44 protein-coding genes and 1 riboswitch (1 of these 45 running past the window's edge) are annotated in these 46,154 nt (G+C 61.9%); of the genes, 11 read left to right on the top strand and 33 right to left on the bottom strand.

The window, feature by feature from the left end:
• Positions 1-330: 330 nt before the first annotated feature.
• From ACLRGI_RS03535 to ACLRGI_RS03515, 5 genes are all read left to right on the top strand, one after another.
• Positions 331-1,575 carry a PucR family transcriptional regulator gene (locus ACLRGI_RS03535; protein ID WP_419200319.1) on the top strand — a complete coding sequence of 415 codons (1,245 nt, stop codon included), beginning with the start codon at positions 331-333 and terminating at the stop codon, positions 1,573-1,575.
• Positions 1,576-1,663: 88 nt separating this feature from the next.
• Positions 1,664-2,593, top strand: a complete 930-nt coding sequence (locus tag ACLRGI_RS03530; protein WP_419200330.1) for an ACP S-malonyltransferase — start codon at positions 1,664-1,666, stop codon at positions 2,591-2,593.
• A complete protein-coding gene (locus tag ACLRGI_RS03525) occupies positions 2,590-3,651 on the top strand; it encodes a beta-ketoacyl-ACP synthase III (RefSeq protein ID WP_091468082.1) in 1,062 nt (353 codons plus the stop codon). Before ACLRGI_RS03530 ends, ACLRGI_RS03525 begins: the two co-directional genes overlap by 4 nt.
• Before the next feature lie 113 nt (positions 3,652-3,764).
• Positions 3,765-4,010: an acyl carrier protein gene (locus ACLRGI_RS03520; protein WP_011692310.1), complete on the top strand. Its 246-nt coding sequence runs from the start codon at positions 3,765-3,767 to the stop codon at positions 4,008-4,010.
• A gap of 130 nt (positions 4,011-4,140) precedes the next feature.
• Positions 4,141-5,376: a beta-ketoacyl-[acyl-carrier-protein] synthase family protein gene (locus tag ACLRGI_RS03515; RefSeq protein ID WP_419200318.1), complete on the top strand. Its 1,236-nt coding sequence runs from the start codon at positions 4,141-4,143 to the stop codon at positions 5,374-5,376.
• A gap of 160 nt (positions 5,377-5,536) precedes the next feature.
• On the opposite strand, the gene ACLRGI_RS03510 is transcribed toward ACLRGI_RS03515, so the two are convergent.
• From ACLRGI_RS03510 to ACLRGI_RS03430, 17 genes are all read right to left on the bottom strand, one after another.
• Positions 5,537-6,040 (bottom strand): DUF3145 domain-containing protein, encoded by a 504-nt coding sequence (locus tag ACLRGI_RS03510; protein WP_026005636.1) that lies wholly within the window; start codon positions 6,038-6,040, stop codon positions 5,537-5,539.
• A gap of 234 nt (positions 6,041-6,274) precedes the next feature.
• The gene (locus tag ACLRGI_RS03505) at positions 6,275-7,201 is read right to left on the bottom strand and encodes a tyrosine recombinase XerC (RefSeq protein WP_419200317.1); all 927 of its coding nucleotides are present in this window, start codon (positions 7,199-7,201) and stop codon (positions 6,275-6,277) included.
• Positions 7,202-7,263: 62 nt separating this feature from the next.
• Entirely contained in the window at positions 7,264-8,481 is a 1,218-nt protein-coding gene (dprA, locus tag ACLRGI_RS03500; protein ID WP_419200316.1) for a DNA-processing protein DprA, read from the bottom strand.
• Positions 8,482-8,506: 25 nt separating this feature from the next.
• Positions 8,507-10,048 carry a YifB family Mg chelatase-like AAA ATPase gene (locus tag ACLRGI_RS03495; RefSeq protein WP_419200315.1) on the bottom strand — a complete coding sequence of 514 codons (1,542 nt, stop codon included), beginning with the start codon at positions 10,046-10,048 and terminating at the stop codon, positions 8,507-8,509.
• Positions 10,048-10,413, bottom strand: a complete 366-nt coding sequence (locus ACLRGI_RS03490; protein WP_419200314.1) for a YraN family protein — start codon at positions 10,411-10,413, stop codon at positions 10,048-10,050. Before ACLRGI_RS03490 ends, ACLRGI_RS03495 begins: the two co-directional genes overlap by 1 nt.
• Positions 10,414-10,527: 114 nt before the next feature.
• Positions 10,528-10,872 (bottom strand): DUF2469 domain-containing protein, encoded by a 345-nt coding sequence (locus ACLRGI_RS03485; RefSeq protein ID WP_026005632.1) that lies wholly within the window; start codon positions 10,870-10,872, stop codon positions 10,528-10,530.
• A gap of 68 nt (positions 10,873-10,940) precedes the next feature.
• Entirely contained in the window at positions 10,941-11,717 is a 777-nt protein-coding gene (gene rnhB / locus ACLRGI_RS03480; protein WP_419200313.1) for a ribonuclease HII, read from the bottom strand.
• The gene (gene lepB / locus ACLRGI_RS03475) at positions 11,717-12,586 is read right to left on the bottom strand and encodes a signal peptidase I (RefSeq protein ID WP_419200312.1); all 870 of its coding nucleotides are present in this window, start codon (positions 12,584-12,586) and stop codon (positions 11,717-11,719) included. The genes rnhB and lepB (ACLRGI_RS03475) overlap by 1 nt, the downstream gene beginning before the upstream one ends.
• A complete protein-coding gene (lepB, locus tag ACLRGI_RS03470; protein WP_419200311.1) occupies positions 12,587-13,264 on the bottom strand; it encodes a signal peptidase I in 678 nt (225 codons plus the stop codon). It abuts the gene before it with no gap.
• An 80-nt stretch (positions 13,265-13,344) separates the two neighbouring features.
• A complete protein-coding gene (gene rplS / locus ACLRGI_RS03465) occupies positions 13,345-13,698 on the bottom strand; it encodes a 50S ribosomal protein L19 (RefSeq protein ID WP_014922079.1) in 354 nt (117 codons plus the stop codon).
• A gap of 272 nt (positions 13,699-13,970) precedes the next feature.
• Positions 13,971-14,762 (bottom strand): tRNA (guanosine(37)-N1)-methyltransferase TrmD, encoded by a 792-nt coding sequence (trmD, locus tag ACLRGI_RS03460; protein ID WP_419200310.1) that lies wholly within the window; start codon positions 14,760-14,762, stop codon positions 13,971-13,973.
• Positions 14,763-15,317, bottom strand: coding sequence for a ribosome maturation factor RimM (gene rimM / locus ACLRGI_RS03455; RefSeq protein ID WP_419200309.1), 555 nt, complete (start codon positions 15,315-15,317; stop codon positions 14,763-14,765). It abuts the gene before it with no gap.
• Between the two features lie 129 nt (positions 15,318-15,446).
• On the bottom strand, positions 15,447-15,689 hold the full coding sequence (locus tag ACLRGI_RS03450; RefSeq protein WP_011775119.1) for an RNA-binding protein: 243 nt from the start codon (positions 15,687-15,689) through the stop codon (positions 15,447-15,449).
• A 1-nt stretch (position 15,690) separates the two neighbouring features.
• Positions 15,691-16,110: a 30S ribosomal protein S16 gene (gene rpsP / locus ACLRGI_RS03445; protein ID WP_017199647.1), complete on the bottom strand. Its 420-nt coding sequence runs from the start codon at positions 16,108-16,110 to the stop codon at positions 15,691-15,693.
• Positions 16,111-16,346: 236 nt separating this feature from the next.
• Positions 16,347-16,784, bottom strand: coding sequence for a hypothetical protein (locus ACLRGI_RS03440; RefSeq protein ID WP_419200308.1), 438 nt, complete (start codon positions 16,782-16,784; stop codon positions 16,347-16,349).
• 107 nt (positions 16,785-16,891) lie between these two features.
• On the bottom strand, positions 16,892-17,764 hold the full coding sequence (locus ACLRGI_RS03435) for a VOC family protein (protein ID WP_419200307.1): 873 nt from the start codon (positions 17,762-17,764) through the stop codon (positions 16,892-16,894).
• Between the two features lie 78 nt (positions 17,765-17,842).
• The gene (locus ACLRGI_RS03430; protein ID WP_419200306.1) at positions 17,843-18,925 is read right to left on the bottom strand and encodes an amidohydrolase family protein; all 1,083 of its coding nucleotides are present in this window, start codon (positions 18,923-18,925) and stop codon (positions 17,843-17,845) included.
• 74 nt (positions 18,926-18,999) lie between these two features.
• A riboswitch (TPP riboswitch) is annotated at positions 19,000-19,107 on the top strand.
• Between ACLRGI_RS03430 and thiC the strand changes: the two genes are divergently transcribed.
• Positions 19,103-20,920, top strand: coding sequence for a phosphomethylpyrimidine synthase ThiC (thiC, locus tag ACLRGI_RS03425; RefSeq protein ID WP_419200305.1), 1,818 nt, complete (start codon positions 19,103-19,105; stop codon positions 20,918-20,920). Its footprint overlaps the riboswitch before it by 5 nt.
• Here the strand turns inward: thiC and ACLRGI_RS03420 are convergent.
• Together ACLRGI_RS03420 and ffh are read right to left on the bottom strand one after the other, a co-directional pair.
• Positions 20,903-21,625, bottom strand: a complete 723-nt coding sequence (locus tag ACLRGI_RS03420) for an alpha/beta fold hydrolase (protein ID WP_419200304.1) — start codon at positions 21,623-21,625, stop codon at positions 20,903-20,905. The two genes, thiC and ACLRGI_RS03420, sit on opposite strands and share 18 nt — an antisense overlap.
• A 64-nt stretch (positions 21,626-21,689) precedes the next feature.
• The gene (gene ffh / locus ACLRGI_RS03415; RefSeq protein WP_419200303.1) at positions 21,690-23,270 is read right to left on the bottom strand and encodes a signal recognition particle protein; all 1,581 of its coding nucleotides are present in this window, start codon (positions 23,268-23,270) and stop codon (positions 21,690-21,692) included.
• Between the two features lie 30 nt (positions 23,271-23,300).
• Here ffh and ACLRGI_RS03410 point away from each other — a divergent pair, with 30 nt between their 5' ends.
• On the top strand, positions 23,301-24,821 hold the full coding sequence (locus ACLRGI_RS03410; RefSeq protein ID WP_419200302.1) for a glucose-6-phosphate dehydrogenase: 1,521 nt from the start codon (positions 23,301-23,303) through the stop codon (positions 24,819-24,821).
• 103 nt (positions 24,822-24,924) lie between these two features.
• Here ACLRGI_RS03410 and ACLRGI_RS03405 read toward each other — a convergent pair whose 3' ends face one another.
• Both ACLRGI_RS03405 and ACLRGI_RS03400 read right to left on the bottom strand, forming a co-directional pair.
• The gene (locus tag ACLRGI_RS03405; protein WP_089595433.1) at positions 24,925-25,263 is read right to left on the bottom strand and encodes a P-II family nitrogen regulator; all 339 of its coding nucleotides are present in this window, start codon (positions 25,261-25,263) and stop codon (positions 24,925-24,927) included.
• Positions 25,260-26,591, bottom strand: a complete 1,332-nt coding sequence (locus ACLRGI_RS03400) for an ammonium transporter (RefSeq protein WP_419200301.1) — start codon at positions 26,589-26,591, stop codon at positions 25,260-25,262. The genes ACLRGI_RS03405 and ACLRGI_RS03400 overlap by 4 nt, the downstream gene beginning before the upstream one ends.
• 264 nt (positions 26,592-26,855) lie before the next feature.
• On the opposite strand from ACLRGI_RS03400, the gene ACLRGI_RS03395 reads away from it, so the two are divergent.
• Positions 26,856-28,091 carry an MFS transporter gene (locus tag ACLRGI_RS03395; protein ID WP_419200300.1) on the top strand — a complete coding sequence of 412 codons (1,236 nt, stop codon included), beginning with the start codon at positions 26,856-26,858 and terminating at the stop codon, positions 28,089-28,091.
• Here ACLRGI_RS03395 and ftsY read toward each other — a convergent pair.
• Together ftsY and smc are read right to left on the bottom strand one after the other, a co-directional pair.
• Entirely contained in the window at positions 28,084-29,289 is a 1,206-nt protein-coding gene (gene ftsY / locus ACLRGI_RS03390; protein ID WP_419200299.1) for a signal recognition particle-docking protein FtsY, read from the bottom strand. The genes ACLRGI_RS03395 and ftsY overlap by 8 nt on opposite strands.
• A 20-nt stretch (positions 29,290-29,309) precedes the next feature.
• Positions 29,310-32,903 (bottom strand): chromosome segregation protein SMC, encoded by a 3,594-nt coding sequence (gene smc, locus ACLRGI_RS03385; protein ID WP_419200329.1) that lies wholly within the window; start codon positions 32,901-32,903, stop codon positions 29,310-29,312.
• 348 nt (positions 32,904-33,251) lie between these two features.
• Here smc and ACLRGI_RS03380 point away from each other — a divergent pair, with 348 nt between their 5' ends.
• A complete protein-coding gene (locus tag ACLRGI_RS03380) occupies positions 33,252-38,168 on the top strand; it encodes a DUF4082 domain-containing protein (protein ID WP_419200298.1) in 4,917 nt (1,638 codons plus the stop codon).
• 7 nt (positions 38,169-38,175) lie between these two features.
• Here the strand turns inward: ACLRGI_RS03380 and ACLRGI_RS03375 are convergent, their stop codons facing one another.
• The 9 genes from ACLRGI_RS03375 to coaD form a co-directional block, all read right to left on the bottom strand.
• On the bottom strand, positions 38,176-38,490 hold the full coding sequence (locus ACLRGI_RS03375; protein ID WP_419200297.1) for a hypothetical protein: 315 nt from the start codon (positions 38,488-38,490) through the stop codon (positions 38,176-38,178).
• Positions 38,491-38,603: 113 nt separating this feature from the next.
• Positions 38,604-39,800: an MFS transporter gene (locus ACLRGI_RS03370; protein WP_419200328.1), complete on the bottom strand. Its 1,197-nt coding sequence runs from the start codon at positions 39,798-39,800 to the stop codon at positions 38,604-38,606.
• 81 nt (positions 39,801-39,881) lie between these two features.
• Positions 39,882-40,616 carry a hypothetical protein gene (locus ACLRGI_RS03365; RefSeq protein WP_419200296.1) on the bottom strand — a complete coding sequence of 245 codons (735 nt, stop codon included), beginning with the start codon at positions 40,614-40,616 and terminating at the stop codon, positions 39,882-39,884.
• Positions 40,613-40,747 carry a hypothetical protein gene (locus ACLRGI_RS03360; protein ID WP_419200295.1) on the bottom strand — a complete coding sequence of 45 codons (135 nt, stop codon included), beginning with the start codon at positions 40,745-40,747 and terminating at the stop codon, positions 40,613-40,615. Before ACLRGI_RS03360 ends, ACLRGI_RS03365 begins: the two co-directional genes overlap by 4 nt.
• A gap of 46 nt (positions 40,748-40,793) precedes the next feature.
• Positions 40,794-41,780 (bottom strand): bifunctional DNA-formamidopyrimidine glycosylase/DNA-(apurinic or apyrimidinic site) lyase, encoded by a 987-nt coding sequence (gene mutM, locus ACLRGI_RS03355; protein WP_419200294.1) that lies wholly within the window; start codon positions 41,778-41,780, stop codon positions 40,794-40,796.
• 6 nt (positions 41,781-41,786) lie between these two features.
• Entirely contained in the window at positions 41,787-42,497 is a 711-nt protein-coding gene (gene rnc, locus ACLRGI_RS03350) for a ribonuclease III (protein ID WP_159733907.1), read from the bottom strand.
• Positions 42,498-42,520: 23 nt separating this feature from the next.
• Positions 42,521-42,724: a 50S ribosomal protein L32 gene (rpmF, locus tag ACLRGI_RS03345; RefSeq protein WP_011775139.1), complete on the bottom strand. Its 204-nt coding sequence runs from the start codon at positions 42,722-42,724 to the stop codon at positions 42,521-42,523.
• A gap of 33 nt (positions 42,725-42,757) precedes the next feature.
• Positions 42,758-43,285 (bottom strand): YceD family protein, encoded by a 528-nt coding sequence (locus tag ACLRGI_RS03340; protein WP_017199628.1) that lies wholly within the window; start codon positions 43,283-43,285, stop codon positions 42,758-42,760.
• A gap of 166 nt (positions 43,286-43,451) precedes the next feature.
• Positions 43,452-43,952 (bottom strand): pantetheine-phosphate adenylyltransferase, encoded by a 501-nt coding sequence (gene coaD, locus ACLRGI_RS03335; RefSeq protein WP_419200293.1) that lies wholly within the window; start codon positions 43,950-43,952, stop codon positions 43,452-43,454.
• Positions 43,953-44,029: 77 nt separating this feature from the next.
• Here coaD and ACLRGI_RS03330 point away from each other — a divergent pair, with 77 nt between their 5' ends.
• Together ACLRGI_RS03330 and ACLRGI_RS03320 are read left to right on the top strand one after the other, a co-directional pair.
• The gene (locus ACLRGI_RS03330) at positions 44,030-45,253 is read left to right on the top strand and encodes an aminotransferase class I/II-fold pyridoxal phosphate-dependent enzyme (protein WP_419200327.1); all 1,224 of its coding nucleotides are present in this window, start codon (positions 44,030-44,032) and stop codon (positions 45,251-45,253) included.
• Positions 45,250-46,044: a fused MFS/spermidine synthase gene (locus tag ACLRGI_RS03320; RefSeq protein ID WP_503409097.1), complete on the top strand. Its 795-nt coding sequence runs from the start codon at positions 45,250-45,252 to the stop codon at positions 46,042-46,044. The genes ACLRGI_RS03330 and ACLRGI_RS03320 overlap by 4 nt, the downstream gene beginning before the upstream one ends.
• Positions 46,045-46,056: 12 nt before the next feature.
• Here the strand turns inward: ACLRGI_RS03320 and rsmD are convergent, their stop codons facing one another.
• A protein-coding gene (gene rsmD, locus ACLRGI_RS03315; RefSeq protein ID WP_419200292.1) for a 16S rRNA (guanine(966)-N(2))-methyltransferase RsmD crosses the window boundary here: on the bottom strand, positions 46,057-46,154 show its 3' portion. 469 nt of this gene lie beyond the right edge of the window; only the last 98 of its 567 coding nucleotides appear in the window; its start codon lies off the right edge, out of view — the gene reads right to left on this strand; the stop codon is at positions 46,057-46,059.

Here is a 46,154-nt window from a genome sequence, read left to right as displayed (position 1 = left end):
CCATCGTCGCCAAAACCCTCCAACTCCTCGCCGCCAAGGGAGAAGTTGAAGCTGGTGCCCTGGAAAAGGCGATCGAAAAGTACCGGCTCCTGGATGTCAACGCCGGCACCACCGGCGGAGCAGGCGGCGACGCCTAACTGTTGATGGGGTAACGCCCACTGCAACGGCAACGCCAGCAATACCGCGACGGCGGCTTTCACCGAAAGGTGGGGGCCGCCGTCGGGCGTTAACCAGGCTGGGACGGGCAGGGAAGGGACGTGACCAGCAACAACACGAGTTGTAGCCTTCTCACAAATGGAGCTTGCCCGGGATGGGCCGTATGCTCGTTCCATGGCAGAGCCGAGCAAAACAACCACCAAGCGCAAGGCAGCACCCCAGGCATTGTCACCGGAAAAGGCCGAAACCCTGCGGCAACTCCGGGCCAACGTAGGCCAGTTGTCCACCAGCACTATGCGGCAACTCGAGAAATCACTGCCTTGGTATGGCCGCCTGAGCTCAGATGAACGCTCGGCTTTGGGCTTGGTGGCCCAGAACGGCATAGCTGCCTTTGTAACGTGGTACGAACGGCCCAGTTCGCCGTCGTGGATCCTTACCGACGTCTTCGGCAACGCGCCTACTGAACTGACGCGCTCCATCAGCCTGCAAAAGGCCTTGCAACTGATCCGCATTGTGGTGGAAGTCGTGGAGGACCAGGTTCCCGTGATCGCGCCGGAATCGGATCAGCCGTCACTCCGCGAAGCCGTACTGCGCTATTCGCGCGAAGTGGCATTCGCGGCCGCCGATGTGTACGCCCGGGCTGCCGAATCCCGCGGTTCCTGGGACACGCGCCTGGAAGCGTTGATTGTCGACGCCATTTTGCGGGGAGAAAACACCGATGCCTTGCGGTCCAGGATCGCGGCTCTCGGCTGGAAGGCGCAGGAACGATTCACTGTAATGGTGGGAAATTCGCCGTCCGAGCCAAGCGCAAGCTATGTCAGCGAACTACGCCGTACCGCCGGACGCTTCGCCGAGGACGCACTGGTGGGAATCCAGGGTGACCGGCTCATTTTGATCCTCGGCGGCGTGCAGGACCGCGATACCGCCTACGTTAAGCTCAGCGAGCTCTTCGCGCCCGGCGCCGTGGTTTACGGCCCGGAAGCCGGCTCGTTGTTGGAGGCAAGCAGTTCCGCCCAAGCGGCCTTTGCGGGGCTCACTGCAGCTCGTGCATGGCCTTCCGCTCCACGCCCTGTTGCTGCCGACGACCTCCTTCCAGAGCGTGTCGTTTCCGGTGACGACGCTGCGCGCAGGTCACTGATAAAGAACATCTACCGCCCCCTTCTGGCTGCCTCGAATGGCCTCGTGGAGACCCTGGGGACGTACTTGGAGCTGGGGCATTCACTGGAGGCCACGGCGCGCGAACTGTTCGTCCATGCCAACACCGTGCGCTACCGTTTGAAGCGTGTCTGCGACGTGACAGGCTGGGATCCGCTCCTCCCCAGAGAGGCGTTTGTGTTGCAAACCGCCTTGGTGGTGGGCCGTCTTTCAGCCCAACCAAAAGCCGCTCCCGAACGTCACGCGTCACGTTCGCAGAACTGAACCGTTGTAGACTTCCTACAAACTGACCCAGTGAGCTTGGTGTACCGAAACACCAGTGGATCACGTGGCAATTTGGAAAGCTGGATACGTGCTTGCAATCGTCTGCCCTGGACAGGGCTCCCAGACCCCCGGATTTTTGGCCCCTTGGCTGGAACTCCCCTCCGTCGAAGGCCAATTGGCCGCACTGAGCGAAATCGCAGGCATTGACCTCAAGGCCCACGGAACCACCTCGGATGAAGAAACAATCAAGGACACTGCCGTAGCGCAGCCGTTGATCGTCGCCGCCGGCCTTGTTGCTGCCAAGTCATTGTTTGATGTCGAACTCAATACCCTCCCCGTCATTCTCGCCGGACATTCTGTAGGCGAGATCACGGCTTCGGCCCTTGCCGGCGTCCTCACCGACTCCGAGGCCATGAGCTTCGTTCGGGAGCGCGCCAACAGCATGGCTGCGGCAGCTGCAGTGACGCCCACGGGCATGAGCGCTGTTGTGGGCGGAGATCCCGCCGAGGTCCTCTCGGCCATCGCGGCCGCAGGCGCCACTCCGGCAAATGTCAACGGAGCCGGTCAAACGGTTGCGGCAGGCACGTTTGAACAACTCAAGGCTTTGGCGGACAACCCGCCAGCGAAGGCACGCGTCATACCCCTCAAGGTCGCCGGTGCTTTCCACACCTCCCACATGGCACCCGCAGCCAGCGCCCTGGAGGCCCTCAAGCCTTCCCTGTCGCCGCAGAACCCGGCCGTCCCGCTGTTGTCCAACTACGACGGCAAGGAAGTCACGCAAGGCTCGGCCGCCGTCGAAAGCCTGATTGCACAGGTCTCCCGCCCCGTCCGCTGGGATCAGTGCATGGAAACGCTGGTTGAACGCGGCGTCACCGGTGTGATCGAACTTGCCCCTGCCGGCACGCTCGCCGGGCTCGCCAAACGAGGCATGCCCGGCGTGAAGACGGTTGCTGTCAAAACCCCGGAGGATCTCTCCGCGGCTCTCGCACTCTTTGCTGAACTGGAGGGGCAGGCATGAGCACTCCCGTACTCAATAAGGCTGCTGTCAACGAGAATGCCCGCATCCTGGGCATCGGCGCCTACCGCCCGGATGTCATTGTGACCAACGATGACGTCTGCCAGTGGATTGACTCTTCCGACGAGTGGATCCGCCAGCGCACCGGCATCATCACCCGTCATCGTGCAGCCGCAGACGTCAGCGTGATCGACATGGCCGAAGGCGCAGCACGCGAAGCACTCAAGCAGGCCGGAATCGAACCGTCCCAACTGGGAGCCGTCATCGTCTCCACCGTGACACACCCCTACGCGACGCCGTCGGCCGCCGCTGCCCTCACCGATCGTTTGGGCGCGACGCCGGCACCGGCCTTCGACATCTCGGCCGCCTGCGCAGGGTACTGCTACGGCGTGGCCCAGGCTGACGCCCTGGTCCGTTCCGGTGCAGCTGAGTACGTACTCGTAGTCGGTGCCGAGAAACTTTCGGACGTCATCGACAACCACGAACGAACCATCTCTTTCCTCCTCGGCGATGGTGCCGGCGCTGTGGTGGTTGGCCCGTCCGACACTCCCGGCATCGGTCCCTCGGTGTGGGGCTCGGACGGCAGCAAGTGGGATGCGATCGGCATGACTCATTCCTTGGAGGACGTCAAGAAGCTTGGCGAGTCGGCCAGGCACTCCGACGAAATCGACGATCCCGCCATTCTTTCAGCAACCCAGGACGTGTGGCCCACCCTGCGCCAGGACGGCCAGACAGTGTTCCGCTGGGCGGTCTGGGAAATGGCCAAGGTCGCCCAGCAGGCCTTGGATGCGGCGGGCATCGAAGCCAGCGATCTCGCCGCTTTCGTTCCCCACCAGGCGAACATGCGCATCATCGACGAGATGGTCAAGAAGCTCAAGCTTCCCGAATCCGTTGTCATCGGACGCGACATCGCCCAAGCGGGCAACACATCCGCGGCATCCATCCCGCTGGCAACGCACCGCTTGCTTCAGGAAAACCCTGAGCTGAGCGGCGGCCTGGCCCTGCAGATCGGGTTCGGCGCCGGACTGGTCTTCGGCGCCCAGGTAGTGGTTCTGCCGTAGCCGGGACTCGTCCCGGTTACCAGCCAACTGAATACGACTTACAAACCCAAGCCGCAACCCGCGGTTTGCCCCCTTTCCGGCAGTAGCCGGTACAACAAGAAAAGGAGCCAACAATGGCTAGCAACGAAGAGATCCTGGCCGGCCTGGCTGAAATCGTCAACGAAGAGACCGGCCTTGCCACCGAAGCCGTGGAGCTGGACAAGTCCTTCACCGAGGACCTGGACATCGACTCCATCTCGATGATGACCATCGTGGTCAACGCTGAAGAGAAGTTCGGCGTACGCATCCCGGACGAAGAGGTCAAGAACCTCAAGACCGTCGGCGACGCCGTCAGCTTCATCGCCAACGCACAGGCCTAGTCCTGACACCAGCTGTGCCGGGCCGGGATTCCGATCCCTGGGCCCGGCACAGCCGCAGTAACACCCATAGTTTTTTGCCTCCCCTTGTGAACCGCGCAGGCGGGACGGCTATCCGACAGAGAGTGATCGCATGGCACGCAAAGTAGTCATAACCGGTCTGGGGGCCACCACTCCCATCGGCGGCGACGTACCCACAATGTGGCAGAACGCGCTGAAAGGGGTCTCCGGCGCCCGCACGCTCGGCGACGAGTGGGTGGCCAAGTACGACCTCCCCGTCCACTTTGCTGCCCGGTGCTCGACGCCGGCACTTGAGGTCCTGAGCCGCGTTGAGGCAAAGCGCATGGACCCTTCCACGCAATTTGGTGTCATCGCAGCCCGCGAGGCCTGGTCTGACGCGGGGATCGAAGAAATCGACCACGACCGCCTCGCCGTTGCATTCGCAACCGGCATCGGCGGTGTCTGGACGCTCCTGGATGCTTGGGACACACTCAGGGACAAGGGTCCGCGCCGGGTTCTTCCCATGACCGTCCCCATGCTCATGCCCAATGGCGTGGCAGCGGCAGTCAGCCTGGACCTCGGCGCCCGCGCCGGAGCGCACACCCCCGTTTCGGCTTGTGCATCCGGTACCGAGGCCCTCCACCTGGGCTTGGACCTGATCCGGTCCGGCAAGGCAGACGTTGTAGTGTGCGGTGGCGCCGAAGCTGCTATCCACCCCATGCCGTTGGCCGCTTTCTCCTCCATGCAGGCACTGTCCCGTCGTAACGACGAGCCGGAGCGCGCCTCCCGCCCGTACGACACCGACCGCGACGGTTTTGTCATGGGTGAAGGTGCCGGCGCCCTGGTCCTCGAAGCCGAGGAGCACGCCATTGCGCGGGGCGCACGCATCTATGCCGAGCTCGCCGGCACGTCGGTTACGGCTGACGCCTATCACATCACTGCACCGGACCCCGAGGGCCTGGGTGCCACCCGTGCGCTGAAGGCCGCCATGTTCGATGGCCGGATCCAGGCGGAGGACGTGGTCCACGTCAATGCGCATGCCACCTCTACTCCTGTTGGAGACAAGCCTGAGTACACAGCCCTGCGCGCCGCTCTGGGGACACACGTGGACAATGTGGCGGTCTCCGCTACCAAGTCGCAGATGGGCCACCTTCTGGGCGCTTCAGGAGCCGTTGAAGCTGTACTGACCGTGTTGGCTGTCTACGAGCGCAAGGCACCGGTGACCATCAACCTTGAAAACCAGGATCCGGAGATCCCCCTCGACGTTGTAACGTCAGTTCGCGATCTGCCCACTGGTGACATCGTGGCACTGAGCAACTCCTTCGGTTTTGGCGGACATAACGCGGTCATCGCAGTGCGGAACGTCTGAGTCCTCTGTTAGCCGATGGCTCCACAAGACATAAGAAGGGCCCCACCATCTGGTGGGGCCCTTCTCGTTGCTATGGGAGATACTTCAACTCAGCGCTGTTGGACGCGTCAGCTAAGCACTGTTGAACGCGGTGGCTGGTCGAAGTCGGTACGTGACGCCGCTAGCCGACTTGGTGCAACCAGCGAACAGGAGCACCTTCAGCTGCGTGGCGGAAGGGTTCCAGTTCCTCATCCCACGCTTCACCGAGCGCCAGCGAGAGCTCATGGTAAACGGCGGACGGGTCCCCTGCACCTGACTCATAGGCGTAGCGGATTCGGTCCTCTGTCACCATGATGTTGCCGTGGACATCAGTGACGGCATGGAAAATCCCCAACTCAGGGGTGTGCGACCAACGCGCTCCATCCACCCCTTGGCTGGGTTCTTCGGTCACCTCGTAGCGTAGGTGAGCCCAGCCCCTTAGGGCCGACGCCAACTGCGCCCCCGTACCCGGCGTACCGGTCCACGATAACTCTGCCCGAAACATTCCCGGCGCAGCGGGTTGAGGGGTCCACTCAAGATCGGTTCGCTTATCCACGACCGATCCAATGGCCCATTCAACATGCGGGCAAAGCGCCGTAGGGGCCGAGTGCACGAACAGGACACCGCGGGTTGTTGCAACAGACATTCCATCCTCCATAGCTGTAGGTACGTCTTCCCCAACGACCTCTGCCTGGATGTTTGCTGTTGCTGCCGGATGCCATGAAAGTAATACGGGCCCTGACAGGCTATTTAGTTTTAGTACTTCAGACGATATTGGCACGGATCTAACCCTCAACCGTGAATTGAAGGTTTCCCCGTGGTGCTTTCATTTTGCCGTACGCTGCCCGTTTCCGCCAGTGCAGCACTTAGGTCATCATGCTCAGGCCCTGGGGTGCGCCTGTTCGTAGCTCTTCCTGAGACGGTCGACGGATACATGAGTATAGATCTGCGTGGTTGCCAGGCTACTGTGGCCAAGAATTTCCTGCACAGCCCGCAGGTCCGCTCCCCCGTCCAGCAGGTGGGTGGCGGCGCTGTGCCTGAGCGCGTGCGGGCCCGTGGCTGATGTGTCACCCAACGCCTGCAGCAGTTCGCTGACCACTGCCCGGATTTGGCGAGGATCAACCCGGTTGCCACGAACGCCCAGGAACAAGGCCGGTCCGCTTGTGGCCGTCACCACTGCCGGGCGGCCCCGCCTGAGCCAATCGTCCACAGCCAACGCAGCCGGAACGCCGAACGGAACAGTGCGCTCCTTATTGCCTTTACCCAGAACGCGGAGCGTACGACGATCGGGATCAAGGTCGTCAATATCCAGCCCCGCAAGTTCCCCCACGCGGACTCCAGTTGCGTACAAGAGTTCCACTATGGCCCTGTTGCGCAAAGCCATGGGGCCTCCATCAGCAGCTGCGGTTTTCAGGTCATCCACCATCCGGGAAACCTGCTGTTGCTGAAGCACCCCCGGCAGGGACTTGTCCCGCTTGGGTGCCTGCAGGCGAACCGCAGGGTCTGTCTGGATTAGTTCTTCCCGGAGCGCCCATCCCGTGAACGACCTGGCAGTTGCGGCCCGGCGCGCCAACGTGGCCCTAGCCATGCCCGCCTCACTCTGCGCACCAAGCCAGCGCCTCAGGGCGCCCAATTCCAGTTCCCCCAGATCCTGGACTCCCTCCTGCACTGCAAAGCCGAGGAGACTCTCAACATCGGCCAAGTAGGCGCGGACGGTGTGCGCAGACCTCGCTCGTTCGCCCTCCAAGTAGCGCCGAAAGCCATCGACTGCGTTCTGAAGGGGTGCTGGTAGTGATTGTCCGTCCACACTTCCCACTGTGCCAGCCGCCCCTGCAAAGAACCCGTATCGACATGCCTGTCCTTACGGGGCTAGGCATTTTTGACCCTTTTCCACCCACCGCGTTCCGAGCCGGCCAAACCCAGCAACCCCAACCGGCCCAGGCCCGCGCGCACGGATTCCGGACTCAGTCCTGCCACCACGGTCAGCTTCTCCACCGAAGTAAAGGAACGAAGGGGCAGAGCGTCCAGGAGAATCAGGTCCTCCAAAGACAGGCCATCGTGCGGCGCGGTGCCAGCGTCTTTTCCCTCACCAGTGGTTTCGCCTATGGAACCGGCCAGCTCGGCAATCTCGCCCACATCGGTGACACACACCGCTCCCCCGTCCCGGAGGAGCCGATGGCAACCTGCCGAGTTGGCACTGTGAATGGATCCCGGGACCGTGGCAACAACCCTTCCAATGCTTTCAGCATGATGGGCTGTATTGAGGGCGCCCGATCTCCAGCGTGCTTCCACCACCACCGTCACTGATGCCAAGGCGGCGATAAGGCGGTTCCTTTGCAGGAACCGGTACCGGGTGGGAGCGGATCCAGGTGGCACCTCCGAGATAACAGCACCCTGGGTAGACACCGCCCGGAGGAGATCCTCATTGCCTGACGGGTAGAAACGATCCACGCCTCCTGCCATGACGGCAATCGTGGGCACACTGGCGACTCCGCCGCTTAAGGCTCCGCGGTGGGCATGGGCGTCGATGCCATAGGCTCCCCCGGAAACCACGGTATAACCGCGTTGGGCCAACCCGTAGGCGAAGTCGCCTGTCACGGATGCTCCATAGTTGGTGCTGTCCCTGGACCCCACCAGGGCGATGGTTCGGCGGGCGGAAGGTAGCTGCTGCTCCTGTCCCCGCCACCACAAGCAAAGCGGCTCCTGGAGTCCGAGGTCTTGCAACTGTTCCGGCCACAAGTCATCACCGGGGATGATCAACCGCCCTCCCAATCGACGCATGGTTTCCAAGTCCCGGTCAGGCGCGAGGTCGGGGACACGTGGCGCCCACCGTCGAAGGCTGGCCGGCAGCCCTGCCCACGATGACGGCCCTCCTCCATCGACAAGCAAGGACGAGATCTCCCGCTCCAGGTTTGGACCTCCTTCCAGTTCTCCTGTTGCAATGCCCAGGGCATCCACGGCCCCTAGTACCCGGACCAAAGCGAGTCCCACGGAGTCCTGAGGCTCCATGAGCCGTGCCAATGCTGCCCTGGCAATGCGTTCCCTATCCTGCTTCCCCAATACGGCCACTGCTGTGATTCCCTTCATGTCGGTGGTTCTGATGGCATGCTTCTCATGTAGCAGCCGCAGCCTGACGTAGGCCTAGTGCTTGGCCGATATGATCGATGTCCGGTGTATCGCTGTGGCCCAGATCTGCCAGGGTCCACGCCAACCGGAGGACACGGTCGTAACCACGGGCAGTCAGGGTGCCGCGTTCCAAGGCAGTGTCCAGAATTCGGGTGGTTCCAGGAGACAGCCGCAGTCCGCCGCGCAGAATGCGCCCCGGCACTTGGGAATTGGTCTCCAGCCCCATGGCCAGCAGACGCTCGAGTTGCCGCTCCCTGGCGGCTTGCACCCGTTCGGCGACAACACGGGTGTCTTCTTCTGCACCCGCACTGCCGAAGTCGGCCAAGGACACCCGCTCTACCTGCAATTGGATGTCCACGCGGTCCAGCAGCGGTCCTGAGATGCGTCCAAAATACCTGCGCCGCATCATGGGCGTGCACGTACAGTCCATGCCCTTGCCTGAAGCTTTGCCGCACGGACAGGGATTCGCAGCAAGTATGAGCTGAAACCGGGCCGGATACGCCGCAGTGCCCGCTGAGCGGTGTATGACCAGCTCTCCGCTCTCCAACGGTTGTCGGAGGGCATCCAGTACCCGACGCTCATACTCCGGAGCCTCGTCCAGGAACAACACGCCGCGATGTGCACGCGAGGCGGCGCCTGGCCGGGGAAGCCCTGACCCGCCACCGATGATGGCAGCCGCGGTAGCACTGTGGTGCGGATTTTCGAATGGTGGCCTGCGGACGAGCCGCACGGCGGAGGACTGGACAGCTGCCAGGGAACGGATGGCCGTTACCTCCATGGCCGCCGTGTCAGCCAGGTCCGGGAGCAGGCCCGGCAAGCGTTCAGCCAACATGGTCTTACCAGCCCCCGGTGGCCCGGTCAGCAACATGTGATGCCCGCCGGCAGCTGCTACCTCCAAGGCACGGCGCGCCTCACTCTGTCCCGAGACATCACAAAGGTCCGGCATAGTTGCTGCGGCGTCCCCGTCCTCATCCGCCGCATCGGTGTCCGTGGGGTTGTAATCGAGGACGAGGTCCTTCGGATCCGCGCCAAAGTCGAAGGCAAGCCGGGCCAGTGTTTTGTAGCCGCGAACCTTCGCTCCGGGGACCAGCGAGGCCTCCACGGCATTGGCGTCGGCCACGACAATATCCGGATAGCCGGCCTGAACGGCAGCCATCACGGCGGGAAGTATGCCGCGCACCGGCCTCAATCTGCCGTCCAGGCCAAGCTCCGCGATGAAAACTGTTCCGCCGATTTCGCGGATGTCCCCTGCCGCGCGGAGCACAGCCATGGTGATGGCGAGATCGAATCCAGAGCCCCGCTTAGGGAGGGACGCCGGTATCAGGTTGGCCGTGATCTTCCGCCTGCTCAGGGGAATCCCGGAATTCTGCGCGGCAGATCGAATGCGTTCCTTTGCCTCATTCAAGGAAGCGTCGGGGAGCCCCAAGATCACGAAGTTCGGCAACGTTTGGCCGATGTCGGCCTCGACCTCCACGATGTAGCCGTTAAGCCCGAGGAGGGCAACGCAGTAACTACGTCCGACTCCCATCAGCCAACGCCCCGTAGATGCTCCAGCTGCGGCTCGCCGACCCCGCTGACAATCACGGACACTACATCAATGCGCCTCCGCGCGGCCTTCAGGTCATGCTCCCGGCACCACGACGACGAAAGCCGGTGCAGACGGGCCAGTTTGGCAGCACCCACCGCCTCAAAAGGATGTCCGTAGTCCAAGCTTTTCCGGGTCTTCACTTCGGCAATAACCAGGGTGTTGCCCTCGATCGCCACGATGTCGATCTCGCCGTCCGGGCACCGCCAATTGCGATCGACTATCCGCATTCCCTGGTTTTCCAGGAAATCGGCCGCAAGTGCTTCGCCATTACGGCCCAGCAGGTCTTTTGCTCTCATGACCACCACCTCCAAACACCAGCTTTCAGGCTGGTGGAACGCGGCGGCAGAGGCTTATGAAGCTATGTGGGCAAAGACGAGCAAATGGGTCCTGTGGAGGGATACTCAGGCCCGAAGGGGTCGCTAGTTGCCGAGATCTCCCAAGTCCCCGAGACCGCCATCTTTCGGCAGGGCGAGCTCCTCGTTTCGCGGCAACTCTTCCACGTTGACGTCCTTGAACGTGATCACCCGGACGTTTTTCACGAAGCGGGCCGAGCGGTAAACGTCCCAAACCCAAGCATCCTGCAAGGTCAGGTCAAAGTAGACTTCGCCGTCCGCACTGCGGGCCTGTAGGTCCACGTGGTTGGCCAGGTAGAACCGCCGCTCGGTTTCCACTACATAGCTGAACAGACCGACAACATCCCGGTACTCACGGTAGAGCTGAAGCTCCATGTCGGTTTCATAGTTCTCAAGGTCCTCAGCGCTCATGGTTCCATCTTGCACCATCGGCCGGGCAGCATGCGCCATGGGCGCCGACAGCGACATCTGGAGAACTGTCAGACTACGTCGGGCCCGGTGAGGTTCCAGCTGGTCCGGTGATGTGCGCTGGGGCCTTGAAGCCGGATCACGTCCCGGTGGGCAGAGGTGGCGTAGCCCTTGTTCTCGTTCCAGCCGTAGGCAGGAATTTGCGAATGCAGGTCCACCATGATGCGGTCGCGGGCAACCTTGGCCAGAACACTGGCTGCGGCCACGCTGAGGCAACTCATATCAGCTTTCACCCTGGTATGGACAGGCGCTTCACACCATGGTCCCAAGTCCGGGGTATCAAAAAGGGAGGCTTGAACGACCGGCGAAAGCCAATTGTGGCTACCGTCCAAAAGCACGACGTCCGGTGTGACGCCGTCGGCCAGGATCTCAAACCAAGCGCGGGTTCCGGCCAGGCGGAGTGCCCCGATGATGCCGATCTCATCAATCTCCCGGGACGACGCGTGCCCGACGGCGGAGGCCACCGCCCACTCCCTGACAATTGGCTCCAGCCTGTCGCGATCCTCGGGCTTGAGTAGCTTGCTGTCCCGGACGTCCGCCAGCAAGCCGTGCTCTTCGAGGTTCACTACGGCGATACCGACGCTGACGGGACCAGCCAATGCTCCGCGTCCAACTTCATCCACCCCGGCCAGCAGGCGCACCCCGGAAGGCAAGAAGGATCGTTCGACATCAAGGGTGGGGAAACCCGCCTGTCCCTTGCCTTTGGCGGGTTTGGCCTTGGTTTTGGCGGGTTGGGCCGGTAGTTCGACCTTCGCCTTGCCCTTTGAGCCGGTAGCCGTTGTTGCCATTACTTTGCCGGAGTTCCTTCGGGGACATCACGGAAAACGTCCTGATAGTTGTCCAGGATGGTCCAGCGGTTGATCGGCCAGGCAATGACGGTGGCTTTGCCTTCGACATCGTCAAGGTTGATGAAACCACCATTGACTTCCTGATGCGCCCGGGAGTCTTCAGAGTTGTTGCGGTTGTCGCCCATCACCCACACTTTTCCTTCCGGAACAACGATGTTGAATGGCGTGGGCGAAGGCACTTCTGCCGGGTTGATGTACGTCTCATTGATGGGCACGCCATTGATCGAAAGCCGGCCCTCTGCATCGCAACAGGAAACACTGTCGCCTGGGAGGCCAATGACGCGCTTAACCAAGTGTTGATCATTATTATCAGGAGCCAAACCGACGAACTCCAGGCCGTCCCCCACCCAGTCCATGGGGCCGGCCGGTTTCTTGGCTACTGGCGGCAGCCATGCCTGGGTGTCTTTGAAGACCACTATGTCCCCGCGTTCAAGATCGAACGGTCCAGGCACCAGCAGGTTGATAAAGATGCGATCGTTGACGTCCAAGGTACTTTCCATTGACTCGGAAGGAATGTAAAACGCCCTGAACAGGAAAGTCTTGAGCAGGAAGGACAGCACCAGGGCAATTGCCACAACAGTGACAATCTCCTTGACCCAAACGAGCACGGGATTTTTCCGCGGTTTCTCTGCAGCGTGGGATCCGCCGTCGGAATCACGGGAACGAGGCTCCTCCACCGCATCGCGAGCACTGGATGTGTCACCGTGGACCTGGCGCGGCTCAGCCACACCGGCGGCGCTTGCCGTTCCTTCCGAGATCCGGGCGTCGTCGTCGTACCGCTCGGGATTCTCAGGAGCTTTGTCCGGCATTTACTGTCCGTTCTTCGATGGTGTTTCGGCCTGCGCGGAGCGAGGCATCTCTGCAAATCTATCAAGTGGCCAGACGATCTGGACGGGCCGGCCGATAACCCGATCGACGGGGACCATGCCGCCGCCCGGCGCTCCCAGTAGACCTCGGGAATCGGCGGAACGCGAACGGTGGTCACCCATGAGCCATAAGCGGCCATCAGGAACTACGACGTCGAATTTCTGCTTGCTGGGTTCGTCCCCCGAATACAGATATGGTTCCTCAAGAACCTGACCATTCACCGTGAGGCGCCCCGCCGCATCGCAGCACTGCACATTGTCACCCCCGACCCCGATGACCCGCTTGACGTATGTCGTATCACTGCCGGTCAACCCGAACCATTGACTCACAGCCGATACCGCGTCAACAAACGGGCTCTGTCCACTGCTCAAGGGGGCGAAGGAACCGCGCCCATCGAAGACCACAATGTCCCCGCGGCGGATCGGCTCCGTATTGAAGGCCGTTCGCGAGACCAGTATCCTGTCGCCTTCTGCGAGGACAGGTTCCATGGACTCGGACGGAATGTAGTAAACGTCCAGCCACAAGGACCGCACCAAGCCGCTGATCGCGACGGCCAGCACCAGTGCGAGCAAAACAAAACGCCAGCCCTGTTTACGGGGCTGGCGTTCTGATGCGTCCATGACTCGTATCCCTGTTGCCTTGCGGATTGCTCCGGAACTACCGGGCACGAATCCTGGACCCGTTACGTAAGTCGCAGGACCTACTTGGCGAAGTCGCGCTTTTCCTTGATCTTCGCAGCCTTACCGCGCAGTGCGCGCATGTAGTAAAGCTTCGCGCGGCGGACGTCACCCTTGGTGACGACCTCGATCTTGTCGATGATCGGGGAGTGTACCGGGAAGGTACGCTCCACGCCGACACCGAAGGATACTTTGCGCACGGTGAAGGTTTCGCGAACGCCGTCGCCCTGGCGGCCCAGGACGAAGCCCTGGAATACCTGGACACGGGAGTTCTTGCCTTCGATGATGTTGACGTGAACCTTGAGGGTATCGCCCGCACGGAACTCCGGAACATCGTTACGCAGCGAGGCTGCATCTACGCTATCGAGGATATGCATTAATCCACTCCTGGTGAACGCCACAGGCCATTCACTTTGGGTTACGGCAGGCAAGCCCGGGGCACCAAAGCCCAACGGAAATTTCCGCCGAAGTTTCTTAGTGTCCGGCGCCGCCACTGATTGGCGTCGCCGGGTTGTCCGACTGTTGGCTGAACTCCCCCTGTGGCAGGTGTCAGCCCAGCAGACACAAGGGTTAATTCTGCCATAGTCCCAACCATCCAGCCAACTGCCGCAACTCCTGCAGAGTTCGACGGCGGAAAGTGGCCTTAGTTTTAGCTGTCGCCGTTGCGCTTGGCCCGAAGGCGGCCGTCAACGACGTCGTACCCGAGGTCTGCGAGGGCTTGGCGGTCAGCGCGACTCAAGGTTCCGGCCTCGAACCCTTCCATAAGGTCCGGCCTCCGCTCAGCCGTCCGGCGGAACTGCTCGTGGCGGCGCCATTGTGCGATCTTGCCGTGATTGCCGCTGAGGAGAATCGGCGGGACGTCGTGGTCCCGCCAAGCGGACGGCTTGGTGTAAACCGGATACTCAAGCAGCCCATCTGAATGGGACTCCTCAACCAGGGACTCGGGGTTGCCAACGACGCCGGGGAGGAGGCGCCCAATGGCTTCGACCATAGCCAACACGGCAACCTCTCCGCCGTTGAGCACGTAGTCCCCGAGGCTGACGGGCCGGACCGTAAAGTGATCCCGGGCCCAATCGATGACGCGTTCGTCGATGCCTTCGTACCGCCCGCAGGCAAAGACAAGCTGTTCTTCTTCGGCGAGCTCATAGGCCAAGGCCTGGTTGAACTGCTCCCCTGCCGGCGACGGAACGATCAGAACAGGCTTGGAACCTTCGCGGGCGGCAACCGATTCCAAGGCCTGAGCCCAAGGCTCCGGTTTCATCACCATTCCGGCGCCGCCGCCATACGGCGTGTCATCTACCGTCCGGTGCCTGTCCGTGGTGAAGGTGCGGAGGTCGTGGACGTTGAGCTCCAACAATCCATCCTGGCGGGCTTTGCCGATGAGTGAAAGCTCCAGCGGGGCGAGGTATTCAGGAAAAATGCTGACGACATCGATCCTCATTCAGGCATCATCCCCGGCGCCATCCCGGGGCTCCGCCGTGGTGTCGTCGTTAAGCTCAAAGAGGCCGGTGGGCGGAGTGATCAGGATGTACCCGCCCTCGACGTCGACCTCGGGCACAATTTCTTCGACGAAGGGAACGAGGATTTCCTTGCCGTCTTCAGTCTTCACAGTGAGGAGGTCCTGGACCGGCAGGGTGGTAAGCGCTGCAACTTTGCCCACCACTTGCGAACCAACCCGGGCCTCCAGGCCAACGAGCTCGTGCTCGTACCAGCCCTCGTCATCATCTTCGTCGTCGAGTTCCTCGGTTTCAATGAACAGCTTCGCGCCGCGGATGACCTCGGCGGCGTTGCGGTCGGCTATTTCTTCGAAGCCAAGCAGGAGGATGTCCTTGTTCCACCTGGCGCTGCGGATGGTCAGGGGGCCAGCGGAGGCCGGCTCCACGACGAACTCGGTTCCGGCGACGAAACGCTCGGAGGGGGCATCGGTGAGTACCTGCACCGTTACCTCGCCGCGGATGCCATGGGGTTTGCCGATCCGGGCCACCTGGAGCTGCATGGGTTCCTCTGAATTCTTGTAGTGCCCGCGCCGCGGGGCGGCACAGGCAGGAAATGTGGATAAAGCAATCCGGCCCCTCCACCATATTCGGTGAAGGGGCCGGATCTAAGACAAATAGTGCTGAGCGCGTTACCGGCGACGGTCGGTGTCGACGACGTCGACCCTGACCTGCTCGCCACCAGCCAAAGCTGCAACCACAGTGCGCAATGCGCGTGCGGTGCGTCCCTGGCGGCCGATCACCCGTCCGAGGTCCTCCTGGTGAACACGTACCTCGAGGGATTCCCCGCGGCGGTTGTTCTTGGCACTGACCTTGACATCCTCAGGGCTGTCAACGATCCCACGGACCAAGTGCTCGAGCGCTTCTGCCAGCAACTTACTCAGCCTCGGTGGTCTCTGCTTCAGCCTCGGCCGGAGCTTCAGCTTCGTCCTTCTTGGCCTTCTTGGTGATGGCTTCCGGAATGATGACGGAACCCTTCTCCGGGGCTACGAAGGCTTCCTTCGGAGCTTTGGTCTTCAGGGTGCCTTCCTGGCCCGGCAGGCCCTTGAACTTCTGCCAGTCACCGGTGATCTTGAGGATCGCGGCAACCTGCTCGGTCGGCTGGGCGCCAACGGAAAGCCAGTACTGGGCGCGCTCGGAAGCGACCTCGATGTACGACGGCTCTTCGGTGGGGTGGTACTTGCCAATTTCTTCAATGGCACGGCCATCGCGCTTGGCGCGGGCATCCATGACGACGATGCGGTAGTACGGTGCGCGCATCTTACCGAAGCGCTTAAGGCGAATCTTTACGGCCACTTTTGTGGTCACTCCTGTTTCTGAAACGAGGTTGAACCCGACGTTCTGCACCCGTGGGGCGGGCCATACTTGACGGTTCGAAGGACAAGATACGAGCACGGAGAGAGGGGCCGCACCGATCGAGTACCTGTCTATTGTGCCAGATGACCGGAGTAAATACGACTTAGGCCACCTTGAACGGCGTGTTCTTGCCCACTCCCTTGGCTTAAGCGCGCAGCGTGGTCCGAGTCAGTGCCTCATTCGGACCAGACGTAGAGCCCGGCCCGCTCCGTCGTCTCAACGTCCGTTGCGAGGGCGGCCAACTGCTGGACGTACTGGCGTGATCGGGCTGCATCGAATGGCATATCGTCCTGGGCAGCCCAGGCAGCAGCAACATCATCGAGAACATTCGCGTCACCTTCGCTCTCATATGTGAGCAGTTCGGCAAGGGCCCGCACCATGGCTTCAGGAACACCCAGGAGGGCATCACTGGTTACATCAACCAGGGCAAGCTCATAGTCGGCTCCGGCAGCGTGGACTGCTTGTCCGGCGAGGTCGCCCAATTGCTCGACTTCGAAGTCGGTGATCCCATCAATCCTCACGGCGGGGCCAGTGACATCCGCTCCCTTTTCAAGGGCTGCTGCCCGCTTGAGTGCTTCAGCGTGGGTGGCTACAAAGATTTCGGCAAAGCCCATGGGAAAGTACTCTCATTCCTTCGTGCTGACGGGGCGGCGGCACGAAACCCGAATGGCTTCGTGCCGTCACTGCCCAGCCTAATGCAGCACGGGCGGGCCGCCGTGACTTAGCGAACGGCGACGCGGAGCTTGTTCCGCCAAGGATCCTCAAACTGAAGCTCGGCTCCCGTGTGGTGATTCTGCACTCCCGCAACCTTCAGGCGATCCGCCAGCGCTGCAACGTCTTCGTTACCGGGGACCTCGATCAGGATTTCCCCGAGGCCGAGCGTGTCCTTTCGAGGGCCCGCGCCGCGGCTGTTCCAGACATTCATGGCCATGTGGTGGTGGTAGCCGCCGGCGGAAACGAACAGTGCCTGGCCATGCCAGCCGGCGGTTCGTTCGAAGCCCAGTGTCTCCACGTAGAACTTTTGCGCGGTCTCAACATCGCCCACTTGCAGGTGCACGTGCCCGATACCGGCGGCCGCCTTGAGCTGTCCCGTCACGGCAGCTTCACTCAGGTGCTGCTGAAGGAAACGCTGCGGAGGCAAGGCCACGTTGTCCATCACAACGCTCTTGCCATCCCACTGCCAAAGCTCCCGAGGCTTGTCGTAGTAGAGTTCAATTCCGTTGCCTTCGGGGTCTGTGAAGTAGAACGCTTCGCTGACTAGATGGTCAGCGCTGCCGGCGAAAGCACGAGGCTCGTACTCTGCGGCGGTCGCAATAGTCGCCGCCAGAGAAGGCTGGTCCCGGAAGAGGATCGCCGTGTGGAACAGTCCGGCCTCTCCCCGTCCCGGGATCTGCAGTCCAGCAGCAGGGGCAAGGTGAACAACGGGCCTACCCACGCGCCCCAAATAGAGGCCGCCGTCCTGCTCGGCCACGATTTCCAGCCCAAGGGCTCGCTGATAGTAGTCGCTCATGACCTTCATGTCGCCCACTTTGAGCATGACGGTGCCCATGGTGAGTTCGGCAGGCAGAAGATCCTGGCTGGGTGATGAGGTCATATGAAGCTCCCGGTTCCGAGGTGGCCGCGCATCGGCACCTTCCTACCTATCTAAATTACTTGAAGCTTCAATTTATTCCTAGCGGACGACATTACCCCCAAGGACAATGTGCTTGAGCTCGGCCGTGGTCCCGAGGTCACGTCTCGGATCGTCACTGCACAGCACGACGTCGGCCCTTGCGCCCTCGATGATGCCCTCGACTCCCAGCCACTCCCGGGCGCCCCAAGCGGCGGCGTGCACGACCGCCGCCGGCGGCAGGCCGGCGTCGTGCAGTTCCTTCATTTCATCGGCAATCCTGCCGTGCTTGATCACGCTGCCGGCATCAGTTCCGGCATAGATGGAAACCCCCGCTTCGAAGGCCTCAAGGACCCGTTCCCGGCGACGTTCCCAGAGTCGGATCATATGGTCCGCGTACTCCGGAAACTTCGGCGCGGCCTGGGCTGCGATCTCCGGGAAGGTGGCGACGTTCACCAACGTGGGAACGATCGGCACCGACTGTTCCACCAAGCGGGAAATGTGCCGTGGCAGGAGCCCTGTGGCGTGCTCTATGCAATCGATATTGGCGTCGAGCATGTCATCAATGGTGTCCTCGGCAAAGCAGTGAACCGTGACCCTGGCACCCTCATCGTGGGCGGCTGCGATGGCATCCTTGACGGTCTCCGCAGGGAACGAAGCCGCGAGGTCTCCCACGCCTCGGTCAATCCAGTCGCCCACCAGTTTCACCCAGCCATCGCCGTCGCGGGCTTCCTTTCGGACGGTTTCCACCAGTTCGTGAGGCTCGATTTCATGGCCGAAACCGCGGAGATACCTACGGCTCCGGGCGATATGCCGGCCCGACCTGATCAGCCGGGGCACGTCCGTTCTTTGCTGCACCCAGCGTGTATCGCCGGGCGATCCGCAATCACGGATCAGCAAGGTTCCCGCGTCGAGATCTGCCCGTGCCTGGGCCAGCGTGGCCTGCTCGTCAACCGCTCCTCCAGCGCCGAGTCCGATGTGGCAGTGGGCGTCCACGAAACCGGGCAGGACCCAGCCATCCAACACCCTGTCCGGCGGCGCCACGGGACGCTCGAATGTCAGTTCGCCATCGATGGACCACAGCCCGCGGCGCTCTTGGTCTGCCGACACGAGCACGGGTCCGCTGAATTCGATGATGTTGGCCATGGCAAAAGAGTATCCGGGCAAAGACTGATGCATCCATGTGACTGGGAGCCCGCTAGCAGCTGTGGTAGCTTCGTCTACGACCACACGGGGGCCCCTGCAGGGGCTGAGATCGGACTGTTGCAGTCTGCGACCGTTGAACCTGTCCGGGTAATGCCGGCGAAGGAAGTGAGTATTCCCTTGAGCACCACCCAAACACAGCACAGCCCTGCCCAAAATACGCCTGTTACGCAATCGCTGAAGTCCCATTCGTTGGCCTGGCTGGAGGATCCCGGCAACGGCATGAGGGTCCCGGTCACGGAGATCGCCTTGGAGCCCTCCCCCAACGGGCAAGCCAACCCCCCGTTCCACGTCTACCGGACAGCAGGCCCGGGCAGCGATCCAGTGATCGGCCTGGAGCCGTTCCGTGCACCTTGGATCGAAGCCCGCGGAGACACAAAGGCTTATTCAGGGCGGGAACGGAACCTGCTCGACGACGGCAAATCCGCCGTTCGGAGAGGAGCAGCGTCAGCAGAGTGGAAGGGCGCCCAACCGGTGCCGCGCCGCGCCGTCGAGGGTAAGACGGTCACCCAAATGCATTATGCAAAACAGGGCGTCGTGACCCCTGAAATGCAGTTTGTCTCCGTACGGGAAAACTGCGAGGTTGAACTTGTCCGCAGCGAAGTTGCCGCGGGAAGGGCGATCATCCCGAACAACATCAACCACCCGGAATCCGAGCCGATGATCATTGGCAAGGCATTTTTGGTCAAGATCAACGCGAATATCGGAAACTCGGCAGTCACCAGCTCCATTGCCGAGGAAGTAGACAAATTGCAGTGGGCAGCCCAGTGGGGCGCTGACACGGTGATGGACCTGTCCACGGGAGATGACATTCACACCACGCGCGAGTGGATCATCCGCAATTCGCCCGTTCCCATTGGAACAGTCCCCATTTACCAAGCCTTGGAAAAGGTGAACGGCGAGGCCAACAAGCTGACGTGGGAGATCTTCCGCGATACCGTGATCGAGCAATGCGAGCAAGGCGTTGACTACATGACCATCCACGCGGGCGTTCTGCTGAGGTACGTGCCGTTGACCGCCAACCGGGTCACGGGCATCGTGTCCCGAGGCGGCTCGATCATGGCCGGCTGGTGCCTGGCGCACCACCAGGAGAACTTCCTCTACACGCATTTTGATGAGTTGTGTGAAATCTTCGCCAAATACGATGTCGCGTTTTCCTTGGGCGACGGGCTCCGCCCCGGTTCGATTGCCGATGCGAACGATGCCGCGCAGTTCGCCGAGCTGGATACGCTTGCGGAACTGACACACCGTGCGTGGGAGTTTGATGTCCAGGTCATGGTGGAGGGACCCGGGCACATTCCCTTCCATTTGGTCCGTGAAAATGTGGAGCGCCAGCAGGCACTGTGCAAGGGTGCGCCATTCTACACGTTGGGTCCGCTGGTTACCGATATTGCCCCAGGCTATGACCACATCACCTCGGCCATTGGCGCCACGGAAATTGCCCGTTACGGCACGGCGATGCTCTGCTACGTGACCCCGAAGGAGCATCTGGGGCTTCCCAACAAGGACGATGTCAAGACGGGCGTCATCACTTACAAAATCGCGGCGCACGCCGCTGACCTCGCCAAAGGACATCCGGGGGCTCACGAGCGTGATGATGCACTCTCCAAGGCCCGGTTTGAGTTCCGCTGGAGGGACCAGTTCGCTTTGTCCTTGGACCCTGTCACGGCAGAAGCCTTCCACGACGAGACCCTGCCCGCTGAACCTGCGAAGACCGCCCATTTCTGTTCCATGTGCGGTCCCAAGTTCTGTTCGATGCGCATCAGCCAAGACATCCGTGACGAGTATGGTTCGGCAGAAGCGCAGGCAGAAATCGCTGGAGCGTACAAGGGGATGCGGGAAAAGAGCGAGGAGTTCGTGGCTTCAGGTGGAAAGGTCTACCTGCCCGAACTTCAGGTCCCTGCGAACCAGGGCAGCAGCTCAGGAAGCCTGGACTGACATTGCCCGGCCAACATCCGCGATAAACGAGCGGATGGCCTGAGAGCCGTCAACTGAATCCTGGGGCCGGTGTCCCCCCGCTGCCACCCGGCGGAGGGCCCCGGTCTCCTGGAGGTAGCCGGCGATTTCCTCGTATAAGGGTTCCCAACCACCCGTGAGGACCAATGTTGGAACGCCCGGCACAATGTGAAGCGGGGCCTCCCATGGCGGTGCTTGGAGGCGGAGCCTGCGGGCTGACCGTCGGGCCTCCGGGGTGTCCAGCCCACCTGTCTCGGCAGAGAAAGCCCGCCGGTAGAACTCTCGCTGGTAGTCGGCGTCGTTAAGCTGATCCCGAACGTCAAACAACGGTCCCATCAGCGCACGGTACGAAGAAGTCGCCGGAAGCTCAGCGGTCAGGGACAAGCAGGACGGCTCTACAAGGGAGAGCGAGTGCACCAGGTCCGGGCGTTCAACGGCGGCAAGCATGGCTGAAATTGCGCCTTGTTCGTGGGCAACGATGTGACCGCCGCCGGAATCGGCCAGGGCGTTGACCACTATTTCGACGTCGGCTGCCACGTTGGACTCCACGGGTTCGGCCATGGCATCAAAGCCGTGCCGCCGAAGGAAGAGTGCGTCATAAGCAAGGGCCATGCCATGCTGCCTCGGCCATGCCGCAGCACCGAAACTGCCCAGGCCATGGACGAAAACTACGCGCTGCTTATGCATTGGTTCAGCCTATTCCACAGCTATGACATCCCAACCGCGACGCGGTTGGGATGTCAGCTACGGGTTATTTGCCGAGGAACTTGTCGAAGCCCTTGGGAAGGTTGAGCGAGGATGGGTCGAAGTCTGCTGCGCCCTGACCGAAAGCCGCACCCGTGGGTGCTGCCGAGGCTGCGTTTGCCCGCTTGGCTTCGGCATCGCGCAACTCCTGGGCCGCTTTGGCCGGGTTGCCCGAGCGGGCCTTCTTCTTCGGTGCGTTCTTGCCGCCCTTGCGTCCTCCGCCGGGGCCGCCCAGGCCAGGCATCCCGGGCATACCCGGCATGCCACCGCCTTGGGCAAGCTTCTTCATCATCTTCTGCGCCTGGGCGAACCGCTCCAGCAGGCCGTTGACCTCGGACACGTGCACGCCCGAACCCCTGGCGATACGGGCGCGGCGGGAGCCGTTAATGATCTTCGGAGCCACACGCTCATGGGGGGTCATGGAACGGACGATCGCCTCGACGCGGTCAATCTCTTTTTCGTCGAAGTTCTCCAGCTGCTGACGGATGTTCTGCGCACCCGGCATCATCATGAGCATCTTCTTCATGGAGCCCATGTTGCGGATCTGCTGCATCTGGGCGAGGAAGTCGTCCAGGGTGAAGTCTTCCTGGTCAGCGAATTTCTTCGCCATCCGGGCTGCCTCATCCTTGTCCCAGGCCTTCTCAGCCTGTTCGATCAGGGTGAGGACGTCACCCATGTCCAGGATGCGGGAGGCCATGCGGTCCGGGTGGAAGAGCTCGAAATCGTCCAGGCCTTCACCGGTGGACGCGAACATGACCGGCTTACCGGTCACGGACGCTACCGAGAGTGCGGCACCGCCACGGGCGTCGCCGTCGAGCTTGGACAGCACGATGCCGGTGAAGTTAACCCCTTCGTCGAACGCCATTGCCGTGTTGACGGCGTCCTGGCCGATCATGGAGTCGATCACGAAAAGGACTTCGTTGGGGATGATCGCCTGACGGATGCGACGGGCCTGATCCATCATCTCGGCATCGACGCCAAGGCGGCCGGCGGTGTCAACGATCACGACATCGTGCAGCTTCTGGCGGGCTTCCTCGACTCCGGCCTTGGCAACGGCCACGGGGTCGCCGGCAGGGTGCTCAAGTTCCGAGGTGGCACCGGGGTGCGGAGCGAACACCGGGACGCCCGCGCGCTGACCAACAACCTGAAGCTGTGTCACCGCATTGGGTCGCTGGAGGTCGCAAGCCACCAGCAGAGGGCTGTGGCCCTGGGACTTGAGCCACTTTGAAAGCTTGCCGGCAAGGGTGGTCTTACCGGCACCCTGAAGGCCGGCAAGCATGATGATGGTGGGGCCGGTCTTTGCCAGGCGGATGCGGCGGGTTTCTCCACCAAGGATCTCTTTGAGTTCCTCGTTGACGATCTTCACGATCTGCTGGCTCGGGTTCAGCGCTCCCGAGACTTCGGCGCCCAAGGCGCGTTCGCGGATGCGGCCAGTGAACTCGCGGACCACGGATACGGCAACGTCCGCATCCAGCAAGGCACGACGAATCTCCCGAACGGTGGCATCGACGTCAGCCTCGGTGAGGCGGCCCTTGCCACGGAGGTTCTTGAAGGTTGCTGTCAACCGGTCAGAGAGTGAATTGAACACGCGCCGTGCACTTCTTTCGATGGTCTACGAATGGCGGCCAATGCGGCACGCCATAGTCTTGACGATTCTTGCCCCGGCAAATCTGTCTCAAGTACGGGACTCGACTATCTAGGGTACCAAGTCGCACCTGCAAGATGGCATGCTGGCACAGTGACCAGCAAAACAACTGTAAAAACGTTGCTCATCCTCGGCGCGTCCGGGGACCTGACAGGCAGGCTGCTCCTACCCGGACTTGCCGGACTCCTGGCTTCCGGCCGGGCACCCGGACTTCGATTGGTGGGCGCCGGTTCTGACCCATGGTCCCCTGAACAATGGCAGGAACGGGTCCATGGCGCCTTTGCCGCGGCATCCGGCACAGCTGATGCCGCCGGCAGCGCCGCCCTGACGGATGTAGCGAAGGACACCGAATACCATCAGCTGGATGTCACGGCGGACGGGCCTTTGGCGGAGCTGCTGGCCAAGCTGGAAGGCCCGGTTGCCATCTACTTCGCTTTGCCGCCCCACGTTAGCCAGAAGGCCTGCGAGGTCCTCCACCGGGATCAGCTCCCGGCCGGAACACGCTTGGTGATGGAGAAGCCTTTCGGCTCTGGAACCGAATCGGCGCATGAGCTGAACAGAACTCTTTCGGCCCTGGTGCCTGAGGACCACATCCACCGTGTGGACCATTTCCTGGGCAAAGCCACGGTGCTGAACATCCTGGGGCTTCGTTTCGCCAACAGGTTCCTGGAACCTGTGTGGAACCGCGATCACATCGAGAAGGTGGAGGTCATTTTCGACGAGGACCTTGCACTCGAAGGGCGGGCCCGGTACTACGACACTGCCGGGGCTCTTCGGGACATGATCCAAAGCCACCTCCTGCACATCATGGCCTTCCTGGCCATCGACGCCCCGGCCACCATTGAGGAGCGGGACCTGCGAGAGGCCGTGGCTACGGTCTTGCGGGCAAGCAGCATCAAAGCCCCGTACACCGAGTCCACACGCCGGGCCCGGTACACGGCGGGAACCCTCGGCGAACGAACCGTACCGGACTATGCCGCCGAGGAAGGCGTGGACCCTGCCCGGAATACTGAAACCCTTGCAGAGGTCCGCGTTGACATCGACAACTGGCGTTGGAAGGGCGTCCCGTTCATCCTCCGCTCGGGGAAGGCCATGGGGCTTCGACGCAAGGAAGCAGTCATCACCTTCCGGCCTGTCCCCCACCTGCCCAAGGGATTTGCCGGCGTCGACTCCCCCAACCAGCTCCGGATCGGCTTCGGTCCGGACGTGCTCCAACTCGACGTCGACGTGAACGGCCCCGGCGACATCTTCACCCTGGACCGCGCAAGTTTGCTTGCCCAGCTCAACGCAGCTGGAATGCTGCCGTACGGAGAGGTGCTGGAAGGCATCCTTAACGGCGACCCCTTGTTGTCCGTTCGGGGCGATACTGCCGAGGACTGCTGGAGGATCATCGAGCCGGTTCTCCGCGCCTGGGAGAGCGGCGACGTCCCGCTCGACGAGTACGACGCCGGCAGCTCGGGGCCGGCAAACTGGCCCACCGTCGTCGTGGACTAAAGGCAGGTGGATTTGAACTGCGCCACCACCGCAAGCGGGCCTGGTACCTTGACTGGTACCCGGCCCGCTTGTATTCAGTGTTTGAGTTTGTTCCGTGGAGGGCTTAGATTGCGGCTGAACCGCGCTCCCCGGTCCTGACCCTGACTGCCTCGTAGACATCCACGGTCCAGACCTTGCCATCACCAGCGCGGCCTGTGTTTGAGCTGGCGATGAGGACATCCAGGATGTCGTCTGCCTGCTCATCCGTGGCGAGAACCTCAATGCGGATCTTGGGGAGCAGGTCCACGTTGTATTCCGCTCCGCGGTACACCTCGGTGTAGCCGCGCTGGCGGCCGTAGCCGCTGGCCGCGCTGACCGTCAGGCCCTGGACCCCGTATGATTCGAGGCCTTCCCGGACTGCTTCAAGCTTTTCGGGACGGACGATCGCTGTAATGAGCTTCATGCCTGGACACTCTCCTTGCCTTCTGCGGGGGTTTTGGCTGCAGCGGAATCAGACTTTCCGGTCACCGCATTGTGCAGCGGCTGGAAGCTGCCGCCGTGGCCGTTTACTCCGAACTCGTAGGCCGTCTCAGCGTGGAGGCTGAGGTCGACGCCCACGTTCTCCTGCTCGGTGGAGACCCTGAAGCCCATGGTCTTGTGGATGGCGAAGGCGATGATGGCCGTCATGATGGCCGAGAAGGCAATCGCGATACCTGCCGCTGCGAGCTGTGCCCACATCTGGGCCATGCCGCCGCCGTAGAAGAGCCCGCCGCCAACACCATCGGTGGGAAGGGCGATGAACCCCAGCGCCACCGTACCGATGATGCCCGATACCAGGTGGACGCCTACAACGTCCAGCGAGTCGTCGAAGCCCCAGCGGAACTTCAGGCCGACTGCCAGGGCGGAGGCCACACCGGCGACGACGCCGAGGCCGAGGGCGCCAACCGGGCTAACGTTTGCGCATGCCGGAGTGATGGCGACCAGGCCGGCGACCACACCGGAAGCTGCGCCGAGCGACGTCGGGTGGCCGTCACGGATGCGTTCGGTGATGAGCCAGCCGATCATGGCGGCTGCGGGGGCTGCGAGAGTATTGATCCAGATCAGGCCACCCTGTTCCGCCGTAGTTGCTGCGCCACCGTTGAAGCCGAACCAGCCGAACCAGAGGATTGCAGCGCCGAGCATTACGAAGGGGATGTTGTGGGGGCGGTGGTTCGGATCCTTGCCGAAGCCACGGCGGTTGCCGATGATGAGGACCAGAACCAAGGCTGCGACGCCTGCGTTGATGTGGACCACAGTTCCACCGGCGAAGTCGATGGCCGGGCCGAGAGCCTTGCCAATGGCGCCTTCAGGGCCGAAGAGTCCGCCGCCCCAAACCATGTAGGCGAGCGGGCAGTAAACCAAGGTGACCCAGACTGGAACGAAGATGCTCCAAGCGCCGAACTTTGCGCGGTCGGCGATTGCACCACTGATGAGGGCCACGGTGATGATCGCAAAGGTGGCTGCGTAGCCGATCTTGATCATTGCGTCCGGGGTGGTCTCAACTCCGGCGAGACCGAAGGCAGCAAACGGGTTACCCACAATCTGCATGAAACCTTCGCCCGAGCTCATCGAAGCGCCCCACAGCACCCAGACGACGCCCACGATGCCGATGGAGATGAAGCTCATCATCATCATGTTCAGGGCTGCCTTGGCGCGTGTCATGCCGCCGTAGAAAAATGCCAGACCAGGTGTCATGAACAGCACAAGCGCCGCCGCCACCATGACCCATACGTGACCTGCGGTAAGTTCCATGGTGCACGTTCCTCTCTTGCTAGATCCGCGGTTCAACCGCTGTCCTGACGCCGTTTGCGTCCTGCTTAAGAGTTTTGTGCCGCCGTGTTTCACCTGCGCAGGTTTTACATTGCGTGCTCGTTACAACAACCTCCCCAACGTAAATGGTGCATATCTGCGGTGTTACGGATATGTTTCAGGCGTCGGACTTCACAGGAAATACCCGGTTTTCGACCACCTGCACCTCACCGGACCCAGAAATACCACCAGAAGGACCAGCACCGTATGACCGAGTCGCCCAGATCCGTCAAAGCCCCAGGGATCAGGCCGGAGAAGGCTCCCCTTCCGCGCGACATCAAGGTGATGTTGGCCGCGGCGTTCCTGATCGCCCTGGGCTTCGGCCTTGTGGCCCCGGTTCTGCCGCAATTTGCCACCACCTTTGACGTCGGCGCCACTGCTGCAGCGGTGATCGTGAGTATTTTCGCGTTCATGCGGCTGGTCTTCGCCCCTGCAGGCGGTGCCTTGATTGGACGGTTCGGCGAGCGGAACGTCTACGTCAGCGGATTGCTGATTGTGGCAGTCTCCACCGCGGCATGCGCCTTCGCGCAGGACTATTGGCAACTGCTGATCTTCCGTGGGCTCGGTGGGGCCGGCTCAGTGATGTTTACCGTTGCCGCCATGGGACTGCTCATTCGCCTGGCACCACCGGAGCGGCGAGGTCGCGTATCCGGTGCCTACGCCTCCGCATTCCTGATCGGTAGTGTTCTGGGCCCCGTGGTGGGAGGTTTGCTGGCAGGTTTCGGCCTCCGGGTGCCTTTCCTGGCCTACGCGGGAGCGCTGTTGGTGGCCGCCCTGGTAGTCCGCACACTGCTCAGCGGGGAAGGCAATGCAGCGGAAGACGCCACACCTGCCCCGGCCATGACACTCAAGGAAGCTTTGACGGACTCCGCCTACCGCGCAGCCGTCTTTTCCAGTTTCGGCAATGGCTGGGTGACGTTCGGTGTCCGGATGGCCACGATCCCGCTGTTCGCGGTCGCAGTTCTGCAGTCAGCGCCTGAAACCGCAGCCTGGGCGCTGGCCATCTTTGCCGTGGGCAACGCCATGGCCCTGACATTCAGCGGACGGCTCGCTGATGCTTGGGGACGCAAGCCACTGTTGATTCCCGGCTTGATCATCACGGGCGCGGCCACCGGCGTCATCGGGCTCACCACGGATCTGACAGGATTCCTCATTGCGTCCGCAGTGGCAGGATTCGGCTCGGGCTTGTTGGGCCCGGCGCAGCAGGCCGCCGTTGCTGATGTCATCGGCCGCGGGCGCTCGGGAGGCAAAGTGCTGGCCATCTTCCAAATGGCCGCCGACACCGGCGCGATCGTCGGTCCGATCGTGGCCGGGCTCCTCGCTGACCGCCTCGGCTACGGGTGGGCCTTCGGCATCACCGGAGGAGTGCTCCTCATCACCGCCGTGGCCTGGCTGCCGGCACGCGAACCCTCGAAGCACCCCCCCGCCGCCGACGCTAGTTGAGCAGTGCGTCCACGAAACTTTCGGCATCGAACGGGGCGAGGTCGTCCGGCCCTTCGCCGAGGCCAATGAGCTTGACCGGGACACCCAGGGACTTCTGGATGGCCACTACGATGCCGCCCTTGGCAGTTCCGTCCAGCTTGGTCAGGACGATGCCCGTAACGTTGACAACCTCAGCGAAGACACGAGCCTGGTTAAGGCCGTTCTGTCCAGTTGTGGCGTCCAGGACCAGCAGGACCTCATCCACTTCGGCCAGTTTTTCGATGACCCGTTTTACCTTGCCGAGCTCGTCCATCAGGCCGGTCTTGTTCTGCAGTCGCCCTGCCGTGTCCACCATGACCACATCGACTTCCTGGTCAATGCCGGCTTTCACCGCTTCATAGGCCACAGAGGCTGGATCTGCGCCGTCGATGTCCGACTTAACAGTGGGCACACCCACACGCTGACCCCAAGTGGCCAGTTGCTCGGCAGCGGCTGCGCGGAAAGTATCGGCTGCGCCCAGCAGGACGTCCTTATCTTCGGCTACCAGCACACGTGCCAGCTTGCCCACTGTGGTGGTCTTGCCAACGCCGTTCACGCCAACAACAAGTACGACGGCGGGACGGTCAGCCTTGCGTTGGACGTTCAAGGAACGGTCCATGGAGGGATCAACCAGCTTGATGAGTTCCTCGCGGAGCATCGCTTTGACGTCCTCGGGGCTTCGAGTGCCCAGAACCTTGACTCGTTCGCGCAGGGCATCGACCAGTTGCATGGTGGGTTCGGTACCAAGATCGGCCAGGAGGAGGGTCTCTTCCACCTCGTCCCACACGTTTTCATCGATCTTGTCGCCCGACAACAGAGCAAGGAGGCCCTTGCCCAGAATGTTGTTGGACTTGATCAGGCGGGCGCGGAGGCGGGTCAGCCTGCCTTCCACCGGCGCCGGAGTGTCAATCGCAATGGTTTCGAGGCCGGCCGCGTCATCCGGGACGTCCGTATCCTCGACGGTCCCGTCGAAGGTCGGAGCCGGGGCCTTCACCGCATCCGGGCGGTCCTCCACAAGGGTTCCGCCGCCTGCTGCCGACGACTGGATTGGATCATTGGCATCACGCGTTCCGGGGTACTTGGCGCCGGTCTTCCGGGCTTTCATCAGTACCGGCACGAGTCCGCCGACCACTACGAGCGCAGCGAGAATGGACAGAATTATGGGTAGGAAATCGTTCACTCCCCTACCTTCTCATAAAGCTATGCCCCGGTATCGAGCCTCTGGCTGATGACCGTGGAGACGCCGTCGCCCCTCATCGTGACTCCATAAAGCGCGTCTGCCACTTCCATGGTCCGCTTCTGGTGGGTGATCACGATCAATTGGCTGGACTCACGCAGTTCCTCGAAGATGGTGATGAGCCGGCCCAGGTTGGTATCGTCCAAGGCCGCCTCCACTTCGTCCATGACATAGAACGGCGAGGGACGTGCCTTGAAGATAGCCACCAGCAGGGCCACCGCCGTGAGCGAGCGCTCCCCGCCGGAAAGAAGCGAGAGCCTCTTGATCTTTTTGCCCGCCGGCCGGGCTTCCACTTCAATTCCGGTGGTGAGCATGTCCTCAGGATCGGTGAGCACCAACCTGCCTTCGCCGCCGGGAAAGAGCCGGGCGAAGACATGGTCGAACTGGGCCGAAGTATCAGCAAAAGCTTCAGAAAACACCTGCTGGACACGGTTGTCCACCTCTTTGATGATGTCCAGCAGGTCTTTGCGGCTTGCCTTGAGGTCCTCGAGTTGTGAACTGAGGAACTGGTGCCGTTCCTCCAAGGCCGCGAACTCTTCCAACGCGAGCGGGTTCACTTTGCCCAGCGCCGCAAGCTCCCGCTCGGCCTTTTTCAACCTTTTTTCCTGCTCTGCCCGGACGAACGGAATCCCCTCAATGATGACGTCGCCGTTCTCATCAACGGGCGCCCTGAGTTCAGCCCACTTGTCGGTGGTGGCTCCAGGAGGCAGCGGAACCGGGCGATCGGGACCGTAATCTGAAACCAGCTGTTCGGCAGAGAGCCCCAATTCTTCGATGGACCGCGTTTCCAAGGCCTCGATGCGGAGCCTCTGTTGTGTCCGGGCCATTTCATCCCGATGTACTGAGTCAGTCAGTTCTGCAAGCTCCCGGGCCAAAGCCTCGTTATGGGAGCGGACCTCGGTCAATTCCTTCTCCAGCTGCTCCCGCTTTTGTTCTGCAAGGTCACGATCGAAACCAGCAAGGTCCACGGAAATATCGATGAACCGGAGGGTTTGCTCCACTGCTGACGCGACGGCCGCAGCACGCTGTGCTTGGGCGCGGCGCCGTTGCGCCCGACGAGCGGCCTCTTCCCGGGCACGTCGTTCGGTCGCTGCCGCCCGCTCGAGTGATGCCGCCCTGTTGCTGATGGCTCCCAACTGCTCCTCAGAGGTGCGGAGGGCGAGCCGGGCCTCCGTTTCCATTGCCCGGGCAGATCTGGCTTGGGCGGCCAGCTCGTCCCGTTGATCCGTGGACGGTTCCTCGTCCGGCGCTTCCTGGGCTGCGGCGAGGCGCTCAGCCGCGACTTCAAGGTCCAGTTGGGCTTCGGCGATGTTGGTTTCAGCTTTGGCCATGGACGCGGCAAGCCGTTCGCTTTCACCAACGGCACTGCGAAGAACCGAGTTAAGGTGGCCCAAGCGCTCAGCTACAGCCGCAAGCCGGGCATCCGATTCGTGCAAGCGTTCCAACGCGGCGTCGGCGCGGTCCTGCGCTTCGGCGCGACGGGCCTGGGCGGCCGCGAGCGCGAAGCGGCCACGCTCCAAACGGGCAGTGACCTCCTGGAGGCGGGCTACGGCGTCGTCCACTGCTGCCTGCACCTCAAGCAGTGAAGGTGCGTTGGCAGATCCACCGGTGACGGTCAGAGCGGTAAGGACGTCACCGTCGCGGGTCACAGCCCTTAAATCCGGATGTTCGGCGATGAGGGCCGCCGCCGCTTCCAGGTCCTCGACGACGGCGGTACGTACCAGGAGCCCGAGCACGCCTTGGGCAGAGGGATCCGTGATCTTGACAACATCGGCTGCCCAACGGCTGCCCACGGGAAGCGCCGGATTGGCTTGAGCGGTGTCGGCGGACACAGTACCACCGACTGGACTACCGTCCGCAAGAAGCAGTGCTGCCCGGCCGCCGTCGTCGTCCTTCAGCAATTGGATGGCTGCTACAGCGCTATCCGCATCGGCAACCATCAGAGCGTCCGAGGCACTGCCCAACGCGGCAGCGATGGCGGCCTCGTATCCCGGCTCTATGGTGAGCCGCGCGGCCAAAGGTCCCAGAACGCCATCGGCCGTCAGGAGGCTGCCTGACCCATCCTTACGATTTAGCCCAAGTTGAAGGGCATCGCGTCTTGCCGTCAGTGCGTCCCGCTCACGGACAGCGTCCCGCTCAGCGGCTTTCAGTTCCTCGATCTCCGCCAGGACGGCATCAAGGACCTCATTGGCGTCCTCGTAGTCAGCGTCGAGGCTCTTTTCGCCATCCTCAACGCCAGCCACCTGCGACTCGAGGGCGGTGAACTCACTCTGGGCCTTGCGGCGCCGTTCATCACCTGCAGCGAGGGATTCCCGGAGGCGACCACGTTCGGCCTCGGCAGCTTCAGCCCGGGAGCGGGCCGCAGCCACCTGGCCGGCCAGCCTGGCCAGCCCTTCCCTGCGATCCGCGGCTGCCCTCAGCATGGCCGTCAGACGTTTGTCCTCCGCTGCGGCAAGCGCCTCGGCCGAGTCCTTGGCAACCGTGGCTTCCAAGAGCGCCGCTTGCTTGGCAAGGATGTCGTGCTCAAGGGCAGCCTGTTCCTCGCGGACGCGGGCGGCCTGGCGTTCAAGCTGCTCCGGGTCACGTCCCGTGTCCGGGGATGCCTCCGAGGAACCCAGGAGCCTCCGGCGCTCGGTGGCCAGGGATCCGAGGGAGCGGAGCCGTTCCCTGCTTGCTGAAAGCTGGTACCAGTGGTCCCGCGCGGCGTTGAGCCTGGGCGTGGCTTCAGCCGCCTGCTGCTCCAAGGCAGCTTGGCGTCGTCGCCCAACCCCCAATTCCGTCTCAACTACCTGGCGACGTTCCTTGAGGGCCGCTTCGTCGGCAACGTCCTTTTCAAGGGTGGTTGTCAATTGCACGAGGTCGTCCGCCAGAAGTCGGGCGCGGGCATCCCGGACATCGAACTGGACTGTTTGGGCGCGGCGGGCTATCGCCGCCTGCTTGCCCAACGGAGTCAATTGCCGCCGGATCTCAGCCGTCAGGTCACCGAGCCGCGCGAGATTGGCCTGCATGGCTTCCAGTTTGCGAACAGTCTTTTCCTTGCGGCGGCGGTGCTTGAGGATTCCCGCGGCTTCTTCGATAAAGCCCCGGCGGTCCTCCGGTGTCGCGTGAAGAACACGGTCCAGCTGTCCTTGTCCCACGATGACGTGCATTTCACGGCCAAGGCCGGAATCGGAGAGGAGTTCCTGGATGTCCAGGAGCCTGCACGGTGCGCCGTTGATGGCGTATTCGGAGCCACCCGTGCGGAAAAGGGTTCTGGAGATGGTGACTTCGCTGTACTCGATGGGGAGTGCGTTATCGGCGTTGTCTATGGTCAGCGCAACATGGGCCCGGCCCAGAGGTGGTCGGCCCGACGTACCCGCGAAGATGACGTCTTCCATTTTGCCGCCACGCAGGGTTTTTGCGCCCTGCTCCCCCATGACCCATGCCAAGGCATCCACCACATTGGATTTGCCCGATCCGTTGGGTCCTACGACGGCAGTGACGCCCGGCTCAAAGTCGAAGGTCGTGGCCGACGCAAACGACTTGAATCCTCGGACAGTCAAACTTTTCAGGTGCAAGGCGCTTCGGTTCTCCTGGATGGCCCGGGTGTCTGTATCCACTAAATCTACTGCCGTTTGTGCGAAATCTACGGATCCCAAGGCGGAAGCCCTTGCGGGCGCCCAGCCACACCCCTACACTCCTGCCAAGGGTTACTTGGCGGATACGTTCCTGTGACCCGGCTTCGGCTTGAACTTCTGTTCTGTCGTGGCCGGATCCGGTCCCGATCTTTGGAACATCCATCCGTGCGAACCCTGCATTTATAACTGAAGATCTTGGTTTGACCCTGGCTGGGGAGCTTCAAGCAGGGGCTGCGCTTAATTGCGTGGCCCTGTCTTAGCAATCGGCGTACCACTCCAGGAGTTCTCATGCCCGGTCCTTCAGCTACCCCACGTCCAGTCCTGAAGCCTTTGATTGTGCCCTTGGTACTGATCCTGGTTGCCGCTTTGCTACCGTTCACCGTGCCTGCGGCTTTTGCGGCAGGTCCGTGCGATCCTGTGGTAAATGCGGTGGTGTGCGAGAACTCAAAGCCCGGAAGCCCGGCTTCGGAGTGGGATATTTCCGGCCCAGGCGATGACAGCATCCAAGGCTTCTCCACCGAGATCAGCGTCAATGCCGGGCAGCCCGTCCGTTTCAAGATCGACACGACCGCGCCCAGCTACACCATCGCGATCTACCGCACAGGTTGGTACGGCGGCAATGGTGCACGCAAGGTGGCGGATGTAATCCCATCGGCCCTGCGCCAGAACCAGCCCCAGTGCCTGAACGACCTCACCAACGGGCTCTATGACTGCGGCACGTGGGCGGTCTCGGCAACCTGGCAGGTACCCGCCACGGCTGTCTCCGGTATCTACGTTGCTCTCCTGACCCGCCCTGACACAGGCGGTCAAAGCCACATCACCTTTATTGTGCGCACCGACGGCAGCCGCTCCGACGTTCTCTTCCAGACCTCGGACCCGACCTGGCAGGCCTACAACTCCTACGGCGGCTCGGATTTTTACCAAGGCCCCAACGGCCGAGCCTACAAGATCAGCTACAATCGACCGGTCGCAACAAGGGGTGGGCCTGGCGGCCGGGATTTCTACTTCTCCAATGAATACCCCATGGTCCGCTTCCTGGAACAGAACGGCTATGACGTCAGCTACATCAGCGGACTCGACACCGACCGCAGCGGGGCCCAGCTGCTCAACCACAAGGTTTTCCTCTCGGTCGGGCACGACGAGTACTGGTCAGGCCCGCAACGGGCGAACATCACCGCCGCCCGTGACGCGGGCGTCAACCTGCAATTCCTCTCAGGAAATGAAGGCTACTGGCGAACCCGCTTCGAACCCTCCGCCGTGGACGGCGCCGCGGGCCGCACCCTGACCTCCTACAAGGAAACCTTGTCCAACGGAAAAATCGACCCCAGCCCCGAATGGACCGGCACCTGGCGCGACCCCCGTTTCGCCGGCCAAGCCAACGGCGGCGGGCTACCCGAAAACGGGCTGACCGGAACCATGTACATGTCCAACTACTCTGACCTGCCCGTGACCGTCTCCGCAGAAGAAGGCAAGACCCGGTTATGGCGCAACACCACCCTCAACGCACTGCCGGCAGGAAGCTCAGCCGCGCTCGCCCCGCACACCGTGGGATATGAATCGGATGAAGATCTCGACAACGGCTTCCGACCAGCCGGATTGATCAGACTCTCCACCACAGTCGGTGACGTGCCACAGTATCTTCAGGACTTCGGAAATACCGTGTTGCCAGGGACCACAAAGCACAATGTGACCCTGTACCGAGCCGCCAGCGGAGCGCTGGTATTCTCTGCCGGCAGCGTCCAATGGACTTGGGGCCTGGACGAAGTCCACGACGGCGACGGCGCACCCGCCGATCCCCGGATGCGTCAAGCCCAGGTCAACCTCCTGGCTGACATGGGCGCCCAACCTGCCACCCGGGCCGCTGGACTGGTTGCCGCCGCCCCGAGCAGCGACACCATCAAGCCCACCGCAGCAATCACTGCCCCCGCCAACGGGGCCACCGTGCCGCATGGGACCAGCGTCACCGTCACCGGAACCGCGGCAGACACCGGCGGTGTTGTGGCCGGCGTCGAGGTCTCCACCGACGGCGGCACCTCGTGGCACCCTGCCCAAGGCAAGCAAAACTGGACCTACACGTACATCCAGAAGGGTCTGGCTACGGCAACCATCCAGGCACGGGCCATTGACGACAGCGCCAATATCGGCGCAGCAACCACCAGGAGCCTGATCCTCAGCGGCCCCTACAGCGTCTTTGGCCAAACAGTACCTGCAACCGCGGACTCAGGGGATGGTGGCGCTTATGAGATGGGCCTCCGCTTTACACCCTCAGTTGATGGCTTTGTCACCGGGGTTCGGTTTTACAAGAGCACGGCCAACACCGGAACGCATACGGGCTCTTTGTGGAGCTCAGCCGGCGAGCGCCTGGCAACAGTCACCTTCACGAATGAAACGGCTTCCGGATGGCAGACAGCACTGTTCACACAACCCGTTCCCGTTTCGGCCGGGCAGAAGTACACCGTCTCCTACTGGGCGCCAAACGGTCGCTACTCCACGAAGGATTTCCAATGGGCGAGCTTCGGATCCACAGATGCTCCGCTGAAAGTGGCCGGCGGTTATGGGGCCGAACCGGCGGGTGTCTATGGCACCTCCCCCGGATACCCGACGTCGAGCTACAACGGCGGCAACTACTTCACCGACGCCCTGTTCAGCACCGTGGACAGCTCACCGCTGACAGTGTCCGGTCATTCCCCGATCCCGTCGTCGTCGAGCGTGCCGGTTACCACCAAAGCCAGCGCGGTCTTCTCCAAGCCCGTCACCGCAGCCAGCGTCCAGTTGACGTTGCGGTCGCCCGCCGGTCCTGTGGCCGGAACCACGGCATACGACGCTGCAACCCGCCGTGCCACCTTCACGCCAACGTCGCAACTGGCCTTCAGTACGCAGTACACGGCGAATCTTGCCGGTACAGATTCAGTAGGCGGCCAGGTAACCTCCGGCGGCACCTGGACGTTCACTACAGCGTCCACGTTGCCCGTGCCCGGTTCCTGCCCATGCAGTCTCTACGATGACAACGTCACTCCGGGGATTGCGGAGATTCGTGATGGCGTTCCGCTGACACTGGGGGTGCGGTTCTCGAGTGTCTCAGCAGGCGAGGTCACCGGCATCCGGTTCTACAAGTCAGCCGGCAACACCGGCACGCACACGGGCTCTCTCTACTCGGCCACGGGCCAGCAATTGGCAACAGTCACCTTCGCCAACGAAAGCAGCTCCGGGTGGCAAACGGCCATGTTCAGCCAGCCCGTCCAGATTGCGGCGAACACTGAATACATTGCGTCCTACAAGTCACCCACCGGCGCCTACTCGGCCACCGCTAACGGCTTTGGCTCCGGTATGAGCGTTGGACCCCTGAGGACCGTCTCGGACGCCGGCGCATACACGTATAGCGGCGATTTCCCTGGTTCGCGGTCGTCCGCCAGTTACCTTGTTGATGTGGTGGTCATGGTATCGGCACCGCCGTTCACGGTAAGTGGCCATAACCCGATCCCCAACGCCTCCAGTGTCCCGCTGAACTCAACCGTGAGCGCGGTCCTGTCAGAAGCCGCAATTGCCTCAAGCGTCAATCTGTCCCTTAAGAGCGCCGCCGGCGTTGCGGTTTCAGGAACCACCGGCTACTACACGGCGACGCGCAAGGTCACGTTCACTCCGGCGGCACCCTTGGCGGCCGGTACAACATACACGGCAACGGTCACTGCGACGGCGACGTCCGGACAAGCGATGTCGGCAGGTGGAACCTGGCAGTTCACCACGATCCCGCCGGCTGGTACTCCTGGTTCGTGTCCCTGCACCTTGTACGAGGATACAGTCACGCCAACTACCGTTGAAGTCAACGATGGAGTGCCATTGACCTTGGGCGTCAGGTTCACCAGTGACACCGCGGGTCAAGTAACCGGCGTCCGCTTCTACAAGTCAGCGGGGAACACTGGAACACACACCGGGTACCTTTACACGGCGGCCGGCCAGGTATTGGCGACGGTTACCTTTGCCAACGAATCCAGCACAGGTTGGCAGACGGCCACCTTCAGTCAACCGGTAAATGTGCAGGCTGACACTGAGTACGTCGCTGCCTACAAGACCCCTACTGGTAAGTATTCGTACACGGCAGGAGGATTCGGAGACGGCTTCACCAACGGGCCGCTGAAGACCCAGCCCGATTCGGGAGCTTATTCCTACAACACCGACTTCCCGAATACAGCATCCACGGCAAGCTACCTCGTGGATCTGGTCTTTACGGTGGCGGCACCGCCATTGAGCGTGGTGGCACAGGTGCCGGCTCCCGGCGCAACGGCCATTCCGACTGACGTGAAACCGTCCATCACGTTCTCCACGGCCATAAAAACCGGTGCCTCGTTCACATTGACCGCGAACGGCTCGCCTGTTGCCGGCACGGCCGCATTGTCTGCGGATGCCCGGACGCTCACGTTCACGCCGACGGCGGTCCTACCGGCAAACACGGTGATTTCCGCAAACGTCTCCGGTGTAGCCTCACCTCAAGGTCAGGCCCTACCCGCAGCCAACTGGCAATTCACCACTGCGGTCCCCACCGTGCAGTCGTCTACCATTTTCGGATCTTTGCTTCCACAGACCGCTGCAAACTCTGACTTCCTGTCTGTGGAGCTCGGTACTGCCTTCACGGTCTCCCAAGCGGGAAATGTGACCGGTATCCGTTTCTACAAGGGGGCCGGCAATACGGGAACCCACGTGGGCTCTCTCTGGAATTCGGCCGGAACCCGCTTGGCACAAGTGACGTTCACCAACGAGACTGCCACAGGGTGGCAAACCGCTACATTGGCCACGCCGGTGGCCTTATCTACAGGCCAAACCTATGTGGTGTCCTATCGGGCACCGAACGGCCGCTACTCCTCTACACAAGGCTTCTTCAACCAGACCTGGACGAGCGGGGTCTTCACAGCCACCGGCCCGAACAACGGACGGTACCGGTACGGTTCGGGAGGCGTCATGCCCACTAGTTCCTGGAACGCCACGAACTACTTCGTCGATGTGGTGTACTCCACAGCGGCGCCTGCCCAGCAGCAGGTTGCGCCAACGGCCACAGCTACTCCAACGGCCACTGCAACGGCCGCGGCAACGCCGTCACCGACGGCGACGCCCACCGCCACCGCGACGGCAGCCGCAACTCCCAGTCCTTCACCTACTCCGAGTCCCACACAAACCGGGGGGCTCCTCTGCGGGTTGCTGCGGACGTGCTGACAGATAGTCACGTGTAACTACTTCCGCTGGTGTCCGGCCTCCGAACTCCGGGCCGGACCCAGCGGACTATGTTCTGCGGATTGCCGTCAACGAACCGCACTGGGCTATCACGCATCTCGAGCTGGTCATCAATGCTGCGCTTCTCCGAAAGCAGGGTTTCCTGTCTCGTAGCAAGATCAGGGAACGCGGCATTCCAGTGCGCTGCCGGCGCCCCGCCGTCGTTCTTCTCATACGGAATCCGCTTGCCGTCGGGAGAGATGGACGGACACTCGACGGTGTTGTGAATTGAGATCAGCGTCTTCGCAGACAGGCTGCCTAGCACAAGCCAACTGTCTCCAGTTGCGGTCCAGGACAGCAGCTTCAAACGCCGTCAGGTGTCCGGAGCGGCGCTCATGACACGCTGCCCGCATCATTCCAGTCAGTCGCGCCCCGTGCCTATGCAACCCGGGCGCCACGCAGGATGAAGGCGACAGCCACAACAGCGCAAGCGAGCAATCCTCCCGCCACCACCATGGCCGTAGGGGCACCAACTGCGTACCAAAGGACACCAAAACCTGCTGACGCCATCATTCGGGTGAGTGCCACTACTGTCTGTGCAGAGGCGATACCTGTGGCGAGCTTCCCCGCCGGTGTCAGTTGGCTGGCCAAGGCGGCCAGGACGCCGTCGGTGGCTGCGTAGAACACCCCAAGGAGGATCAGGCAACCCACAGTCGCCCAGAGCCCCCCGAAAGGTGCCGCCGCAAGAAGGTACGTTGTAAGCAATGCGATGTGCCCGCCCACGAAAACGGGGATTTTTCCCACCCGGTCCGCGAACCGTCCAAGCGGGATGGCAAACGCGAGGAACACGACGTTCGTACCTACGAACAACAGCGGAAACCATTGCACCGCGAAAGAATCCCGCGCTTGCAGCACCAGATAGATGAAGCCGTCACCAATGGTGACCAAGCCCAGCAATCCCGCGGCAATCAGCAGCCTGCCCAGCCCCGGTTCCCTAAGGTGGGACCAGGAAAAGGCGAAGAGGCGCCGACCCTCACGTTCCTCAGCGTCCTTAAGACCATGCGCCCTGGCATCAGGCACCACCAGGGCGAGGACGGCAACACCGATCACAGCGAATGCCAGTGACACTACGAACACTGTGCTGAAACCGTTGGGAATCATCAACAACACGAAGAAGGCGATCATCGGCCCGGCTGCCGCGCCGATATTGTCCAACATCCTGTGCACGCCAAAGGAACGAGCCAAATGTTCTGGCTGCGCTGACACAGAAATGAGGGCGTCCCGCGGTGCCGTGCGGATTCCCTTGCCGATCCTGTCACCGGTAACAATCGCAGCAATTGCCCAGAACCCGCCTGCGAAAAGGAACCCGATCCTGGCGAGCATGGACAAGCCGTAACCGGCCAAAGCAATTCGTTTTGGGTGTCCGCTGCGATCGGCAGCCCAACCGGCAGCGATCCTGACAATCGCACTGGCGCCTTGGTTGATGCCGTCGATGAATCCGAAGGCAATGGTGGACAGGCCCAGGAATCCCGTCACGTATAACGGGAGGATCGCGGTGACCGATTCCGAGGAAACATCGGTCACCATGCTCACGATGCCCAACCAGAGAATGACTGGAGACAAACGGAACGGCACTTCGCTCGATAGTGCCGTTCGTGTTCCCTCCGGCTTGTCCCGTTTGCCTCGGTCCGAGAGTGAAATGTACATCACTGCCCCCTAGTCCGCCGCCGTGTGCAGGCTGCCCAAAAGCTGGAATCGTGAGTTGCCTGTACCTGTCGTCGAGACCGAAACCGTTATCGTGTCTGTGCCTCGAACAAATCGTTCGGCCAGGGCCCCATCCGCAGCCGGCGCCGCCTCGGACCAGAATCCGTGGGACACCATCGACTGGCGGAAGAACGCCAACACGTCGGCCTGTGACTTGGAAACGATGCCATCAGCAGCCACCTGGAGGACATCACCAGAGGTCGACACTGACGTTGAGCCGATGGTTGTTCCTTCGGGCAAGGTCAGAACGCCGGCGGGCCAACCCTCCACCACTTCACCGGTTGCGCGGCCCGGTTCAGGCAAGGTGCTGATCAATGGCGCCGGGGCAGAGGGCTCAGGCAATCCTGTAGGGGTGGCAGCTACCGGCGGCAGGACCTCGAGCGGTTTGGCTGTGGACGGGCCACCGTCGCCCTCGCCGTTGTTGCCTGCGCTGCTGTCCCCATTGCCGCTGCCTTCGGCGCCCGACGTCGGGCTGCCGGACGGAGGATTGACGGCTGGCGCCCCTGCACTGCCCGGGACTGTCACTGCAGCAGTGGGGTTGGAGCCAGCAGCACTTGGGGCGGAAGAGGATGGGCTCTGGGCAACCGAAGGACCGGGTTTCCCTGCCATTTGGTCCAGAATGATGGCGACGGCGGCGATCAGCACAGCAAGGCAAATGCCCGCAATGACCAAGCGCCGCGCCATCATGGCTTACCCGGCGTGATGGGCTTGATGAATTGACTGGCCTGTAGGCCAACGCCGGCGGATAGAACTGACGCCACCCGCATTGTGGTGGCGTTGATCCTTGCGATGGCGATTCGAACCGCCAAGCTGTTCATGGGGACAGTCTGCCATTGCGACCCCGATTCCGGAACAGTTTTGGAACTACCAACGTCCATTCCGCGGGCGCGGTTGGCACACTGGGCAGGTATAGGAAGAACGGTTCATGAACTGTTCCCGTTTCATGATGCTGTGCAGGCCCACAGCCTCACAGCGTCCGCATGGTTCCCCGGCACGGCCATAGGCATTGAGCGACCGTGCGAAGTACCCGGAATCGCCATTTACATTGACATAGAGGGAGTCGAAACTCGTGCCTCCCGCGGCAAGGGCGGCATTCATGACGTCTTTCACAGCCCCGACCAACCGCTCAGCATCCGCTCGGCGAAGTGTGTCTGTAGCCTTGGCGTAGTGGAGGCGGGCACGCCATAAGGCTTCGTCCGCGTAGATGTTGCCTATACCGGAAATCACCGACTGGTCCAACAGCGCCCGTTTGAGGCCTGTCTTACGGCCCTTGACCTTCCGGTAGAACGTGTCGAACGAGAAATAGGGGTCAAGCGGATCCCTGGCAATATGGGACGCTTCTTCAGCAATTTCGGGCAAAGGTGCTTCGCCCAAGCCCCCAGGGCCTCCATCTGGAGTTTGCACCAGCGATGTCACGAACAGGCCGCCAAAGATTCTTTGGTCCACGAACCGGAGCTGCTCAGGCATCCCGTCCACGGAACTGAGCCTGATTCTGACTTTGAGGTGCTTCTCATCAGGTACTTCAGGATCCTGCATCAGGAGCTGGCCGCTCATTCCCAGATGCGCCATCAGCGCCACCTTCGGGAGAGCTTCACCAGACTCAGTTTCAGGTGAAGTTCCGGACCCGGCTTCGGGCGAGCTGGACATCGATAGGGGCATCCAGAGGAATTTCCCTCGCCGTACGACGTCCATCACTGTGGCCTGTTCAAGATTTCCGATGAAGTCTTCGGTTCCAAGTGTGTGTCGTCGGATGGAGCGCGGATCGAGGACGTCCACGCCGGTGATGGTTCGGCCGCGGACCCAACGGGCCAAGCCGCGGCGGACTACCTCTACTTCGGGAAGTTCAGGCATGTGGGCTCAGGATGAAGCAGGACCGGCAGTAGTGGGATCCAAGGCAGTCAGAGCACGCCAGGCATCAGCGGCGGCTTCCTGTTCTGCTTCTTTCTTGGAATGGCCGGAGCCCCTGCCGTAGGGAGTTCCGCCGATGTTCAGCACAGCCTCGAACGTCCGGGCGTGGTCCGGCCCCGAGCCTTCAACCGCATAGTGAATGGCACCCAATTGTCGGCTCGCCGTGAGTTCCTGAATGCTCGTTTTCCAGTCAGTTCCTGCCCCCAACGCCCCGGCATCCTTGAGGAGCGGGCCCACCAGGCGCATGACCAGTTGGCGAGCCGTCTCGATATCGTTCGAGAGATACGTGGCTCCGATCAGAGCCTCCATGGTGTCAGCCAGAATGGAGGCCTTATTCTTGCCGTCAGTCAGCTTCTCGCCTTGCCCGAGATAGATGAACTCGCCCACGCCGATCTCACGGCCAATTCCGGCCAAGGCGCGCGTGCTGACGACGGCGGAGCGTCGCTTGGCGAGCTCGCCTTCCGGCAGCGAGGGGTTCTCACGGTAAAGAGAATCGGTCACGGAAAATCCCAGGATGGAGTCGCCGAGGAACTCGAGGCGCTCGTTGGTGGGAATCCCGCCGTTCTCATACGCATATGAGCGATGTGTCAGAGCAAGACGAAGCGTCTCGGTGTCAATCGAGACACCGAGACGCTTCAGAAGCTCTTCAGTTGAAGACATCCTTAGTCAGCCTGTACGGCAGATTAGGCGTCTGCGACCTTGCGGCCCTTGTATTCAAGGAACAGCGCGGTGCCGGCAGAGTCAGTGACGACCTTTGCCTGGTGCGGCAGGCTGTAAGTAACCTGACCGTTTTCGATGGTCTTGACCAAGTTGGGGGCAGTTGCCTTCCACTGGGCACGGCGGGCGCGTGTATTTGCGCGAGACATTTTCCGCTTGGGAACAGCCACGGCTATCTCATTTCTCTCTTAGACGAACACTTACTAATCGGTTTGCCGGTCAGTCTTAGCCAGATCAGCTAGGGCAGCCCAGCGAGGGTCAATGACCTCGTGGTGGTGCCCCGGCTCGTCTTCCAGGCGCGCTCCGCATTCGGAACACAGGCCCTGGCAGTCTTCCCGGCACACCGGCTGGAACGGCAGCATAGTGACAACTGCGTCCCGCAACACCGGCTCAAGATCGATCAGATCGTACTCGACTCGACGTTGCTCTTCATCGTCTTCTTCGCCTGAAAGCTCAACGCCTTCATAGAAGAAAAGTTCTTGCACATTGACCTCAAGGTCATACGCAAGGGGATCCAGGCATCGACCGCACTCGCCGGTTACTTCGACGACTACGGTTCCGGATACCAGAATTCCTTCGTGTACGGCCTCAAGTCGAAGATCCAGCTCGATATCCGAGCCTTCCTTTACGCCAATGAGCGCCACACCAAGGTCACTTGGCGCAGGTACATGCTCGTTGAGTGTCCGCATGGTCCCTGGACTGCGTCCAAGGTCCTTGACTACCAGCGCCAAGGGCGAACTTGCATCTCGCTTAATGAGAACTCCTGTAGAACATATGACCGACGTACCATCTTAGCCTGATCACGCTTGAGGACTCAAACCGACGCCGGGCGCGCATGAATGTGCGGTGGTTTCAGCTTGGGGAACTCTGCGTGAAGGCGCAAGGTACCCATCAAGCCTACCCCTTACGAGGCGATTCCGCTGGGGGCTCGCCAGCGAGGAGCCGTTTCAGCACGGATTTAGGAACGAAATCCGAGATATCGCCGCCCAGGATGTTGACCTCTTTGATCAAGGTGGAGGAAAGATGCAGGTAATGTGCTTCTGCGGGCAGGAAGACGGTTTCGACGCCGGTCAGCTGGCGGTTCATGGTGGCCATCGGCAACTCATAATCGAAATCCGAGGATGAACGAAGACCCTTGACTATGGCCGAGACGCCGCGGTGGCGGCAGTACTCCGCCAGCAGCCCTTCACCCATGGGCTCAACGATAATGCCACGCAAGGAAGCCAATGTTTCCCGCGCCATCTCCATGCGGTCCTCGAGGCTGAACCTGTACTTCTTGGCGTAGTTGGTGGACACGGCCACGATGACTTCGTCGAACAGCCCGGCGGCCCGGGCGATGACTTCGAGATGTCCATTGTGGATAGGGTCAAAGGATCCAGGGCATACCGCGCGTCTCATGAGACGAACCTACCCCATGGCTTTGCCGGGATACCATGTCTGACATGGCATCCGCAGGCAACAGTTCCTCCCTTGATATGAGCGTCGGCACTACAGCGGGTCCCAACGCAACGCCATGGCAGCGGGCCGCCATGGGAGCTAACCTGCTCTCTCCCGAGGGAACGCTGGGAGTGACAATATTCGAGGAAATGACCACCTTGGCATTGTCCACCGGCGCCATCAACCTCGGCCAAGGGTTTCCCGATGAGGACGGCCCCACGGAAATCAAAGCCGCAGCCCGGTCCGCCATCGCAGCGGGCGCCAACCAGTACGCGCCGGGCAAGGGAGTTCCTGCGCTGAGGGAAGCCATTGCCGCACACCAGCAGCGCTTTTACGGGCTGAACCCGGATCCGGACACTGAAGTCCTCGTCACAACGGGTGCAACAGAAGCAATCGCAGCCACGCTGCTCGCCTTCATCCAGCCCGGCGACGAAGTCCTGACTTTCGAACCCTTCTACGACTCCTACGGGGCCATCATCGGCATGGCTGGAGCCAAGCATGTGACCGCTCCCTTGCTGGCCCCCGACTTCCTTCCAGACCTGGCGGCGTTGGAAAACTCGTTCAGCTCCCGCACCAAGGTTGTCCTACTGAATAACCCTCACAACCCCACAGGTTCCGTCTTTCCGGAGCCGGTCCTCACCATGATTGTGGAACTTGCTGCAAAGTATGGCGCCATCATCGTCAGTGACGAGGTCTACGAGCACCTCACATTCGGCGTACGGCACCTGCCAATTACGTCGCTGCCCGGCGCCGCCGAGCGAACCGTTACCATTTCCTCCGCCGGAAAGACGTTCTCTTTCACGGGTTGGAAAATCGGCTGGCTCAGCGGGCCGGCGCATTTGGTGGCCGCAGTGCGCACAGTAAAGCAGTTCCTGACCTACAGTTCCGGCACGCCCTTCCAGAGCGCCATCGCAGTAGGCCTTGCCCTGCCCGATGACTTCTATACAGGCATTGCCGACACACTCCGCCGCAAGCGCGACATCCTCGCTGAAGGCCTGCGTGCAGCCGGCTTCGGCGTCTACAACCCGAGCGGCACCTACTTCATCAACGTGGACACAGCACCGCTGGGTATCGGCGACTCCGTTGACCTCGCAAGACGCCTCCCGGGGCTCGTTGGAGTGGCAGCCATCCCTGTTCCGGTGTTTTGCCATCCGGAAGGGGCCGAGCGCACCCGCAGCCTGCTGCGTTTCGCCTTCTGCAAGAAGACCGAAGTCCTGGAAGAAGCCGCAGGACGGCTCGCCACTCTCAAGGACCGGCTCTGAACCCCCGGGGCTCCGGCCAACACCAAGCCTCACGCTTCCTCCGAACCACGGGACAGCACGCCACCATCTATGAGGACAGCCTTGTTGAGGGTGGTTTCATCCTCAGCATCGGTGGAGCCGAGCAATCGCATGTAAACCTGGCCGATCCCTCGGAAATCTTCTACGAATACCTGCGCAGGATCGGGCACGTGGTTGACTTGGCTGCCGAAACCCGGCAGCCCATCAATGCGCTGCATTTGGGCGCAGGCGCCCTCACACTTGCCCGTTATATCCAAGCCACCCGTCCGGGCTCGGAACAATATGCCGTTGAGCTTGAGCGTGAGCTGTTGGACTTCGTACTTCAAAAACTGCCCATGCCTGACGGCACCAAGTTGACCACCCTCATCGGCGATGCCCGCGACGCATTGGCGGAGCTTCCCGCCGCGGCGATGTTCGACGTCGTGATTCTGGATATCTTCTCCGGACCCGAGGCCCCTGCCCATATCGCCTGCCGGGAATTCTATGAGGAAGCAGCACGTCGGCTCCGCCCGAATGGAGTGTTGATCGTAAACGTGGGCGACGAACCAGCGCTGACGCTCGTGCGTAGCCAAGTGGCTGCACTGCGCCAGGCCATGCCTGACGTTGCGGCCTACGCTGAAACTGGAATGTTTGCGGGCCGCTACCCAGGCAACATAGTCCTGGTAGGCACATGCAAACCCTGGGCTCCTGAATGGACAGCGCAAATGCTGTCGCGCGGCCCCCACCCGGCCACCGTCCTCACAGGCGTGGACTTGGACAGGATTACAGGCTAACGGGACGGCCTGTTACGCCGGCTCCGCGAACCACAGCCTGGTCTCGCCGTACTTCTTATCGGCGAAACACTCCAAGGCCTCAGGCCACGCAGGCTCAGGGCTCCGCGAAC

Source organism: Paenarthrobacter sp. PPS72, from assembly GCF_048537125.1.
In the GTDB taxonomy this organism is placed as follows: domain Bacteria; phylum Actinomycetota; class Actinomycetes; order Actinomycetales; family Micrococcaceae; genus Arthrobacter; species Arthrobacter nitroguajacolicus_E.
Note: the sequence above shows the minus strand (reverse complement) of the source record. Positions and strands in the feature narration are given on the sequence as shown.

Coding starts and splice junctions, on each gene's coding strand:
- ACLRGI_RS03535 (WP_419200319.1), top strand. CDS start 331: ATGGCAGAGCCGAGCAAAACAACCACCAAGCGCAAGGCAGCACCCCAG.
- ACLRGI_RS03525 (WP_091468082.1), top strand. CDS start 2,590: ATGAGCACTCCCGTACTCAATAAGGCTGCTGTCAACGAGAATGCCCGC.
- ACLRGI_RS03520 (WP_011692310.1), top strand. CDS start 3,765: ATGGCTAGCAACGAAGAGATCCTGGCCGGCCTGGCTGAAATCGTCAAC.
- ACLRGI_RS03515 (WP_419200318.1), top strand. CDS start 4,141: ATGGCACGCAAAGTAGTCATAACCGGTCTGGGGGCCACCACTCCCATC.
- ACLRGI_RS03510 (WP_026005636.1), bottom strand. CDS start 6,040: ATGTCTGTTGCAACAACCCGCGGTGTCCTGTTCGTGCACTCGGCCCCT.
- dprA (WP_419200316.1), bottom strand. CDS start 8,481: ATGAAGGGAATCACAGCAGTGGCCGTATTGGGGAAGCAGGATAGGGAA.
- ACLRGI_RS03495 (WP_419200315.1), bottom strand. CDS start 10,048: ATGGGAGTCGGACGTAGTTACTGCGTTGCCCTCCTCGGGCTTAACGGC.
- ACLRGI_RS03485 (WP_026005632.1), bottom strand. CDS start 10,872: ATGAGCGCTGAGGACCTTGAGAACTATGAAACCGACATGGAGCTTCAG.
- rnhB (WP_419200313.1), bottom strand. CDS start 11,717: ATGGCAACAACGGCTACCGGCTCAAAGGGCAAGGCGAAGGTCGAACTA.
- lepB (WP_419200312.1), bottom strand. CDS start 12,586: ATGCCGGACAAAGCTCCTGAGAATCCCGAGCGGTACGACGACGACGCC.
- lepB (WP_419200311.1), bottom strand. CDS start 13,264: ATGGACGCATCAGAACGCCAGCCCCGTAAACAGGGCTGGCGTTTTGTT.
- rplS (WP_014922079.1), bottom strand. CDS start 13,698: ATGCATATCCTCGATAGCGTAGATGCAGCCTCGCTGCGTAACGATGTT.
- trmD (WP_419200310.1), bottom strand. CDS start 14,762: ATGAGGATCGATGTCGTCAGCATTTTTCCTGAATACCTCGCCCCGCTG.
- rimM (WP_419200309.1), bottom strand. CDS start 15,317: ATGCAGCTCCAGGTGGCCCGGATCGGCAAACCCCATGGCATCCGCGGC.
- ACLRGI_RS03440 (WP_419200308.1), bottom strand. CDS start 16,784: ATGGGCTTTGCCGAAATCTTTGTAGCCACCCACGCTGAAGCACTCAAG.
- ACLRGI_RS03435 (WP_419200307.1), bottom strand. CDS start 17,764: ATGACCTCATCACCCAGCCAGGATCTTCTGCCTGCCGAACTCACCATG.
- ACLRGI_RS03430 (WP_419200306.1), bottom strand. CDS start 18,925: ATGGCCAACATCATCGAATTCAGCGGACCCGTGCTCGTGTCGGCAGAC.
- ACLRGI_RS03420 (WP_419200304.1), bottom strand. CDS start 21,625: ATGCATAAGCAGCGCGTAGTTTTCGTCCATGGCCTGGGCAGTTTCGGT.
- ACLRGI_RS03410 (WP_419200302.1), top strand. CDS start 23,301: ATGGCGGCCAATGCGGCACGCCATAGTCTTGACGATTCTTGCCCCGGC.
- ACLRGI_RS03405 (WP_089595433.1), bottom strand. CDS start 25,263: ATGAAGCTCATTACAGCGATCGTCCGTCCCGAAAAGCTTGAAGCAGTC.
- ACLRGI_RS03400 (WP_419200301.1), bottom strand. CDS start 26,591: ATGGAACTTACCGCAGGTCACGTATGGGTCATGGTGGCGGCGGCGCTT.
- ACLRGI_RS03395 (WP_419200300.1), top strand. CDS start 26,856: ATGACCGAGTCGCCCAGATCCGTCAAAGCCCCAGGGATCAGGCCGGAG.
- ACLRGI_RS03380 (WP_419200298.1), top strand. CDS start 33,252: ATGCCCGGTCCTTCAGCTACCCCACGTCCAGTCCTGAAGCCTTTGATT.
- ACLRGI_RS03365 (WP_419200296.1), bottom strand. CDS start 40,616: ATGATGGCGCGGCGCTTGGTCATTGCGGGCATTTGCCTTGCTGTGCTG.
- ACLRGI_RS03360 (WP_419200295.1), bottom strand. CDS start 40,747: ATGAACAGCTTGGCGGTTCGAATCGCCATCGCAAGGATCAACGCCACC.
- mutM (WP_419200294.1), bottom strand. CDS start 41,780: ATGCCTGAACTTCCCGAAGTAGAGGTAGTCCGCCGCGGCTTGGCCCGT.
- rnc (WP_159733907.1), bottom strand. CDS start 42,497: ATGTCTTCAACTGAAGAGCTTCTGAAGCGTCTCGGTGTCTCGATTGAC.
- coaD (WP_419200293.1), bottom strand. CDS start 43,952: ATGAGACGCGCGGTATGCCCTGGATCCTTTGACCCTATCCACAATGGA.
- ACLRGI_RS03330 (WP_419200327.1), top strand. CDS start 44,030: ATGAGCGTCGGCACTACAGCGGGTCCCAACGCAACGCCATGGCAGCGG.